Annotated in this window: 54 protein-coding genes, 1 tRNA gene and 2 pseudogenes (1 of these 57 running past the window's edge); 37 read left to right on the top strand and 20 right to left on the bottom strand. The window is 54.5% G+C overall.

Annotated features, from left to right (window positions below; translation table 11 throughout):
* Positions 1-630, top strand: the 3' end of a protein-coding gene (locus tag GRI36_RS00285; protein ID WP_160596649.1) for a cytochrome P450. 768 nt of this gene lie to the left of the window's left edge; only the last 630 of its 1,398 coding nucleotides appear in the window; its start codon lies off the left edge, out of view; the stop codon is at positions 628-630.
* 18 nt (positions 631-648) lie between these two features.
* Here the strand turns inward: GRI36_RS00285 and GRI36_RS00280 are convergent, their stop codons facing one another.
* Positions 649-819 (bottom strand): DUF1674 domain-containing protein, encoded by a 171-nt coding sequence (locus GRI36_RS00280; RefSeq protein ID WP_160596648.1) that lies wholly within the window; start codon positions 817-819, stop codon positions 649-651.
* Between the two features lie 55 nt (positions 820-874).
* Between GRI36_RS00280 and GRI36_RS00275 the strand changes: the two genes are divergently transcribed.
* Positions 875-2,119 carry an RsmB/NOP family class I SAM-dependent RNA methyltransferase gene (locus GRI36_RS00275; protein WP_160596647.1) on the top strand — a complete coding sequence of 415 codons (1,245 nt, stop codon included), beginning with the start codon at positions 875-877 and terminating at the stop codon, positions 2,117-2,119.
* A 5-nt stretch (positions 2,120-2,124) separates the two neighbouring features.
* Here the strand turns inward: GRI36_RS00275 and GRI36_RS00270 are convergent, their stop codons facing one another.
* Entirely contained in the window at positions 2,125-2,967 is an 843-nt protein-coding gene (locus tag GRI36_RS00270; RefSeq protein ID WP_160596646.1) for a hypothetical protein, read from the bottom strand.
* A gap of 36 nt (positions 2,968-3,003) precedes the next feature.
* On the bottom strand, positions 3,004-3,540 hold the full coding sequence (msrA, locus tag GRI36_RS00265; RefSeq protein ID WP_160596645.1) for a peptide-methionine (S)-S-oxide reductase MsrA: 537 nt from the start codon (positions 3,538-3,540) through the stop codon (positions 3,004-3,006).
* Between the two features lie 115 nt (positions 3,541-3,655).
* Between msrA and GRI36_RS00260 the strand changes: the two genes are divergently transcribed.
* From GRI36_RS00260 to GRI36_RS00240, 5 genes are all read left to right on the top strand, one after another.
* The gene (locus GRI36_RS00260; protein WP_160596644.1) at positions 3,656-4,564 is read left to right on the top strand and encodes a class I SAM-dependent methyltransferase; all 909 of its coding nucleotides are present in this window, start codon (positions 3,656-3,658) and stop codon (positions 4,562-4,564) included.
* Between the two features lie 16 nt (positions 4,565-4,580).
* Positions 4,581-5,444 (top strand): N-carbamoylputrescine amidase, encoded by an 864-nt coding sequence (gene aguB / locus GRI36_RS00255; RefSeq protein ID WP_160596643.1) that lies wholly within the window; start codon positions 4,581-4,583, stop codon positions 5,442-5,444.
* On the top strand, positions 5,444-5,932 hold the full coding sequence (gene folK, locus GRI36_RS00250) for a 2-amino-4-hydroxy-6-hydroxymethyldihydropteridine diphosphokinase (protein ID WP_160596642.1): 489 nt from the start codon (positions 5,444-5,446) through the stop codon (positions 5,930-5,932). The genes aguB and folK overlap by 1 nt, the downstream gene beginning before the upstream one ends.
* A 112-nt stretch (positions 5,933-6,044) precedes the next feature.
* Complete coding sequence (locus GRI36_RS00245; protein ID WP_160596641.1) at positions 6,045-6,677, top strand: hypothetical protein; 633 nt, start codon at positions 6,045-6,047, stop codon at positions 6,675-6,677.
* A 215-nt stretch (positions 6,678-6,892) separates the two neighbouring features.
* Positions 6,893-6,968, top strand: a tRNA-Lys gene (locus GRI36_RS00240).
* A 71-nt stretch (positions 6,969-7,039) separates the two neighbouring features.
* Here the strand turns inward: GRI36_RS00240 and GRI36_RS00235 are convergent.
* Positions 7,040-7,669 carry a hypothetical protein gene (locus GRI36_RS00235; protein WP_160596640.1) on the bottom strand — a complete coding sequence of 210 codons (630 nt, stop codon included), beginning with the start codon at positions 7,667-7,669 and terminating at the stop codon, positions 7,040-7,042.
* 126 nt (positions 7,670-7,795) lie between these two features.
* On the opposite strand from GRI36_RS00235, the gene GRI36_RS00230 reads away from it, so the two are divergent.
* Positions 7,796-8,026: a helix-turn-helix domain-containing protein gene (locus tag GRI36_RS00230; protein ID WP_160596639.1), complete on the top strand. Its 231-nt coding sequence runs from the start codon at positions 7,796-7,798 to the stop codon at positions 8,024-8,026.
* Between the two features lie 438 nt (positions 8,027-8,464).
* Here GRI36_RS00230 and GRI36_RS00225 read toward each other — a convergent pair whose 3' ends face one another.
* The gene (locus tag GRI36_RS00225) at positions 8,465-8,659 is read right to left on the bottom strand and encodes a hypothetical protein (protein ID WP_160596638.1); all 195 of its coding nucleotides are present in this window, start codon (positions 8,657-8,659) and stop codon (positions 8,465-8,467) included.
* A complete protein-coding gene (locus tag GRI36_RS00220) occupies positions 8,656-9,219 on the bottom strand; it encodes a recombinase family protein (RefSeq protein ID WP_160596637.1) in 564 nt (187 codons plus the stop codon). The genes GRI36_RS00225 and GRI36_RS00220 overlap by 4 nt, the downstream gene beginning before the upstream one ends.
* A 436-nt stretch (positions 9,220-9,655) precedes the next feature.
* On the opposite strand from GRI36_RS00220, the gene GRI36_RS00215 reads away from it, so the two are divergent.
* The 4 genes from GRI36_RS00215 to GRI36_RS00200 all read left to right on the top strand — a co-directional run bounded on the left by GRI36_RS00215 (position 9,656) and on the right by GRI36_RS00200 (position 14,181).
* Positions 9,656-10,444 carry a hypothetical protein gene (locus GRI36_RS00215; RefSeq protein WP_160596636.1) on the top strand — a complete coding sequence of 263 codons (789 nt, stop codon included), beginning with the start codon at positions 9,656-9,658 and terminating at the stop codon, positions 10,442-10,444.
* Between the two features lie 222 nt (positions 10,445-10,666).
* A complete protein-coding gene (locus GRI36_RS00210) occupies positions 10,667-11,671 on the top strand; it encodes a DNA-methyltransferase (protein WP_202392071.1) in 1,005 nt (334 codons plus the stop codon).
* Between the two features lie 30 nt (positions 11,672-11,701).
* Positions 11,702-13,573 carry an AAA family ATPase gene (locus tag GRI36_RS00205; RefSeq protein WP_160596635.1) on the top strand — a complete coding sequence of 624 codons (1,872 nt, stop codon included), beginning with the start codon at positions 11,702-11,704 and terminating at the stop codon, positions 13,571-13,573.
* Positions 13,570-14,181, top strand: a complete 612-nt coding sequence (locus GRI36_RS00200; protein WP_160596634.1) for an HNH endonuclease family protein — start codon at positions 13,570-13,572, stop codon at positions 14,179-14,181. The genes GRI36_RS00205 and GRI36_RS00200 overlap by 4 nt, the downstream gene beginning before the upstream one ends.
* A 176-nt stretch (positions 14,182-14,357) precedes the next feature.
* Here the strand turns inward: GRI36_RS00200 and GRI36_RS00195 are convergent, their stop codons facing one another.
* From GRI36_RS00195 to GRI36_RS00165, 7 genes and pseudogenes are all read right to left on the bottom strand, one after another.
* Entirely contained in the window at positions 14,358-15,488 is a 1,131-nt protein-coding gene (locus GRI36_RS00195) for a reverse transcriptase domain-containing protein (protein ID WP_160596633.1), read from the bottom strand.
* Positions 15,488-15,682: pseudogene (locus GRI36_RS14055) on the bottom strand (helix-turn-helix domain-containing protein); the annotation flags it as partial. The gene GRI36_RS00195 and the pseudogene GRI36_RS14055, both read right to left, overlap by 1 nt.
* Positions 15,683-15,742: 60 nt before the next feature.
* Positions 15,743-16,315 (bottom strand): hypothetical protein, encoded by a 573-nt coding sequence (locus tag GRI36_RS00185; RefSeq protein WP_160596631.1) that lies wholly within the window; start codon positions 16,313-16,315, stop codon positions 15,743-15,745.
* Positions 16,316-16,325: 10 nt separating this feature from the next.
* Positions 16,326-17,477, bottom strand: a complete 1,152-nt coding sequence (locus GRI36_RS00180; RefSeq protein WP_160596630.1) for a tyrosine-type recombinase/integrase — start codon at positions 17,475-17,477, stop codon at positions 16,326-16,328.
* Between the two features lie 377 nt (positions 17,478-17,854).
* Positions 17,855-19,525, bottom strand: coding sequence for a recombinase family protein (locus tag GRI36_RS00175; protein WP_160596629.1), 1,671 nt, complete (start codon positions 19,523-19,525; stop codon positions 17,855-17,857).
* Complete coding sequence (locus GRI36_RS00170; protein ID WP_160596628.1) at positions 19,518-19,970, bottom strand: DUF2924 domain-containing protein; 453 nt, start codon at positions 19,968-19,970, stop codon at positions 19,518-19,520. The genes GRI36_RS00175 and GRI36_RS00170 overlap by 8 nt, the downstream gene beginning before the upstream one ends.
* Positions 19,970-20,326 (bottom strand): DUF3489 domain-containing protein, encoded by a 357-nt coding sequence (locus GRI36_RS00165; RefSeq protein WP_160596627.1) that lies wholly within the window; start codon positions 20,324-20,326, stop codon positions 19,970-19,972. The genes GRI36_RS00170 and GRI36_RS00165 overlap by 1 nt, the downstream gene beginning before the upstream one ends.
* 443 nt (positions 20,327-20,769) lie before the next feature.
* Between GRI36_RS00165 and GRI36_RS00160 the strand changes: the two genes are divergently transcribed.
* Together GRI36_RS00160 and GRI36_RS00155 are read left to right on the top strand one after the other, a co-directional pair.
* Positions 20,770-21,837, top strand: coding sequence for a restriction endonuclease (locus tag GRI36_RS00160; RefSeq protein ID WP_160596626.1), 1,068 nt, complete (start codon positions 20,770-20,772; stop codon positions 21,835-21,837).
* 344 nt (positions 21,838-22,181) lie between these two features.
* Positions 22,182-24,236, top strand: coding sequence for a hypothetical protein (locus GRI36_RS00155; protein WP_160596625.1), 2,055 nt, complete (start codon positions 22,182-22,184; stop codon positions 24,234-24,236).
* Positions 24,237-24,381: 145 nt separating this feature from the next.
* On the opposite strand, the gene GRI36_RS00150 is transcribed toward GRI36_RS00155, so the two are convergent.
* Entirely contained in the window at positions 24,382-25,644 is a 1,263-nt protein-coding gene (locus tag GRI36_RS00150; RefSeq protein WP_160596624.1) for a hypothetical protein, read from the bottom strand.
* Positions 25,645-26,100: 456 nt separating this feature from the next.
* On the opposite strand from GRI36_RS00150, the gene GRI36_RS14050 reads away from it, so the two are divergent.
* Positions 26,101-26,661 carry a DUF3990 domain-containing protein gene (locus tag GRI36_RS14050; RefSeq protein ID WP_407985637.1) on the top strand — a complete coding sequence of 187 codons (561 nt, stop codon included), beginning with the start codon at positions 26,101-26,103 and terminating at the stop codon, positions 26,659-26,661.
* A 13-nt stretch (positions 26,662-26,674) separates the two neighbouring features.
* Entirely contained in the window at positions 26,675-27,241 is a 567-nt protein-coding gene (locus GRI36_RS00140) for a hypothetical protein (RefSeq protein ID WP_160596622.1), read from the top strand.
* 605 nt (positions 27,242-27,846) lie between these two features.
* Here GRI36_RS00140 and GRI36_RS00135 read toward each other — a convergent pair.
* Positions 27,847-28,257, bottom strand: coding sequence for a hypothetical protein (locus tag GRI36_RS00135; RefSeq protein WP_160596621.1), 411 nt, complete (start codon positions 28,255-28,257; stop codon positions 27,847-27,849).
* Positions 28,258-29,136: 879 nt separating this feature from the next.
* On the opposite strand from GRI36_RS00135, the gene GRI36_RS00130 reads away from it, so the two are divergent.
* The 6 genes and pseudogenes from GRI36_RS00130 (at position 29,137) to GRI36_RS00105 (ending at position 35,348) form a co-directional block, all read left to right on the top strand.
* A complete protein-coding gene (locus GRI36_RS00130; RefSeq protein WP_160596620.1) occupies positions 29,137-29,808 on the top strand; it encodes a GntR family transcriptional regulator in 672 nt (223 codons plus the stop codon).
* Positions 29,809-29,897: 89 nt separating this feature from the next.
* On the top strand, positions 29,898-31,559 hold the full coding sequence (locus GRI36_RS00125; protein ID WP_160596619.1) for a serine hydrolase domain-containing protein: 1,662 nt from the start codon (positions 29,898-29,900) through the stop codon (positions 31,557-31,559).
* A gap of 282 nt (positions 31,560-31,841) precedes the next feature.
* Complete coding sequence (locus GRI36_RS00120) at positions 31,842-32,342, top strand: MarR family winged helix-turn-helix transcriptional regulator (protein WP_235902120.1); 501 nt, start codon at positions 31,842-31,844, stop codon at positions 32,340-32,342.
* Positions 32,339-33,892 (top strand): serine hydrolase domain-containing protein, encoded by a 1,554-nt coding sequence (locus tag GRI36_RS00115; protein WP_160596617.1) that lies wholly within the window; start codon positions 32,339-32,341, stop codon positions 33,890-33,892. The genes GRI36_RS00120 and GRI36_RS00115 overlap by 4 nt, the downstream gene beginning before the upstream one ends.
* Before the next feature lie 69 nt (positions 33,893-33,961).
* Positions 33,962-34,555: pseudogene (locus tag GRI36_RS00110) on the top strand (IS6 family transposase); the annotation flags it as partial.
* Positions 34,556-34,631: 76 nt separating this feature from the next.
* Positions 34,632-35,348: an IS6 family transposase gene (locus tag GRI36_RS00105; protein ID WP_160596615.1), complete on the top strand. Its 717-nt coding sequence runs from the start codon at positions 34,632-34,634 to the stop codon at positions 35,346-35,348.
* 47 nt (positions 35,349-35,395) lie between these two features.
* On the opposite strand, the gene GRI36_RS00100 is transcribed toward GRI36_RS00105, so the two are convergent.
* The 5 genes from GRI36_RS00100 to GRI36_RS00080 all read right to left on the bottom strand — a co-directional run bounded on the left by GRI36_RS00100 (position 35,396) and on the right by GRI36_RS00080 (position 41,354).
* A complete protein-coding gene (locus GRI36_RS00100; RefSeq protein ID WP_160596614.1) occupies positions 35,396-35,986 on the bottom strand; it encodes a hypothetical protein in 591 nt (196 codons plus the stop codon).
* 397 nt (positions 35,987-36,383) lie between these two features.
* Entirely contained in the window at positions 36,384-38,132 is a 1,749-nt protein-coding gene (locus tag GRI36_RS00095) for a serine hydrolase domain-containing protein (RefSeq protein ID WP_160596613.1), read from the bottom strand.
* A gap of 87 nt (positions 38,133-38,219) precedes the next feature.
* The gene (locus GRI36_RS00090; protein ID WP_160596612.1) at positions 38,220-39,314 is read right to left on the bottom strand and encodes a helix-turn-helix domain-containing protein; all 1,095 of its coding nucleotides are present in this window, start codon (positions 39,312-39,314) and stop codon (positions 38,220-38,222) included.
* A 680-nt stretch (positions 39,315-39,994) separates the two neighbouring features.
* Complete coding sequence (locus GRI36_RS00085; RefSeq protein WP_160596611.1) at positions 39,995-40,375, bottom strand: helix-turn-helix transcriptional regulator; 381 nt, start codon at positions 40,373-40,375, stop codon at positions 39,995-39,997.
* Between the two features lie 184 nt (positions 40,376-40,559).
* Positions 40,560-41,354: a DUF2569 domain-containing protein gene (locus GRI36_RS00080; protein WP_160596610.1), complete on the bottom strand. Its 795-nt coding sequence runs from the start codon at positions 41,352-41,354 to the stop codon at positions 40,560-40,562.
* Positions 41,355-41,769: 415 nt separating this feature from the next.
* Between GRI36_RS00080 and GRI36_RS00075 the strand changes: the two genes are divergently transcribed.
* The 15 genes from GRI36_RS00075 to GRI36_RS00005 form a co-directional block, all read left to right on the top strand.
* Positions 41,770-42,006, top strand: a complete 237-nt coding sequence (locus tag GRI36_RS00075) for a Flp family type IVb pilin (protein WP_160596609.1) — start codon at positions 41,770-41,772, stop codon at positions 42,004-42,006.
* Positions 42,007-42,091: 85 nt separating this feature from the next.
* The gene (cpaB, locus tag GRI36_RS00070) at positions 42,092-43,018 is read left to right on the top strand and encodes a Flp pilus assembly protein CpaB (protein WP_160596608.1); all 927 of its coding nucleotides are present in this window, start codon (positions 42,092-42,094) and stop codon (positions 43,016-43,018) included.
* Between the two features lies 1 nt (position 43,019).
* Entirely contained in the window at positions 43,020-44,417 is a 1,398-nt protein-coding gene (locus GRI36_RS00065; protein ID WP_160596607.1) for a type II and III secretion system protein family protein, read from the top strand.
* Positions 44,407-44,676 carry a hypothetical protein gene (locus GRI36_RS00060; RefSeq protein ID WP_160596606.1) on the top strand — a complete coding sequence of 90 codons (270 nt, stop codon included), beginning with the start codon at positions 44,407-44,409 and terminating at the stop codon, positions 44,674-44,676. The genes GRI36_RS00065 and GRI36_RS00060 overlap by 11 nt, the downstream gene beginning before the upstream one ends.
* A gap of 27 nt (positions 44,677-44,703) precedes the next feature.
* Positions 44,704-46,275: a pilus assembly protein TadG-related protein gene (locus tag GRI36_RS00055; protein ID WP_160596605.1), complete on the top strand. Its 1,572-nt coding sequence runs from the start codon at positions 44,704-44,706 to the stop codon at positions 46,273-46,275.
* 14 nt (positions 46,276-46,289) lie between these two features.
* Positions 46,290-46,769, top strand: coding sequence for a TadE/TadG family type IV pilus assembly protein (locus GRI36_RS00050; RefSeq protein WP_160596604.1), 480 nt, complete (start codon positions 46,290-46,292; stop codon positions 46,767-46,769).
* 2 nt (positions 46,770-46,771) lie between these two features.
* Positions 46,772-47,401 carry a TadE/TadG family type IV pilus assembly protein gene (locus GRI36_RS00045; RefSeq protein ID WP_160596603.1) on the top strand — a complete coding sequence of 210 codons (630 nt, stop codon included), beginning with the start codon at positions 46,772-46,774 and terminating at the stop codon, positions 47,399-47,401.
* A 13-nt stretch (positions 47,402-47,414) separates the two neighbouring features.
* Complete coding sequence (locus GRI36_RS00040) at positions 47,415-48,596, top strand: AAA family ATPase (protein WP_160596602.1); 1,182 nt, start codon at positions 47,415-47,417, stop codon at positions 48,594-48,596.
* Positions 48,593-49,984, top strand: coding sequence for a CpaF family protein (locus GRI36_RS00035; protein ID WP_202392069.1), 1,392 nt, complete (start codon positions 48,593-48,595; stop codon positions 49,982-49,984). The genes GRI36_RS00040 and GRI36_RS00035 overlap by 4 nt, the downstream gene beginning before the upstream one ends.
* Before the next feature lie 2 nt (positions 49,985-49,986).
* Positions 49,987-50,988 (top strand): type II secretion system F family protein, encoded by a 1,002-nt coding sequence (locus tag GRI36_RS00030; protein ID WP_160596600.1) that lies wholly within the window; start codon positions 49,987-49,989, stop codon positions 50,986-50,988.
* Between the two features lie 2 nt (positions 50,989-50,990).
* The gene (locus GRI36_RS00025) at positions 50,991-51,965 is read left to right on the top strand and encodes a type II secretion system F family protein (RefSeq protein WP_160596599.1); all 975 of its coding nucleotides are present in this window, start codon (positions 50,991-50,993) and stop codon (positions 51,963-51,965) included.
* Positions 51,966-51,968: 3 nt separating this feature from the next.
* Positions 51,969-52,751, top strand: coding sequence for a tetratricopeptide repeat protein (locus GRI36_RS00020; RefSeq protein WP_160596598.1), 783 nt, complete (start codon positions 51,969-51,971; stop codon positions 52,749-52,751).
* Positions 52,752-52,761: 10 nt separating this feature from the next.
* Positions 52,762-53,223 carry a prepilin peptidase gene (locus GRI36_RS00015; RefSeq protein ID WP_160596597.1) on the top strand — a complete coding sequence of 154 codons (462 nt, stop codon included), beginning with the start codon at positions 52,762-52,764 and terminating at the stop codon, positions 53,221-53,223.
* Positions 53,223-54,140 (top strand): M23 family metallopeptidase, encoded by a 918-nt coding sequence (locus GRI36_RS00010; protein WP_235902119.1) that lies wholly within the window; start codon positions 53,223-53,225, stop codon positions 54,138-54,140. Before GRI36_RS00015 ends, GRI36_RS00010 begins: the two co-directional genes overlap by 1 nt.
* Positions 54,141-54,687: 547 nt before the next feature.
* A partial coding sequence (locus tag GRI36_RS00005) for a beta strand repeat-containing protein (RefSeq protein WP_202392068.1) occupies positions 54,688-57,671 on the top strand: 2,984 nt, incomplete at its 3' end.

The following is a 57,671-nucleotide window of genomic DNA, read 5'->3' as shown; positions in this document are numbered from 1 at the left end:
GGCAGCTTGCTGGCGGTCGATGAGGTGGTCGACCACATGAACTTCCTGATGATGGCGGCGCATGATACAATCACATCGAGCGCGACATCGATGGTCTGGCTGCTCGCCAAAAATCCGGAATGGCAGGAAAAGCTTCGGCGAGAGATTACGGCGATAACTGGCGGCGAAGGCCGGCCCATTTCGTATGAAGACCTTGGCAAGCTGGAATTGACCGAGATGGCGTTCAAGGAATCGCTACGGTTGTTCCCGCCAGTGCCATCAACGCCGCGCCGTGCGCTCAAAGACTTTGAATATGGCGGCTATAAAATTCCGGCCGGCACGCCGGTTAATGTAAGCGCGCATTTTGTGCACCATGACCCCGAGCATTGGCCCGAGCCGGAGAAATTTGACCCGATGCGGTTCACGCCAGAACTGGTGAAAGCGCGGCACAAATACGCATGGGTTCCGTTTGGCGGCGGTGCGCATATGTGCCTAGGCCTGCATTTTGCCTATATGCAGGTCAAAGTGCTGATGGTGCACATGTTGACGCGCTATCAAATCGATGTGGCTGAAGGTTATGCTCCTGAATGGAAAGCATGGCCGATCCCGCAGCCGAAAGATGGATTGAAGGTCAATTTCAAACCGCTTTAACGTGCAGCACCGCCAGACTTAGAAGTCCCAAGCAATGCCATCCTTCTCCCAATCGCCGTAGCGGGTAGGGGACAGATCGCGCGGTTCGTCTTTCAACGGATCGACCGCCTTGGGTTCGGGCGCTGGATCGTTGGTCCAATGCTTCGGCTTTTCAAAATTCTTGGCTTCTTTGGATTTTTCTTTTGTCATACTTCATCAATGCGCAGGGTAGCGGATAGTTTCAACCGCGCCTAAAGGAACCGCCATGTCAGATATTCCGGGCCTCCCCGCGCGCCGTGCGGCGCTGCAAATGATCGATGCTGTGCTTCACCGCGGTGAAACGCTGGAGCAGGCGGAACGCAACGCTACACGCCATATTCGCGGGCCTGCCGACCGGGCGTTGTCGATTGCGATTGCCAGCGAAGTGCTGCGTTGGCTGGTAGATTTCGATGGCTTGATCGACAGCGTGATGAAGAAGCCGCTGCCCGATGATGCCAAGGCGCGATCGGTTTTGCGGCTGATGTTGGCGCAATGGCTGCGGCTGGACACCCCGCCGCACGCGGTGATTGCGACCGCGCTCCCCTTGCTGACCGGCGGTACACGCCGTTTGGCGCACGGGGTGTTCTCTACGCTAAACAAACAGGAAATCTCTCTGCCAGATGCGCCCACAATGCCGGATCGCGTAATCGACCGCTGGGGTGACCGCGCCGAGATTATTGCAGCGGGCCTGATTGCGCCGCCCCCGGTTGATCTCGCACTCAAGAATTGGGCGGATACCGACGAACGCGCCGCATCGATGGGCGGAGTTAGCCTCGCGCCCGGTCATATCCGGCTGCCACGCGGAACGCCGATTGACCAGCTGCCCGGTTTTGCAGAGGGCGACTGGTGGGTGCAGGATCTGGCCGCCACTTTGCCAGCGCGATTGTTGGGGCAGGGCGGGGGCCCGAACGGGCCAAAGCGTGTGCTGGACCTTTGCGCTGCGCCGGGAGGAAAAACGCTGCAATTGGCTGCTGCCGGTTGGCAAGTGACCGCTCTCGATATCAGCGAACGACGACTGGGCAAGTTGCGCCAGAATCTGGAGCGCACCGGGCTTGAGGCGGAAATTATCAAGGCCAACGCGCTAACCTGGCAACCGGCCAAGCAATTCGACGCGATCCTGCTGGACGCGCCATGCACCGCGACCGGCACCTGCCGCCGCCATCCCGATGTGATCCACCGTATTGGCGACCGCCAAATCGAAGAAATGGCCGAATTGCAGAATGCGCTATTGGAACGCGCGATCGAATGGCTGCCCGAAGGCTCCGCACTGGTTTATGCAGTCTGTTCTTTGGAGAGCGCAGAAGGTGACGCGCAAGCGGAAAGCGTCGGCCTGACGCCCATGCCGATTACCGCCGAAGAACTGCCAGCAGGCTTGCAGCCTACAGATGATGGCTGGCTGCGGACAGATGCGGGAATGCTGAGCGATGAAGGCGGCCTGGACGGCTTCTTCGTAGCCCGCTGGGTCAAATAGGACGATTATCGGCGTTCGAACTGTAGCGTGATAGTGGTGCAGGGTTTCCCACCCTGTGTAACCGCCATCGAAACGTCATTCTCGTTGCGTGCGGTCTCTTCAATGCGAATAGGCCGCGCCAGTTCAACGTAACGGGTAAAGCGCATTTCGCCGCCGGTAACCCGAAGCGGCTTGCCGCCTTCGAGCAGGTGCAGGAATTGATGCCCTGCCTCGCATAAGTGGGTCGCATTTACATGGTCGCCGGACCCGCTCATGAAGGGGTGGCCTGGCGGGAAGGCGTTGGCCTTTGTAATCAAGCCCATTGCGTGCCGCCTGCCATCATTGTGTAGAGGCGATATGAGCGACGGACCTACGCCTTCGCTTCCAACATCTGCAGTTGGCGCAAACTCAAATTGGTCAAGGCTGGTTTCGGCTGCTGAATCATCCTTGGCTTTTGCTCTCCATGCTTCGAAATCACGATTGCGAAAGACAACCCCGTAGCTGAGCATATCGCACACCAGATTATCTTGCGCATCATATAGGCAAATGCGGTTCTGTGGCCGTTCATCATCGCCAATTGGCTGCGAAGTGCCACGAACCATCGGGCCAAAATCCCTGCCAGCACCCGGGTCGCCGGACGTCCATTTGGTCCATGTCAACGCGGTCCATTTCGACCCGTCCATCGTGCCGCGAGCCAGCGAAGATTCAACGCTTGTCCAATATTGGGTGTTCTGCACCACAATCGGATGGTCCGGCGGCAAAACAAGCCAAGGCCATTGCTGCGTGTCCGATGAACAGTGAAATTCAACCACGCCGCCATCATGCAAAATGTGATCTGAGGTGAAATGCAAGTCAGGGTCGCTGTTCATTGTCGGACTATTGCAAATCCTGGGTCAGCTTACAAATCACCCCTTGACCTTGTCCTGAAAGCTCTTGCGCAGTTTCATGATCTTCGGCGGAATTACGGCTAGGCAATAGGGATTGCTCTTGCCTTCGCCTTCCCAATATTCCTGATGGTAGTCCTCCGCCGGATACCATGGGCCGAGCGGCTCGACTGTTGTAACCGCAGTGCCGCTGTTGCTGTCGTTCCAGCGGCCAATCGCGGCCTCGGCCTCCGCGCGTTGGGCGTCGTCCAGCGGAAAAATCGCGCTGCGATATTGGGTGCCGACATCGCCGCCTTGGCGGTTCAGCTGGGTTGGATCATGCGTGCCGAGAAACACATCGAAAATTTCCGCCAGAGAAATCACATCGGTGTCGAATGTCACGCGAATGCCTTCTGCATGGCCGGTCGTGCCGGTGCACACTTGCTTGTATGTCGGGTTTTCGACAGAGCCGCCAATATAGCCGCTCTCGACTTCGCTCACACCGATTACGTCGCGGAACACCGCTTCTGTGCACCAAAAGCACCCGCCTGCGATGATTGCCTGCTGCGTATCTGCCATTCAAAAATCTCCTATGCTTGGAACCGGACATAGGTATGGGTCGTTCACTTGTCATCGGTGCGCCTGAGACTAATATGCGTACCACGGGGATTAATCAGTTTTTCGGAGAGTAATTATGCGTTCGATTTTTGCAGCTGCAGCCGTCGCGGCGACACTTGGTCTGAGCGGACCGGCGTTGGCCGACCATCATGGCACAGCCGATCATTCCAAGATGGACCATTCCAAGATGGACCACAGCAAAATGGACCATTCGGCCCATAGTCCATCCAAGCACGCTTTGATGATGGTGCTGGCAAATGAAGCACGCGCAGACGACAGTGCTCGCGATAAATATCGCAACCCGGCTGAAACGCTCGAATTCTTTCAGGTCGAACCTGATCAGACGGTAGTGGAATATGGACCGGGTGGCGGTTGGTACACCCGCGTGCTGGCACCCTATCTGGCGGACGCTGGCCAATATATCGCAATCGACGGTGATAGCGATGCACGAAGCTACCCAAACCCGGAAGCTGAAGAGCGCACGCGCAGCTGGCCCCAGCGTTTCCCAGTGGCCGCGGCGGAATGGTCAGGCATTGATGCGGCAAAGATTATGGCGTTTGAAAGCGATGAGGTTTCAGAAGATGTTGCTGGTACTATCGACCGCGCGTTGATTTTCCGCTCAATCCACGGTCTGCTTAACGGAAACCGTGCGGACTCCGAATTGCGCAATATCCGCGCTATGCTGGCCGAAGATGGCATGGTCGGCGTGGTCCAGCACCGTGCCAAGGCAGACCAATCCTACGATATGACCAAAGGATCGCGAGGCTATTTGAAGCAGGCTGATGTCATCAAGCTGTTTGAAATTAATGGTTTCAAGCTGGTCGATACGTCGGAGATTAACGCCAATCCGAATGACCCGGCTGATTGGGAAGGCGGCGTTTGGACGCTCCCGCCAGTGCTGCGTTATGGCGATGAAGACCGGGCAAAATACGAGGCGGTCGGCGAGAGTGACCGCATGACACTGCTTTTCAAAAAAGCTGACTGAGTTTAAGGGCGGCGATATGACTTCAATCACTGTCGCCGCCCTGCAACTCCCGCTCGCCTCTGATGATGAGGTAGAGAATATCGATGCCGTTGTGCAATTGGTCGAGAAGGCAGCGGGTCAGGGCGCGCAAGTAATATTGCCGCCAGAACTGTTCTCAGGCCCCTATTTTTGCCGCGAGGAAGACGAAGCTTTGTTCGCGCTGGCGCGGCCAACGCTCGAACATCCCTCTGTCATCGCCATGCGAAAAATTGCGAAGTCACTCGGTGTAGCAATTCCGGTTAGTTTCTTCGAACGTGACGGCCACCATTATTACAACACGGTTGCGATGGTTGATGCCTCGGGTGAAATTCTAGGCACTTACCGCAAAAGCCACATCCCAGACGGGCCCGGATACGAAGAAAAGTTCTATTTTCGGCCCGGCAATGACGGGTTCAAGGTGTGGGACGTGTTTGGCACGCGGATCGGCGTCGGCATCTGCTGGGACCAATGGTATCCCGAATGCGCACGTGCGATGGCGCTATTGGGTGCGGAATTGCTGTTCTATCCCACTGCCATTGGTTCCGAGCCTTACGATGATGACTTGGATACGAGCCGGATGTGGCGGCGCGCAATGCAGGGTCACGCGGTTTCAAATTGTATGCCGGTAGTCGCGGCCAACCGGATCGGTACCGAAGGCTCGGGCGTATCGGGGCAGACATTCTACGGCCACAGCTTCATCGCCAACGAATGGGGCGATCTGGTGTGCGAATTCGGCGCTGAAGAGGATGGCGTTTTGGTTTCGACTTTCGATCTCGCGCTGGCGGCCAAACACCGCGCCGGCATGGGCTTCTTCCGGGACCGCCGTCCGCAGCTTTACGGCAGGTTGGTTGACGATATTTGATGCGTCCGAGCTTGACCCATTCCTATCTGATTGCTCTCGGCTCTAACACTCCTCACCCCTTGCACGGGCCGCCAAAAAAGGTCTTGCGCGCCGCGATTGATGCACTTGCCCCGCTTGGATCCGTACACAAAACATCGCGGCTCATCACAAGCGCGCCGCTTGGCCCCGCGCGCCGTCAGTATGCAAATGGAGCAGCGCTGCTCGAAAGTGAAATCGGCCCAGTGGAATTGCTTGCCTCTCTCAAGCAGATAGAGCGTCAATTCGGCATACGCCGCGGAGGACGCTGGCGGGCGCGGGTACTCGATCTTGATATCATCATGTGGAGCGGGGGAATCTGGGCATCGAGCGGGCTGTTGATCCCGCATCACCTTTTTCGGGAAAGGGACTTCGTGCTTGGCCCTGCCTCCTGCATTGCGGGCGATTGGCGCGATCCGCTGACTGGCCTGAAATTGCGACATCTGCGGGCACGGCTAAACAAGAAAAGTTGAATTGCAGGCCCAATGCGTGACGAACGTCACGCGAGAACTCATGCACTCCAATTAACAAATGACGAGCGGGAAATTGCCCGTTCTTTCGGAAAGTTAAAATTGGAGACTTGGAATGACCGAATTAGTAAAATCCAGCAGAAACGGACCTTTCGCCGAGGCACTGGCCGATCTTGCTGGCTTCTTTAATGGATATCACGAGGCAACTCTTAGCGCAGCACGTGTCGATGGCCGCGTTGATGATGTCCCAATTGTAGATATTCTCGGGCGGGCCTTGATCGAGCAGTCTGTCCAGCTAAATAACCGGCTCGTAACCTTCTACGATACGGAAGAAGCTAGCGAACTTGCCGTTCAGCTCGATGAATATGCCGAGGCAACCGCTCTTCCCATGCTGGCAAAGTCGGCAGCAGAATTTGTTGCGCCGCAAGCCGCAGCACGGTCTTCCAATTTTCTGGGCGGGCTGCTGGGCGGTATCGTTGACATCCTTGAACCGATCAAGAAAATCTTGAAGATTGTACTCCAAAAATTTCCGATTGGCGGATTTCTTGGGAAGATCATCGATATCCTGCTCGATATCATCAATAATTTGCTGCAAAATAACCAAAGCCGCTTGGGGGAGCCGGCCGCTGTACGTGCGAGCGCGGCGCGGGCTACAATGTATGAACATCTTCAACAGATATATACCACCGATGCAGCAGCAGCACTGCGGCGCAAGGCTTTGAATGCCGAAGAGGTTGAGAAGGCCTGATGGAGGCGGTGACCGGGGAGTAGCGAACGTTCCGGTCGCCGCACTCTGCCTTAATATCATGGGTGGTTTGGCAGCATTCTGCGCGGTATTGGGCAACTAGCGCGACCCAATTTCATCTTTATCGCTCAAACAGCTCAATGCCCGCTTGACCAAGCCGCGCCCCATCCCTAGGTGACGCCTCCGGTGGTGCAGCAAAGCACATTCCTCAATTTTGGGGGCCCTTAGCTCAGTCGGTAGAGCAACTGACTTTTAATCAGTAGGTCGCTGGTTCGAACCCAGCAGGGCTCACCACCTGTTTCTTCCCGATTTGGAAGAACTTTCAAGCCATTCTGAAAAGTCATGTCCGCCGTATGTCCGGTTGGCTACGGTATATTCACTTCGTCAGTATCTGCTTTCACGCAGAGACCTTTCCAAGCAATAGCGAACTCACTCGCTTCAACATCGCTTTCTAGAAACGCCACCTTCGGGCCCATCGCAACAAAACGTTCAAATCCACCAAACCCACCAAAACCGTTCTTTGCGTTCACCTCGCCGCAGACAGCCGCACCCTCGGAACCGCCCGAATAGTAGCCGACATTTCGGAAGTCTGCGCTATCAGGGTCCTTCAATCTGGCTCTCACCCCGTCCCTCGACATGATGACGATATTGTGTTGTGTTGATCTCTTGGGAGCCGAAGCACCCTTGCTTTTCGCCCCCTCCTCTTTTGCCGTTTCTGTAGGCCTTGCCGCTGGCTCTGGTTTCTCTGGCCGCTTCGCGCTGACAATTTCTTCACTGCTATTGGTTTGCGGTTCTTGTTCCGCCGCTTCGCTCTCTGCCCCTGATGTAAGTCGGCTTGCTTCGTTTGGCGTCGGCGAGGTAGCCCCACAAATCATCGCAGACACAAAAGCGGCAACGGCAAACTGCCAACGCGTCAGATTTCCAATGTAGGGTTTGATCACTCCGGCAAACGCGGCAAAGAAAATGATCAAGAAGATCATAGAGACAATTTGCATTCGAGGTTCTCCCATTTGTGAATGCCAGAAATTAGAGCGAACACTAAAGAGTGAGTTCGCCTACGCAAGAACTTTGTAGATCATCGTCTGGTGACTGGATTTTGATGGTGTGGTCCATCATGCAGGATGAAGCTGCGCGATAACCTAGCTGCAAACCTCAAGCGAATACGGCGTGAGCGCGAGATGTCGCAGGACGATTTCGCTGCACTCGTCGATGTGCACCGGACCTACATCAATCATCTGGAGCACTCGAAGCGCAGTCCGACAATTGATGTCATTGAGCGGATTGCTGGCAACCTCGGCATCACGGCAACTGATCTGCTCGAAGAGCCGCCGAGTAAGCCGCCACAGCTTTAAGCAAGTCCGGTTGCTCGGCCAGCCTAAAAGCATCCGTGCGGCTGATCGGTTGCATGGCTAACCCGCGAAGCCACGACGTTGCCGGAATGCTCTCAAGCAAAAATGCGTGCCATGTGTCCGGTGATCCATACCGCCGATGGATACGGGCATGACAGGATCGGCACACAGGCATAGCGGCCAAGCTACGCGCATAAATTTCATTGTGACGTTGTTCTGCCTTGCGAACCTCACAGGCCGTGCAAACCGTCAACGGCGGTAATAACCCTAGGCTCTGTGCCACGATAGTTTTCTGCCACCCAGCGATCCGTTCAGGGCCAGTAGAGCCGTTGTAAGGGCGCGGGATAGACCAGCCCCATCTCGGCAATCTATGGCCATCAGCGATTGCCTGATCGACCTTTCTCTCGATTACAACGTCGGCGGGCACGTCCGCGCCCCAGATCATGAGTTCGATCCATTTTCCAAGCACAGGATACGGACGACCTCACCAATATTTTGCAACCCGTTGCTAATTTGATCGGCATAAACACAGTTTTCATCCGGCGAGAGGTTCGCCCGCTGCCCTTCAACGGCGATACCATGAAGGTCTTCAAGCTGACCTGTGATCCGCGCAAACAGTTCGGCTGGCTCGATCACGAGGCATCCTCCTTCAATAGGCGGTATACGGACGCTCGGCTGCAATTCAGGCGGTTGGCAATCTCTGGAGGAGTAAGGCCCTCCTCGGACAATAGGCGCATCTCTGGGAGCCTGCGACGGGCTGTTGGTGCCCTGCCTTTATATTTCCCTTCACGTTTGGCGCGCTCGATACCCTCGCGTTGGCGAACCAGCATCAATTCACGCTCAAATTGCGCGAGTGCACCGAACATTGTGAGCATCAGTTTACCAGTGGGTGATTTGGTATCCATCTCGGTCCCGCCGAAATCGAGTATGCGCAACGCGACGCCTTTGGCTTCAAGGCGATCCAAAATTCCAAGAAGGTCGGAAGTAGAGCGGGCGAGCCTGTCGAGCCGTGTCACTACAAGCGCGTCACCATCGCGGACAAAATCCAATGCTATCTGAAATTGCTCCCGTTCACCGACTGACGAAACTTGCTCGGTGAAAAGGCGCTCACAGTTCACAGCTGAAAGCAGTGTGATTTGTGCTTCCAACCCCGCAATCTGGTCAAACGTGCTTGTTCTGGCGTAACCCACTTTCACTCTTAACTCCTTCTAATCTATAAGATTTAGACTAGGAGAGTGTGCGGTGTGGTCTAGGGTAAAGACGGGAGTTTCAGCGTTGTAAAACAAGATTGTCGAGGTCGCCGCTCTCGATCATGCAGAGCAAGAAACCCCGCCATCAGTTCTTCTCGAATGACTTTAGCTGCGGCAATGTCGTCGGACATTCTAGCATTCTGACTTGATCTCAACTTACCCTGCGGTGTCGAAGGTCCAGTTGAATGTCTCCAAGGCTTTGTCTGCTGAATGATCGCCCGCTGACGCGCTCGCCTTTCAGGCGTCCATGCGCTTTTCGTGCCCATTACTCGGTCTTTCTGTTCAGTTCGTTTCGGCTCTTATGCCTATACCCTTTATTGTAACAATCATACGGCGCTAAAGAACAAAGCAGTGACGTCGCATGATAATAAGGAGAAAGTAGATGAATGGACTGAACTCCGCACCAAGGTTCTATATGTGGACCCATCCTAACCGATCATGGATGGAAAATTTCGCGCAAAACTTGCTTAGCCCTGACATCGTGATGTGGGGCGAAGAGAGCGAAACCATCCCAGCTTGGTATGCTTGGACATCGCGACACTTCGACGAGGCCTCTACACCGCAGGAGTTTCTCGACAAGATGACGGCGATGAAGGCAATGTTCGACGGTGCTATGTATCTGGCTTCGGGCCGTAATTATTACCCACTTGAGTTGGTCAATCCTAGCGCTGAAAATGTTCAAGACCAAGAAATTGTCTGCGACCTTCCATACCCCGGCAACGTAACCATCAACCCGTTTTCTCCTAAGCATCTGAAAACACATCACGGCCTCGACCAGAGCAAACTCGACGACCCCCTTACCCGAAATATCTTTCTAGCCAGATATGACGAGGTGGCATTTGCGATACTGAAATATGTTGGTGTGAATGGAATTACTTACCAGTCGCTTTATGCCTTTCGCGATTGGATGAAAGATGCTGGCTGGGACGATAAAAAAATTGCGGACGAGGCGGGTTGGTCAGGCTCTCGCCTCAAAGACTTCACCAATACAGCTAACAACCCTGCATATCTTGGTCCATTTGCACGCCATGGCGGATCTAAGGATCCACCGCCAAAACGACCGATGTTGCTTGACGAGGCCGAGAAGGGCTTGCTGCAAGCTGTAAATAGGTTCCTTTTGCATCGAGCAGCAACGGTTGATCTTCGAGCGGAATGGAACGCGCTTCGTTGAGGCAAATGTGTAGTCTAGATGTTGTCACGGGTTTAAAACCCTATTGAGAATGTGTTCAAAAACACGGATCGAACTTCTGTGAGATGGTTTACGATCACATTAAATTTTCTAACACGGGGAAGGCCGTGCGAGAGCCGCTTATACCTTGGAACCGAGGCATGGTCGCTTTACGTGGCGTCCGCACGCCACTAAGCCACGACCAAACAGATAGGAGTGTCGGTCGTGGCCGCATCAGCAACGCCTAACCTTCACTTGGTAGATAGCATACCGGAGGCTACAGGACCGTCCACAAAAGCTAATGCAGCTATGCATCCGAAAGTGATTTCGGAAGAAGTATTTACAGCAAGCGCGCTACAAGAAGCTGCATTCTATGCTGATGACACCACAATCATCCTAAACATGGATGTTCGGGATGGCTTGGAATTGCTATCCAAATCCAACATTTTGGTGAACTGCGTTATCACCTCACCTCCATTTTACGGGCAGCGTGATTACGGCGTCGAGCGGCAGATTGGTCTGGAAGAGCATCCATCGGAGTTCATTTCAAAACTTGCAGATGTGTTCGATGCTACCTCTGATGTTCTGATCGACAATGGAAGCCTCTGGGTAAACATCGGTGATACCTACTGGAGCGGCAAAGGCGCGCACCGTAGCAAAGAGGCAAAGCAATCTGCCCGAAGGTTCGGCATTCGACCGCAAGACAAGAAAGGGGACGGACTTTGGTGTGTGCCGAAGCAACTACTCTTGATCCCCCACCGCTTTGCAATTGAGTTGCAGGAACGCGGCTGGCTAGTGCGGAATGACAATGTCTGGGTCAAACCAAATCCTATCCCAGATCAGGTTCGAGACCGATGCTCGATGTCGCACGAGTATGTTTTTCACTTCGCCAAAGAACGATGGTATTATTTCGACAAGAACTCGGTTGGAAAAGTGACCGATAGCGGAACGATGTTACCGCCACGAGACACTTGGGAAATCGCCACAGTTCGAGGACAGAGCAGCCGACACAAGGCCCGTTTCTCCGAGGAATTAGTCCGAATACCGATCCTGACCACCACGCCGCCACGAGGGGTGGTCCTTGACCCGTTCGCCGGGAGCGGGACATCCTTGGCCTTTGCCCGCAAGCATGGTTTTAGATCAATAGGGATCGACGCCAAGCGCGAATATTGCGAAGCTATGGTTGAGCAGATCGAGCGAATTGCGGAAGACGAAGGCGAAGAAGACTGATCGTCATAATGGGCATGAGGGGGGCGGCAATTGTATATTAGTTCGGAAGCCGTGGTCAGGGCAATCCATTGCCTACGTGCGAGCGTTCATCCGTTTCTTGGAATTACGTTTGTCGCTTGCAAGGCCAAGCAGCTTAGCATTGGCTCGACCGACCAAGTCAGCCTCGACGCGATAACTCGCGAGCATATGGATCGGCATCACCGCATCGATCGGCGAAGTGCGCGTTATTTTCAGCCCTTTAAGGGCAGTGCGGCATGGTGGGTTGTCGAAAAATACCCGTCAAGTGGCCTACAAACGGTCAATACGCAGACTTTTGGTGATGCATTCATACATCCGCGCAACACCCGAAGTTGGGGCTTTGCCGAAGACTATCTTGATGTGATCACGCGGATACTAAACGAGCGCCAGTTGGCTGCGACGGTGCCTGCCGACGCGTTAGCTATTTGGCTCCTCAAAGGCGAACGCTTGGACCATGTCAGGTCCTACGATGACCTTGTGGATGTTTTTACCGCCAAGTTTACGATTTCTGACGAGGAAAGATCGCGGATATTTTGTCGCCGAGCAATGGATCAAGAACTGGCCTTTGATAAGGCAATTTCTTCCGAACCTTTGGAGATGACAGCCGTCGCACGGAAGCTACCGTCACCGCCAGATGCGGAGTTGGAAGGGGGGCGAACAGTTGTTTCTCTCAATCTCACTAATGCAGGTCCGGCAGCTACGCTCAAACTTGACTACGGGCCTCGGCTTACGATCATCACCGGAGACAACGGACTGGGCAAGTCGTTCTTGCTCGACTTCACTTGGTGGGCAGCAACAGGTTCTTGGGTGGAAAAGCCATTTTTGCCTCCTCCTGACCGTGCGGACCTCACGCCATCCGTAAGCTATTCACTAAGCGGTCGGGGCGATGCGGTTTCTTCGTTTCAAGCTGCTTGGAACCCTACAAACCAAGATTGGGATCGACCCAATGGTGCGATGACGATTGATGCGCTGGCGGTCTTTTCGCGGGCTGACGGCTCTTTCGCGGTGGCCGACCCAGCGCGTTCGGCTTTTGATCGTCCGGGCGCAGGTGGAGGGTTCCTCACCGCGCACGAAGTCTGGAACGGCAAACCCGGAATGATCGAGGGGCTAATCCGGGACTGGGTCAAGTGGCAATCCGCGAACGATCAAAAGACCTTCGATCTGTTCTCAAGCGTTCTGAAACGCTTGTCTCCGGAAGACCTTGGGACACTTTGCCCCGGACACCCAATTCGACTTCCGGGCGATCCACGTGAGATACCAACTATCGAACACCGCTACGGCACAATCCCAGTAACCCAAGCGTCGTCCGGTGTTCAAAGGGTGCTTCTGCTTGCCTACCTAATAATCTGGTCTTGGCAGGAGCATGAGTTAGCCTCGAAGCGCCTGGGTCGCGAGCCGCTCCGTCGTATGCTGGTGATCGTCGATGAACTCGAAGCGCATCTGCACCCTAAGTGGCAGCGGATCGTTCTACCTGCCCTTTTGAGCACGTCGGACTTATTAAGTAGCGATCTGGCTTTGCAAGTTATTGCTGCGACCCACTCACCCATGATCCTTGCGTCGATGGAGGCGGAGTTCGATGAAACTACTGATCTGCTTTATCACCTCTATGGGGATGGCCCCTCGGTTAAGCTGGAGGAGACCCGCTTCGTCAAATACGGCGACGCAAGTGGTTGGCTAACATCGCCATTGTTCGGGTTGAAACACGCAAGATCACGCGAAGCGGAGAAGGCAATCGAAGCCGCGAAGGACTTGCAACTGCAAGATAGTCCCGATCAGCAATCGGTGAGGGAGGTCACTGAACGGCTCAAGACTAATCTCGCATCGGACGATAAGTTCTGGCCACGCTGGTTGTTTTTTGCCGAAAAGAATGGGGTGGACGTATGATCCGCATTGCGCACAAGCCCGAATATCCCGATTTCGACGCACAAGTTCGGCAACCGGGAGCCACATTCTTGGCGAATTGCCCCAATCCGTCGTCGGCGCAGTATCGCAAGAAAAATTATTGGAGTAGAGCAGCGCCAGAACTGCATGCGGCTTATTCTGGGATATGCGCATACACAGCAGTCTACCTTCCACAGCAGGGTTCGGTGGATCACTTTAGACCAAAGTCGGCCTTTCCCCAGTTAGCATACGAGTGGAGCAATTTTCGACTGGCGAGTGGGCGGGTCAATAGCGCGAAAGGCAGCAAAGCCGAGGTTCTTGATCCGTTTGAAATTGAAGATGATTGGTTTCATTTGGACATCCCAGAGTGTCTAATGCGAGCAAACGCTGCGCTGCCTAGAGAAACTCGGGTTCGGATCAACGCTACGATTAATTCCTTACGTTTGAACGACGACGACCATTACGCGCAAGACCGATGCAATATTTTGATGGAGTATGCTTCCGGAGACGTGACTTTGGGCTTTCTCCATCGGCGTTATCCTTTCTTAGCTAAGGAAGTAGAGCGGCAAGGGTTAGAGCCTGACGACCTCCGAGGACTGTTCCGGATGTGAAGAGCCTAGCGGCACGATCTCTTGGGAATTGGCAATTTTGCAACCTGTTGCAATTCGAGTTTGCCGTCAGATGGTAAGCTACTAATTTGATTAGGACCAGCTTACTCGCAACTTACACTAAAAGCCCAGGTTTGCGTGCTTCCGACATGTCTGGGATAGGTGCCGCTATCCTCATGTCAGCACTTTCTCTCCCGAGAAATATTATCGTCGATCAGGCATTCCCAGCCGCTTCGGAGATCGTTTGTGATGGCTCCAAACGACGCCCTAAACCATCTCTTTACGTCGTCTTCTGACTGGTCGGGGTTAGAAAGTCGCTTATGCAATTTCTCCCAACTACGATGCGGAAGATTGATGATCGTTTCACCGTTCCATTGATGGGAGATCAAATACCCTAGATGGTCAAACCCCGCCCAGACAGGGCGGCAATTGCTCGTAACCTCAAATGGCCCCGCCCGGTGGTCGGCAAAATACCGGACCAGAGCGTTCGCCCCCTCGCGGGCATGCGCTTCGCTCGAAGCTATCAAGATAATATTGTCACAGTAGACGAAGCACTTTATAGTTTCGTCTAAGTGATCCGGAAGATCATCTAGTAGCACCGAGAAAATCGCGTTCGACGCAGGGGAGCCCTCCAATATACCGGACGGGGCGACTTTGAGTTCATCATGCAAGGGGCTACTGGTGTCCCAAGCAGGATTGCTTCCACTCCATTGATCGAAACGATGTGACCGATGGTCGATAGCCCTACGGGTCAATGCTTCGGGGAGATACGGAAGTTGGTATAGCGCATTGGCGTTCACATTCTGAAATGCGCGATTGACGTCAGCGACAACGACCCATTGCGAAGTGGCCGTGATTGCACTCGCGATAGTTTTCACTTGATAGTCACGACCTCGCCCTTTCCAGTCGCCAATGTGGGCGCGCGGCTGGTGCTGTGCCCGGATCAGATCGTTCGCGAGAGAATGGAACATTTTTAAGGATGATGGCAGCGAGCAGATTTTCCGATGACCGCTGGTGCTTCTCTTTTTTGGTCGCCAGCTAATCTGCACAGGCTGAATGCGCCGGAAGTCGGACGGAACAATAGGGCTTCTTTGCCGCTGCGCCCACAATTTGGAAGCCTCTATTTCATTCAGCTTTTTTGCCCAATTGTAGTGGAGTGTGGCCGATTGGACTGCATGGGATAAAAGATAGCGGCGTATTTCACATTGTAGCAAAGGATCGGTTACACTCGAACCTCTGCCCTGGCTATGGCTTGCAACCCTAGCAAGCAACTCCCGTTTGTATCGCCGCTGTCCTGATAGGGAGGCCATTACGCCGTTTCCTCAAGAGACAAGAGCCATTTGTCGATAGCTTCCCGACGGTAATAGATGGTCCGGCCGACCTTGATCCGAGGCGGACCTTTGCGAAGGCGTGCCCAGCGGGAGAGAGTTCTACGCGAGACGCGCAGAATATCGGCCGCGTTTGATACCGTGAGTAAATTGGATTGTTCGTTGATTAGCATTTTTGCTCTCCGTTCAGAGAGACATTGGGCGCCTGTGAAGGTCTAATCTATGTCGATATTGGGTCAAAAAGCGACATTCATGATCGTCTTGCGGTAATGCCAGTAGGCATCGGCTGCGGGGTCTTTTGAAGTCCCGAACTCTTCACCGAACAATTCGGTTTCTGCGCGCGAAATGCGAGGGGTCAATTTATGGCCAGCGAACACTTTGGATTGATCACCAACGGATTTCTGTTCATTTTTCCATGCTTCAAGCACCCGCCTCAAGGTCTCATCGCTTGTGTTATGGTCAATTTCACGCAGTCGTTTGACTGCTGTCCAGGCCAAGGAACGAAGAGATATGGGTTTGATAACGGTTGCGGTTCTTCTGGCTTTGCCATTTGCTTTTGAGTGCGTTGTAACATGTTCAACTAGCACGACAGCCATTTCATCCAAAATCCGACCGTGTCTGTCCGCTGATCTGGAAGCCGCAATTCGTTCTGTCCTTCTCCGTTCTTCAATGCATGCCTCAATAGCCCATTTAGGCGGAACAAGGGGGTTTTCGCCAATCACCAGTGCCGGGTAGCGAAAATCGGGGTCTCCATCAGCCTTTGATCTCTCAAACAGTTCTCTCGCGTCACGGATTGCAACCGTTCCCAATTCGATTGACTTATTTCCCATGCATTTTGACCTTGTTTCCTACCATCCGTGTAGCCTCTCGCAGGTTGCTGTCATCAAGGTGGGCGTATCTCGCAGTAGTGCTAAGTTGCGAATGCCCCAGTAGATTACCGATAGCAAGAAGTGGCACGCCTTGGATTGCCAACATGGAAGCATAAGAATGGCGAAGGTCATGGATGCGAAAGCCTTCAATTCGAGCCTCCTTAATCAGCCGCGTGAACAAGGTTTTTACGGTCGTTAGGTGTGCCCCGCTTTTTCCGGGAAAAACGTATTCGTTTACCGCAATCCTTTGTGACGATAGCAGCAGTTGAATGGCCTCGGGGCTAAGGGGAACGCGGTGTAGCTTCCGGCTCTTTGTGTTAGCGGCAGGCTTTTGCCAAACTGCCGCATCTAGATCGAACTCACTCCACTTCGCTCGAAAAGTTTCTCCGCTACGAGCCCCTGTAAGAAGCAGAAACTCGATTGCTAAACTCGATGGTGTTTTCGGCGATTGGCGGAGGACGGAGAGAAATCTCTCAAGTTCCGTGTCGCTCAAAAAGCGCACGCGGCCCGCTTCCCTGTTCCTTTCGACGCCTTTGACGGGGTTCTGTTCCGATAAGCCCCATTGGATACTTTTTGAAAACACATGCTGAATACTCGCCAGCATCCGGTTGGATTGTGTCGGTGTTCGCTGGCTTACCTTTCGGTGCAATTTTTCGATGTCCGGCTGGTGAATGTAGGCAAGCCTCTGTCTACCCAAAGCAGGGAGCACAAGGCGGTCCCAAATTGATGTCACATTCACTTGAGTTTTTGAAGAACGCGTAGACAGAACGTCATCGCGATAACGTTTCCAAACTCCTGCCAAAGTTTCCTCGTCACGTGCTTTTCGCTTTTCTTCCAGTGGGTCAACGCCCGCATCAATCTGCCGTCTGATTTGTTTCGCTCGTTCCCTAGCGGCAGAAACGGACCAAGCGGGAGGCGAACCGATAGTCATGCGCCTTTGCGTCCCGTTGCAATAATAATTGAACACGAAAGCACGATGGCCTGATCTCGTGATCCGTATAGCGAGACCCATCATTACGATGTCTCTCACGATCAATTGATCTTGGATGGACGGGGGTATCATCTCTCGGACGATCTTCTCCGTCAGCTTTTGTTGTTTCATGTCCGCCTCATGTCAGGTGCTTTCGCGCATTCTCTGTCTTTTCCAGGCATCGAATGGCGCTGATTGGCGCAGCGAGATATGTCGATATTTGGCGGATTTCTGACATACAGTGCGGAAGTCTCGCCTCTTGGCTGCGGAGACGGCACTCACTTTTAATCAGTAGGTCGCTGGTTCGAACCCAGCAGGGCTCACCACCCAGCTCGTCGCGTTTCGATATTCGAGACGTTGGCTAGCTGAAGCGCAAATTCTCCCCGCATTTCCGTGGCTTTGCCGTGCAGTAACTCGGCAGTATCCAAAACAGAGACGCACTGACCTCGCAATTGCGTGCGTATTTGGCGCAGATTCTCTGCGGCCAAAAAAGCGACCTACTACCGATATTATGATTGTGGGGTGTGGATCCCAAACGCTTGGCGCTGGCTGGTCCAGTCGAGCGGTAGGTCGCTCATGCGCCAAACAGAACGGGCGCTAAGCCGGGAGGGCTGCGTGCCATTCAGTATGGCTCGGATGATAGCCGGATCAAGATAACTCACCCGCGCAGTTCGCTGGAGATGACGCAGCTTGGTAACCGGCAGAGCGTCAAGTTGATGTTGGTCGAGACCAAGCAATTGCTCCCGTGCCGCAAACGCGCGTGCGATCAGTTCAACGAGCCGCTCGTCGCGAGAGATTAGACCGGCCCCGGCTGGTTCCAATCGCAGCCGAGGTTCGTGGCCATAATTTGACTGACTGGTTGGAATGGCGATGCCGATGCGCTTCTCGGGGATGTCCACTAGTCCAGCAGTCGTACCCAGCACCGATAATTCAAAAGAAGCGCTAGCACCTTTGGCAGTGACCAACACTTGCAACGTGAGTTGCTCCAGCAGGGTTCGAGCCTCGGCAATCGGCGCGGTGACAATGCGTGTCGCCAAATCGGAGCAGCATTTGAACATGCGCTCAATATCTTCGGCACTCTGTCCTGCCGCTAACTCGCGCATGTGGTCACCGTCCCGAAGCCACTTGGCGATCGTGTTCCTGACCGACAGCTCAAGCTCGCCAGCGGGCAGCCGCAAAGCAGGGCTGGAAGCATCGTCGTTCATGCTGGAAGCGTAGTATGAGTAGCGGCGCCCATGATTGCGCGTGTGGCAGGGCGACATCGGACGGCCAAGGTCATCGCGGATCAAACCAGCGAGCAGCGACACGCGCCTTCGCACTACACCATCTGTGCTGGCAGTTCGGTCCGCCAGCTTAGCTTGGACCGCATCAAAAAGCTCGCGACTGACGATCGCATCATGCTCGCCGGGATAGACCTTGTCCTTATGGACTACCTCGCCGACGTAGATGCGGTTTGACAGCATGTAAGCTAGCGCGCCGCGCTTAAATGGGACGCCGCCTCGAACCGACCCGTCCTTCATCACACGCCGCTTGCTAACGAATCCATCACGGCGAAGTTCTTCCACGAGCCTGCGTATGGAACCGCTCGCTATATATCGCTCCATGATCCCACAGACCGTCGCTGCTTCATCCGGAACGATCAGCAGCTTGCGATCCTTCGCCTCGTAACCAAGCGGAACCCCGCCGCCCATCCACATGCCCTTGGCCTTGCTGGCGGCGATCTTGTCGCGGATGCGTTCGGCTCCGACCTCGCGCTCGAACTGCGCGAAAGAGAGCAGAACATTGAGGGTCAGGCGTCCCATTGAGGTGGTGGTCGAGAAGGCCTGCGTCACGCTTACGAACGAGGCATCGGCTCCATCAAGCACATCAACGATCTTGGCAAAGTCGGCGAGCGCCCTTGTCAGTCGGTCGATCTTATAGACAACAACAACATCTATCTTACCGGCCTTCACATCGGCAAGCAGCTGGCGCAGGGCAGGGCGCTCCATACTGCCGCCAGAGAACCCGCCATCATCATATAGATCGGGAAGCACGCGCCAGCCCTCATGCTGCTGCGACAGGATATAGGCCTCGCAAGCTTCGCGTTGGGCGTCGAGACTGTTGAACGCTTTGTCGAGACCCTCCTCGGTAGACTTCCGCGTGTACACCGCGCAGCGCATCTTCTTCGTATCGCTAGCCATGACGGGTCACTCCCAAGGCTCCGAGGCGAGGGCTGTGCAGGCCAAAGAAGCGCGGGCCAGACCACGCTGCTCCGGTGATATGCTTGGCGATGGAGGTAAGCGAACGGTACCGGTCGCCGCGATATTCAAAGGCTCCTTCGAGCACGACCACTTCGTGGACCTCGCCATGCCATGTTCGCGAGAGCCAAGTGCCGGGTTTGGCGCTCGCAGCTCTAACACCTCGCGGATGGCGCTGATCTTTGCGCGACTGGACCTCGAGCATGCGCAGCTCCGCTTTGGTGAGCCCGCCCAGCGCTTTCTCCTGATATCGGGCGGCGATGGCGCGGGTCATCAATGCGATACCAAAAGCTGGCGGCGCAGGTGAGCCGAACACTCTACGCCACTCCGCCTTTTTCTGAACTGATGTCATTGCCACGAGACGCCCGATTTTGTCGTCGAGGCCCATTACGCGTTGCTGAATGCCGCGACGCGGTAGGTGCGCACGCCGTCCAGCTTCTCGCTCGTAACCATATGACCCTTCTTCTTCAGGCCCGTCAGTGCTGCGCGCGTGGTATGCGGTAGCCAGCCTGTGGCTTCGACCATCTGGTCAAGCGTTGCGCCTTCGGCACGGCGCAACATGCCGAGGACCAGTTCGGTCTTGCTCGACTTCTTTGTTGTCGCGCTGGTTTTGGTACCTGTTTTTGCAATTCCCGCAGCAGTCTTCTTCGTTCCTGCCTGCTCGTTGTCGCCGCCGCTATCGGCAGGCATGCGTGCCATGCGACGATTGCGGGCTTTGCCGGAAGTTTTGGTTGCGGTGGTCATGATGGTTCTCCTTGGTTATGAGCCAGCATAATGCTGTGCTCACCAGCCAAGGCCCGAGGAGCGTCGAGCCGCCGGGCATTGCGGTCGAACCGGTCGACTCGCATCGGCACCAATGCTTGCTGTTCGCACGAAGTCCAATGGAAAATGCGGCTGTCACGCAGTTGCTGTGGTCAAATCTTCACTCCGCATCAGGCGATTACGTTTATGTCTGCTTTGCGCCCCAAATCCGGCCGTTCGCGCCTGCCGTCGCTGACCCTAGAACCCGCCATTCGTTTATCTTGCCAAGCGGCGACCGGAATGGGGCTTTCTTGACGGGGGGCGAGCATTTTGACAGGATTTTTGGTACTGACTTCGGTGCTGGCAGGTAAGGAGCGGAGAGTCCGGCGGTTTTGGCTGCATTTAGCTGATGGATTATTCGGCTATTTGTGGCAAACCCCGCGGCTATGAAATTGGAAGATCTGGTCAAGGATTGGGGAGAGTTCGAGGACCTCGTCGCCGAGCTGCACAAAACCGGCGACGTGACTGTCGAGCGCAATGTCGTGCTGAGCGGCCAGTCCGGCGCGCCTCGCCAGATCGACGTCGTCATTCGCCACAAAAGCGCGCTCTTCGAGCATCTCATCCTCGTGGAATGCAAATATTGGAAACGCCGGGTCCGCCGCGAGCAGGTCGATGCCTTCGTCACCGCCGTTCGCGATCTGCGCGCCGCGCGCGGGATCATCGTCTCGACCAAAGGTTTCCAGAAAGGCGCCGTCACCCAAGCGTGGCTCGATGGCATCGACTTGTTCTCAATCCGCGAGCTTAGCAAAGCCGAATGGGGCCTGCCCGGCCGGATCTTCGATATGTTCCTGCACATTGTCCAAGTCGGCACGCCTAGGGTAACGTTTCCTAGCGCTCAATTTCTGCCGCGTTTCGACGGCGCTGGCCCGCCCGAGATCGCCTTGCATTTCGAGGGCGGCGAACCTGGTTCTGCAAATCCGCTGCGCCGTCCCGATGGCCACCCGACCGGAGAGAGTCTCGAGGCGGTAGTGCTCGAAGGCGCTCATCGCATCGTCCGTCACGCAAGCGAAGCGGTGGGGGTGTTCAACAATGAGCGGGATGGCAATTATTATCTCCGATGTCCGGGCACGTTGGCCTGCGACCCGCCGCTCATTATCGCGACGCGCACAGGCCTTATCCTCGCGAAAACGATCGCCATGGATATCCCGGTCAAGATTGACCAAAGTCGAATCACTTTAGATCGCAGTGACCATCTAACATTCGCTTTGGCGATCGAGGACAAGGTGACCGGGCTTGTTCGGACCGCCGCCCGAAGGCCTGGCTCACTTAAAACCGAGGTAAGTCCGGCGGTGCCTGCGGCGATGGACGAACGCGATCCGCCATTCCAAAACGGCTCGGTAGCGAAGGTCTTTCTTAAAGGTTTTCACGACGTCAGCGAGATCGACGCACTGACCCTTGTCGATCTGACTGCGGTCTCGGTACCCCGGCTCTATCGCGATCCTTCTGACGACTGACGCGCTCGCAATATGGGCGAAGGGATCCAACCTGCCTGTCAGCAATGCGCCCCAATCCTGGACATCTGGGCTGCCATGCAGCTCCCCAAAAGCTGACATTGGGGTGCGACTTGAAAGGTATGTCCTTCTAAGGCTGAGGTCGTGAACTCAATCCTCATTGCCAGTACCATTCTTCAATGAATTAGCCTTTCATTAAGGCTTGAGCGAGGTGCTTAGAAGCGTCCCGCAAAGAATCGGCCATCGCGGGCGTTGCGGCGGCTCGTGTGGGAGCCGAGCCAAGCAGAGCGCTCTGCCGGTCGATCCGGCGGAGTCGACACGGTCTTGGCCAGCCGTTAAGTATGCGAATGCTTACAAGCGAAGACTATCACCTCCTGATCGACCGGTTCGACAGGTCGGCGGCCCGCCTCCGGCTGATCGACGCGGATGCGGTGGTGGAGCGCTACCTCGACCCTGAGCACGCGGTGTTCCCGGCGGAGCACATGGGCGATCGCCTGAGGGAACTGCTCGCGGCAGACGACGCTAGGCGTTTCTCCACCCACGAAGTGCGCAAAGGCGTGGCAGCCAGGGTGATCGGCTCCGCGATCGGTGGTTCACGTTTGTGGGCTGACGAGTGGCATCACCTTGCCGGCTACTTCGGCGGCGGCACGGCGCTCCGTCCCCCGGCCGAAGATGCATGGGACGAAGCCGCCGACCTCTCGCGTGCCCTATTCATCTTACAGGGCCATGCGATCGATCAGGAGGAACTTCGATGGTCGCGCGAACTCGCGACCGCGCAGGCGGCGGGTCGACTGAAGGTGGCTGGCGTCGGCGTAACCATGACGGGTCCGGAGCTCACCATGCCGCCCGCAGCGCTCGAGCAGGCGACCGCATTGATACACCGGCACTTCGGTCTGTTGGGCTTTGTCGACGTCATCTCCAATCTGTTCCCCAAAATGCGTGATGCCGGATTGTGCATCGACCGCATGTACGTCGCCGGCCGCCGCCCCGAGGTGATGCGCACGGTGCCTTCTACGCCCTGGAACCTGCTGCTGCAGCTTGCGGCGCGATCTAGTGCTCTGGGAACCCTGCCGCGTCGTGATCCCGCCCGCGGCGTAGAGTTGGACACTGCCGTGCTTCTCGCGACCGACTTGACGACGGTGCTCGAGGTCGAGCCGCACGGCTATCAGGCGATCATGGAACGGCGGCCCGAGCGCATGATCCCGATGCTTCAAGAACTGGCCCTCTTCGATGCCTTGTTCTCGTTCCGTCAGTGGCCGCTCCGGCACACGCCCTTCATCCTTTCGGCGTTCTATAATGGCGTGGACGACGCTGCGATGCGGCAGGCGGCGGGATGGGGGCTCGCGGATGCAATGGCGCTCGTGGAAGCGGTCGAGGCCGTCGCAAAAGAGGATCCAGCTGTCTTTAGGCAGTCAGATTTGGTCTCGGCCGGCGCAAATGCCGCGACGCTTCCGTCGCTGCTTGCCGACATGGCATGGCAGGCAGGAACCATGAATGCGGAGATGATTTCGCCGCTTGGGCAGTCGGATCTCATGTTTCGCCCGCTGGTGGCGGTCGCGGATGGCCAGTGGACGCAGATCGCATCCTCGCTGGCGGCTCCCGCCTTCTACGAAGCGATCCAGGTTCGGGTTCGCGAGGCGCTTTCAAAGTCGGCGGTCGCGGAGCTTTCCGGGAACGGCACTGAACGCGTCGTCTCGGCGCTTTTCGCCCGCGCTGGCCTGACGCCGTTCGTCGAGGGCAGGAAGTATGACATGGGCGGCGGCGACGACGGCGAGTGCGACCTCGTTTTCGCGGACGACGAACGCATCCTGTTCGTCGAGGCGAAGGCAAAACCGGTCAGTCGGCTCACGCAGGCCGGCGTCGGCCACGCGGCTCTCCTCGACTTCGCGGGCGGCATGCTGGCGGCGCAACTCCAGGGTATCGGACATGAGCGAGTCTTGTGCTCGCATGGTCGGATCGACTTCGAGGGTGGTGCCTCCCTTCCGCTCGCGGGTCGCTCCGTGTACCGGCTAAGCGTCACCCTTCTCGACCATGCCGGCCTGCACGACCGACTGCTCGTGCGCGGCATGCTGCGCCTCTTCCTCGGCAGCGAGTTCGACACGGTGGATGGTGTCGACCAGCGGACGCGAAAACAAGTCTCAAAGCTGAACACCACACTTCGAAAGGCCGCAGCTGACCTGACCGTGCTTGACGGGATGGGCTTCGGGGAGAATTCGCTGCACCGCGGTGGTTCGGTCAACGCGGGGCAACTCGCGATCGTGCTCGAGGATGCTAAGGCCACCCGTCCGGTGTCGCTTCTTGCCGAAGTCGTCGCGCGTATCGCCCCGCCGCACACCTATGGACTGTTCAATCCGCTCTCTGAGTATCTTCTGTGGCGCGAGTCGCCGGCGGGGCTTATCTAAGCGATCCCTAGCCTGCGCTTCTTTCCTGAAGGCGACGCGTTGCCAGGCGAGGCGAAGTCGCGCCTCGACATTGGCGGAGGTTATCAATTGCTGCTCCGGTGGATAGACGACCCTCCCGATCCCTAGTCGAGCTTAAGGCCAAATGCTAAATCGCGCGTCCGGTCTCCCGGAGTATCGCATCGGCGTAGTTGTGGGGCCGCTCGGTCATCTTGCCGGGGAAGATCACCTGTTGCAAGCAGCGCGCCACGATGAGCTCCATGTCCTTGACCGCGTCCTTGCCGTAGGTCCGGTAGTAGGTCTGGTACTTACTGGACTCATAGACGTCTGGTGCGCCGCCGTGGACGACGCTCGCCCGTAGTCCAAGCATGAGCTTGATCCGTTCGCTAGTGTATTCCGTCCCCATCACCGGCCCGACCGCATCTACCACCGCTTGCGTCGCCTGTCCCGCATCCCCGAAGATGGCATCGATCGCGGCGAACAGCGTGGGGAAGCGCTTTACCGGGTCGGGAGCCCACGCCCGGTAGAAGTAGGTGAGAGCTTTTAGATGCTTTCGGTCTTCCTTGGACGGTGTGGCGAGCTTTCGCGCGAGTTCGTCCAGCCAAGGCCTGTCCTCGCTGCCGATGACCAGATCCGTCATGAGCGCTGGCGTGTGGGCGTCGCCGAATGACAGTGAATAGCGATCCGACAACGTGACATGACCGCCGAACATTCTACGTCCACTGAAGGTATAGCGCTCTTGGTGGTGAGGCAGCAGTGCGACCGAGCCCAGCACCACGCTGCGCACCTTTCGCGCCGAATCGAGCGAGGGTGCCCGAACACCGAGCCACGAGCCGGCCGGCTCTCGCCTTCCGTTCCACTCTAAGACTGGAGGGAACGTGTCCTCGACGATATCGAAGCTCGCCGCGTCAACGCCGAGCGCGATCGCCAGGCCCCCTGGTGCGCTCAGAAAGAACGGCGCAGAGACGTAATTCTCGGAAACGGTGATTGGCACCAGTGGGAAGACGGCTGCCAGCCGTGGTTCGACGAAGAAGCGCGAGGTGGCGAAGGCCGCGGTAAAGGACGCTTTGGCAGCGATCGAGATGCTGTCGGCGTACGATCCGGAGAACGAGCGGAGGAAGGTCTCCGGCGCGAGCAGGTGATAACTCTCCATTACGAAGTTTATCAGGTCGCTCTCGACCTGAGCGACGCGCAGACCTCGCAGGTGTGGAGCACCATGTCTTTGGACGTAGAGAGCGCTCTGCAGCAGTACCGTGCCGTCGAAGTTCACTTCCGTCCCGGTGCCTCCGCCCGAGAACCGATGTTGGCCTGGCTTGGTAATTACGAAGCTGGCGCGACGGCGGTCTGGGTGCCGATGCTTGAACATCGAGGACAGGACCAGCGTCGTCGCTTCGGAAGGATAGTCAACCATGCCGTTGATGTAGGGACTGGCAAGTCAATTTGAAACCGGCGAGCGGCAAAATGGAACTGACAGGAAGTTGGTCGGTGATCATCTCAAAGAGCGACTGAAGCTGGGGAGCAGAAATCGCAGACTGAACGACCGCTTGTGGGTCTTAGCGATGCGGCCGCCGAGCCAAGCTATGTCTACTGTCCGCGATCTGACGCTGAAAGCTGCCGGTCCGCTCCCGGCCCAGGTTGAGCCGTCGACTAAAGTCACAAAATGGGAGTGGAAGCGGACATAGATGAACCTTGCAATTTGCGTGTGGCTTCAACACTGGGCCGCTTCAATAGAATTTTGGCTGATCTTCGTTGTCTAATAGACGATTCGACTTTATGGACGAAAGATATTTAGCAGGCACGTCGCGTTTCGACTTGAGGCAATTTGCCCGATCATCAAGAAACAATCTTCTGACTGGGGTGTTAAAGTTTGACTAGAAGCAGGCCCTTTTTCCACGGCACAATTCTTTCAAGAATTTCAGAAAATTTGGAAGCTGAGGAAGGCAGTTGCCTCGATTCCTTTAAGGTCGACCTGGCAAAATGCAAGTCGAGGACTGATTTTGGGAAAGGTTTCTATCTCACGAGTTCACTTGACCAAGCAAAGAACTGGGCCAACGTCTTGCTGCACCGCCTTTTGTTCCGACGGCGTGGAGAAGTAATTGTTGATAAAGCTGTCGTTTTGGAATTCGTACTCAATAGCGAAGAATTGGCGAAATTGGACAACCTCTGGTTCGTGAGACCAGAGCACAATTTTCACAGTTTCGTTGCCAGATGCCGAGAACATGATGTTTGGCACAAAGAGAACAAAAATTCCCCCCCTTATGATACTGTCGCGGGTCCCGTCACTCTCTATCCTCAAGAGCAGTTAGTGCACGATGCAGACCAATTCAGTTTCCACACATCACGTGCAGCTTCAATCTTGAATACACCCACTATTCGCAGCTTAGGATCATTCGAGACAGGCAAGTTCCAAACAGCTTACATGCATTAGGCCTAAGAGAACCATGGTTGACCAAGAAACGGAACGAATACGGGTTATAGATCAGCTTTGGTCAGATATCGCTTGGTGCGTCGAATTCGTATTCCAAGAAGATATTGAAATTGCGCGACAATACGAAAAAGAAACGCGCTCCTTCCCTTCGGAGTGGATGGCAATTGTCACACGCGAGCACCCAATGCATGTTGCTGCGGACTTGGCTGGGGTAGAGGCCATTTCAGCGCGGCAATGGAGAGTGTTTGATGAGCGTCAAGTCAACGGCCGTACAAATCAAAGTCCGGCTTTCATTGCTGGCGAATTGACGGATTTTCGGATTCCGTCGTTGGAAATGGAAAGTCCATACCTCGCCGATAATGTTCGACATTTGGAACGGCGCATAGACATAGTGAAGCAAGCGGTCCGCGCCAACCGCCGGTTGGCGAAATTATCCCGCAACTCCTATTTGCCAAGGGTCATCGCTTCTCTGGGGGGGGTAGCTTTGGTTCTAGATTACTTTATGAACTGGGCAGTATCCTCGTCAATATTTGAAATTACTCTAACATTGCTTTCGCGCTTGCTGTCCGTGGTTTATTGAACTCTTTTTGACCATGCCAAGCAACTCAACGTGTACGGCAAATTTGGATTTCCGAGATTCCAACTAACTTGCTTTTTATATGGGTCGGCCACTAGATCGCCCGTTCGAAGATCGCCGCGATACCAATCATCTACCAGCTCTTTGCGGGCATCCCGTTTTCAACGCAAAGTCGGCATCAGCTCTAAATGTCCGGCTCTTCTACTCTAATTGTTGTCGTTAGAATCCGTCCGCGACTGGGTCGTTGGCAGACCAGCCGCTTTGGGAAGTCACCTCGACCTAGCCGACAGGCCGCAATTGGTTTGATCGGACAAAATCAAATCAGTCAGCTTATGGGGGTGAAAGGCGGACAATCTGGTCAGTGAAACCAATCTGGCTGACACGAATGAGTGGGTACGTTTCTCGGGTCAGGTTTCCGAGCATGGATTGAAGAGCGGACTGGCGCTCTTTGAGGTCAAGGAAGCGGCGCTTGGTCACGCGGTCGATAGCGGGGAGGTCGGAGCGTATTAGCGGTCGGATAGGTTAGAGAAGAGGCGGACGCTGGTGGCAGAATGGATGAGGTTTGCCGGTCGTGTGCGCCGCTAATGCTAAATCCTCTGGTTGCAATGCTAACCTGACAAGCCCCCACATACTTTTTGGGCCTCAGCAGCAAGCTTGCCAAAGAAAGCTGGAGGTGCATGCACTTTCAAAGCCGAGATATCGAGAAATTCGTATTCAACTCCATTCTCAACATCGATCACAAAATATCTACAACGCTCGAATCGTATATTTGCGGTCCCGTCTTCTGTTCCTACCGCGACATCGCGTTGAATTGCATAGATTTTTTTATCGAGAGCTTTCAAATAGAAAATACGCGGCGGAATTCCAAAACTGCTCTTACTGCTATATATCTCGATGTCATCGCCAATGTGCCTTTTGTAGTAACTCCCACCTAAATTTGTGTCGGTCTCATAGAAAATGAGTAAGTACAAAAGCACGAAAGTGCCGAGCATCAGAAAAATAAGAGTGACCTTTTTCATTTTATGAAGTTCACTTTTGGTTGGCCTCTGAAGCGAATCTGATATCTCGTTATTGGGAATTTACCCCCTTCGGTAGCTTTGCTTCGTCCTATTGAGGTAGCGATGTTGCGTCCAAGGCTTCTATGTGGTTGGTGATCAAATTTGTAGGTTTCCGGTAGAATAGAGAACGTTTTTGAAGCCCTGTCGAATTTGACACTTACCCCGTTGTGAACGAGTCGTCCTTGAGTTCCAGTAACGGTCCCTCCGAAAAGGGAAGGGTCTTTGGAGCTTTGCTGCGATGCGTAAACATCAACAGTCAGCTTTGTCGCATCTACTGTGAGCATTTTTCCGCCCCCGAAGCGTGCATGAAGGTTAGCTTCATCGAGCGACAGAACACCATCAGAACCTGCCGGACTAGCTGCATTATATCGACTTCGGCCTCCGTCTGAAGTCGTATATGTGCCGCGGGTAATGTCAAAGCAAATGCACTGGCGACGAAATAGGTGGTTTCTGGCCAATGTCGAACATACGGAAACGGCAGAAAACTGCCATTCTAGCTCTCATGTGAAAAACCTAAAAGGAGTCAAATAGCGGACAGTGCATTTGCTTTGACAGCACCCGCGCATCCTATGTCCGCTCTTACCCATAGCCAGACGTTTGGCGCTTCAATTGCCCGAACGTCCGCTATCGACCCAATTTCAGGCATCATGCAAACCATACCCTATGTTCGCAACTAGATTGCTCCAGTTTGCCTGCTCTCCCAGTAAGCGCTGGATAATCGTAAGTTGGCACTAGCAACCGCCATGATTTCAGCGGCCCTTACAAATAGGAAACAAGGGTTCAATTTCTCTTTTTCCGATTCACCCTTGCCGCAGCCGCAGATGCCCATTATCAAATTGTATGCAGTATACAATCGATTCGCCTCAATCTGCTTCGAGCCAAGCGGCAAAGACTCTTCGCGCGATGATCATTGACGGTGTGATTCCAGATGGTGACCGGATTAATGAGGTTCATCTGTCGCAAAGGCTGCAAATCAGCAGGACCCCAATCCGCGAAGGGTTGGGGCAGCTTGTCGCCGAAGGATTCGTTGAAATAATTCCACGACGTGGCTTCTTCGCGTGCCCATTGAACGCGAACGAGTTCAGCGACCTCTATGACTTGCGGCCGATGTTGGACCCCGAAGCACTTCTGCTGGGCGGCCAACTGACACCGGAGGAAATTGATGCGCTGGAACAGAGCAACGAAGTTTTCCAAAACGCGCAACCCGGTGCCGAAGCGGTCAATGCTGACGAGAATTTTCACCGGCTTCTAATCGCCCGTTGTCAGAACGCCGTCCTTTTAGGGGTAATCGACAATTTGATGGCCCGCACACGGCGTTACGAACTCGCCCTGTTTCGCGAAACAGCGCCAGTAAACTGCGCGGCTAACGAACATAAAATGATCATAAAGGCGCTGCGCGATCAGCAACTGCAAGATGCAGCAAAGCACCTTCATGGCAACCTAACTAGCGGCAAAGGTCCGATTTTGGATTGGCTCGCCACGCGACTGGATCGCACAAAGGAACAATCATGATAAAATACTCACTGCTCGCACTTGCTGCTGTTACATCCACTGCGCACGCGGCACCTGAGTCGTCGGTCAAGGGCCTTTGGGCTGGCGTATTGGAAGCTGATGATGGTGAGCTAGTACCTCTAAGCGTCTCCCTCAATGAAGATGGCGCGGCGACCGATAGTGCTACGGTTGTGCAAAACCAAAACGAGATCACCATAGAGTTTGCCTCAGGAGCTTACTTCAAAGGGAAAATGACTGAGCGTGCGCAACCGATCCAAGGTTTTTACATTCAACCTGGAAACCAAATTGGCGGACAGGCACTTGCTCACCCTGTCGCACTCGCTGCTCATTCCGATGGAGAATGGCGTGGAACAGCAACACCGCTTGCCCGCCAGTTCACAGTCTTCATGGATGTGTCGGACGCTGAAGACGGGGCTCTGACCGCCGTACTTCTAAACCCAGAACGGAACATTACAGGGCCCGCTAGGCGCTATGATTTTAATAAAGCTGCAGATGCAGGGGCATACGCTTTAGCGCTTCCAGGTGGAGGAGATGATTTCGCATCTCTGCGCATAGAAAAGGCCGACAGCCTAATGCGGATGGACTTTGGCCCATTGAAGGATTTTGAACTCTCGCCAATCGACGCCGATAGCAGCATTGCGGTTGGTTTCGTTGGCGACAAGCGTTCAAACGAGTTGCTGTCGCCAGTGCCGGCAAACGATTGGCTGACAGGCACGCCTGAAGATGCTGGTTTCAAAAGAGGCGCACTGACGCGTGTCGTGCAAGACCTTGCAAGCGCAAGTGGCGGCGACAAGAGCCCCAGCTTGGTTCATAGTCTGCTAGTGGCTCGTGGCGGAAAGTTGATCGTTGAAGAGTATTTTCGCGATCATTCCAGGGGTGAGCCGCACGACACTAGATCTGCTGGAAAAACATTCGCTTCAATTTTGGTTGGAGCTCTCATTCAGGAAGGTCATTCACTTTCCAGCGATACACCCATCAATAAATTCATATCCGTGCCAAATGAACCAGACCACGCGCCTGTTACCATCGGCGATCTTCTCACTCATCAAAGTGGCTTGGATTGTTACGACGGCGACCGTGACACGGCTGGTCATGAAGATGTTATGTGGAACCAAGGCGATAATCCAAATTTCTGGCAGTATATCGCTCAACTGGACTCTGTCGCTGAACCCGGTTCACGATACGCGTATTGTTCTGGCGGCATGAACCTCGTTGGTGCCGCATTGGCTGGTGCTTCGGGAGAATCTGTACTTTCTCTTTTGCAGACCCGTCTATTTGAGCCGCTTGGTTTCGAGAATGCCTATTGGAATGTGATGCCTAACGGTGAGGCCTATCTTGGAGGAGGCGCTCAGCTTCGCACACGCGATCTACTAAAAATCGGACAGCTCTATCTCGATGGCGGGAAATGGCGTGGAAAGCAGTTGATCGATCACAATTGGGTGAAAGAGTCGATCTTAGCCAAGGTTGAAATTACGCCAGTTACAACGGGTTTGGACGAAAATGCGTTCAACAGGTTCTACTTTGGTGGAACCGACGGCCTAGCTTGGCATCTCCATTCGATCACGGTCGGTGAGAAGACTTACCAAACCTACGAGGCAAGCGGCAATGGCGGGCAATTAGTGGTTGTGATACCCGATTTCGATCTCGTTGTCGGCATGACTGGCGGAAATTATGGCCAAGGCTACATTTGGGGAAAATGGCGGCAACAAATTATTGCGGATGGCGTGATTGCCGCATTGGAAAGCGAATAGAGCTTTCGGGCTAGTTCGAATGAGTGTCCGCAATTGGGTCGTTGCCAGTCAGTCGGCTCCCAGCGTCAAGATCGATATAGCAGTCAGTCAACTAACAGAATGAGCACCATTGCCTCTCAGCGTCAGCTTATGGGGTGGAATGCGGACGCTCTAGAACTACAAAAAGCTAGCGCTATGATCGAACAGGTCCGTCATCCGGGAAAGGGTGGCGGCCCTTCACCTCCTATCATGACAGACTTGACATTTCCATACTTGCAACTAATTGCGCAACTGATTGCAATTATGGAGAGCAAGATCACCGAACCGGCGTTCAACAAAGCGTATCTTGGCAAGCGTCTGCAGGATCTTATGGATTTAACGCATGTGCAGATGCAGTTGGTTTATGAGGCGCGCGGTCTCGACATTCCTGTGGAGGGCTCGTCCACTCTGCAGGCTCTTGGACCGAACAAGGCGCTGTCGCTGTCCGATCTTGCCCGCAATTTGGCCCAGCCCCATCAATTGGTGGCGCAGCGTTTGAACAAGCTGCTGAAGCGGGGCTTGATCGAAAAGACGCCCGACCTCTTCGACAAGCGCCGGTCCGAATATTCGCTGACCCCCGCAGGGCTGGAACAGTGGGAATTGCTCGACCAGATCATGGTGGATGCAGGCGAGGCCAATCAGGACTTGTTCGACGAAATCGGGGTTGACCTGATTGCCGCTCTAGAAAATGCGACAACAACACTGAAGGCGTGCGGTCTGCACGAGCGGATTTTGCGCCAGCCCAAGAAAGAGGCCCAAATATGAAAATTCTAACTGCCATCGCGCTGATGTTGGCATCCGCAGAGATGGGCAATGTCGCCTTGGCTCAGACAGTCACGCCAGAGAATACTGTGCAAAGCTCCCGAGCCGAGCTTGCTTCCGATACGATCCAAGAGATCGCGCAGGCCTATCATGATGCCGGAATTTTCGACGGCGTAATTATCGTAGCGACGACCGAGCGGGTCCTCTATTCCGGCGCTTTCGGCACTGCGAATGTGGAATTCGGCGTTCGGTATCAGCAGGACACACGCGTTCGCCTTGCCTCTGTGTCCAAGCCTTTCGCGGCGGCAATTGTGTTACGTCTGGAGGAGGATGACCTGCTGAGCACGAGCCAGACCGTCGCGCAGGTCCTGCCGGAATTGGCGAATAGCCCGTTTGCCGGGGTCACTATCGACCAGCTTCTACGCCACAGTTCCGGCATCCCGAACTACCAGTATAGAGCGCCCTTTCAGGCACTTCAGAGCAAGGTGCTACTGTCAGGGATGGGTAGCATAACGGTTACTCTTCCGGATATGATCGCGACCTTCAAAGACGAGCCGTTGTTGTTCGAACCGGGGACTCGGTACGATTACAGCAACGGCAACTACATCCTGATTCAGGCGATCATCGAGCAGCGCAGCGGGATGCCGTTTGCCGACGCGCTGAAGACCTTTGTGACAGGCCCGCTGGGTATGACTGACACCGGTGCGCTGGACTACCGCAGCATCCGCCCGCGTCTGGCGCAGGGATATTTTTCCGCGCCGGGCGGGTTCGAGGCACCGCTGCAAGCGCAGTTTGTCGGCGTCCCTGCGGTCGGAGGCATCTACTCGAGCACCGCCGATATGGCCCGCTGGTTCGCTGCTCTGTTTGGCGAGCGTTTTTTCAAACACAGAGAAACGCTGGAAAAAATGACTACGCCTCGCAGCAAGGCTCATGATGCCAAGAGCTTCATTGGCTACGGGCTGTTTACAACCATGCTCGAGACAGGCGAGGGCAGTGTGAACCTGATTGGCCATGACGGCTGGGGACCGCCTTTCACGGCCAATCTGCAATACTCGCCATCGAATAACCTGATCGTCTTCGCCGCTGACAGCATCGGCGGATTGGGCGGTGCAACGGACGGCGAAACGGTGCGCATGGCGGAAACGATTTTTCGCGCTGCCAACGGCGCGGCGTGGGAAAAACCAGCGCGGCCCGTGGACCGCATGCTCGCCGATTTGATCAACACGCACGGTCGTGCAGAAGGTCTCGCGCGTTTTATCAAAGCCGAGCCCGAACTCTCCGGCTCATCAAGCGCCGAACGCGAAATCAATCGCCTTGGCTATGCCTATCTCGGCTCAGGTAAGCTCGACGAAAGCGTGGCCGTCTTCCAACTCAACACCGACCTTTTCGCGCAATCCGCCAATGCCTTCGATAGCTTGGGTGAGGCCTTGGAAGCGCAGGGAGACACCGCCGCTGCGCTCACTGCGCTCCTGAAAGCGCAAACCTTGCAGCCTGAGAATGCGCGCTACGCCGAGACGGTGGAGCGCCTACAAAGCGAGATGGCACAGGACTAGTGCAGGCCTGGCACTGTCAGAGCAAATGCACCGGGTAGCGAAACACGCCTGATCAGCTAGGGCAGGGCGATGCCCAGACCCAAGAAGCCAGCCAGCCCGTTCCGCTATTTCAACTCCTCGCCAGAGATCATCCGCTTGGTCGTAATGATGTACGTCCGCTTCCCTCTGTCGCTGAGAAACGTGGAAGATCTGTTGTCCGAGCGTGGAATCGACATCTGCCACGAGACGGTCCGGAACTGGTGGAACCGATTTGGTCCGCTGTTCGCCGCCGATGTGAAACGCCAGCGGATCAGCCGGATGCGCGGTTTCCGCCAATGGAAATGGCACCTCGATGAGGTCTATGTGAAGATCAATGGTGAGATGCATTACCTGTGGCGAGCGGTCGACCAAGAGGGCGAGATCCTCGAGAGTTATGTCACCAAGAGACGAGATAAGAAGGCGGCGCTGCGCTTCATGAAGAAGGCGATGAAGCGCCACGGCTCGCCTGCTGAGATCGTCACCGACGGACTGCGTTCCTACAAAGCTGCGATGGATGATCTTGGTAATGACGATAAGCAGGAGATCGGCCGCTGGGCCAATAACAGGGTGGAGAATAGCCACCTGCCGTTTCGACGACGAGAGCGCGCGATGCTCAGATTCCGACAGATGAAATCGTTACAAAAGTTGGTACTGTCAAAGCGGTCCTGTCAAAGCGAATGCACCTGATTGAAAATTGAAGCTGATTAGCTAGGGCAGGGCGATGCCCAGACCCAAGAAACCAGCCAATCCGTTTCGCTATTTCAACTCATCTCCTGAGATTATCCGCCTGGTCGTGATGATGTACGTCCGTTTCCCGCTGAGTTTGCGGAACGTTGAAGATCTGCTTTTCGAGCGCGGGATTGATGTATGCCACGAGACGGTGCGGCTTTGGTGGAACCGGTTCGGTCCGCTGTTCGCTGCAGACATTCGCCGACAACGGGTTAGCCGGATGAAGGGCTTCCGGAACTGGCGCTGGCACCTCGATGAGGTGTTTGTGAAGATCAACAGCGAGACGCATTATTTATGGCGTGCGGTGGATCAAGAAGGCGAGATTCTCGAGAGCTATGTCACGAAAAAGCGAAACAAAAGAGCTGCATTGCAATTCTTAAAGAAAGCGCTGAAACGGCACGGACCGGCAGAGAAAATCGTCACTGACGGGCTTAGATCCTATCCGGCTGCGATGCGCGAGATCGGCAACCTCGAACGCCGCGAGATGGGAAGGTGGAAGAACAACAGGGTTGAAAACAGCCACCTTCCATTCCGACGACGAGAGCGAGCGATGCTCAGATTTCGACAGATGAAGTCGTTACAAAAGTTCGCTTCTCTCCACGCTAACATCCACAACCACTTCAATTCGCAGCGCCACCTCATCGATAGACAAACTTACAAGACTGCTCGCTCAGCCGCATTGGCTGAGTGGCAAAACCTTATGGCCTGATCCGTGTCGGGAAGGGGAGAGCTTTGCAAACTGGAGACAGGTTGCGATTAGACTGACAGCACCATCCGAAAGCTTTTCAGCAATGCCGTTGTCCAGATCAGTCCCCAAACGCTCAGACCGAAAAATACCCATGCGACCAGCGGATTCCAAAACATCAGAAGCAGGTGAACCACGCTTAGCTCGATCACTTGAAGAGCCAGGAAAGTTGCGATCATCGGCGTCAAGAAGGTGTGATAGCTAAAGGCTCTTTGCCCCGCGTATACATCTACAGGCGCACCCCATCGGAATACTCCCAACCAAAAAACTTGGCATTCTGAAATTACGGCTTTCACAAGTTGCTTCGGAAGGACACTTTCAAGTCCTGAAGCAAACGAGCCTGTTTTCCGCCACTGCGAGACTATCCTGTAAGCGCTCCACGTTACGAACAGGAACACGGTCCCTGCGCCGGCAATCAAGAGTGGTGGAAAACTGAAATAGACAGCGCGCAGCGGCCCCGATGCGCCAAGCAGGATGATCGCAATTGCGAACGACACCAGGCCAACGACCTGAAAAAAAGTCGGTTTGTGGCCGGGTGATCTCGCCAATAGGCCCAGCACTAACGCATCGGCCACGATCCAAGCATAAATGGCAGCCGCCATGGGGGAGTGGTCAGTCGCCATGGTCGAGAAAGTTACTAGCCTGGCTAGCGCGATCACACTGAGCGGTAGCACAATAGGAAGGCTGCGGAGGATTGGAGCGGGGAGCGTTTTTATCATTCAGCATCAGGCAAAGGGTGGTCGATGCCTCAGTATACGAAGCAAACAAAACTACGCACCTGTTTTTGTCAGATCCTGAGAATTGCCACAGTCTGGCGAAGAGACGTTGTTTGAGTATCAATCAAGTTACATCTTCTTTCGGCGTATCTTGGTCGAGAGCAGATCATCCGCTTCCAGCCCCAGTTTCAGACATAGCTGATCAGGCCAAGATTGACTGTGAAGTGCCGCAGCATCGCCGTGGCTATATAAATCTGCAATCACCAATCGACCTTTTCCGACTTCACTGTCTGCTAGTATTGCTCCCGCCAATTCTCCGATACTCAATATCGTTGGCCAGAGGTGCTGACACAAGCAGGCCATCGACTGCTCCGCGACTATCCCGCTTAAACTCCAAACGCTGAACTCCTGTTTCGGCTTCTGGCCGGAACGTGTCAGGTTGATATCGGGTAAATGGGACATGTTTGGCATCGCCAGTGCGCAGCCAAAGTTGCCCGCCTTGAGCATATAGTATGAGCGCCTGTTGCAGAGTGTTGCTGTAATAAGTCCCGACCAGTTCACCCGTGTTGAGCGGTGTTTGCGGCACTGGCTGCATAACGGTGCGCCGCGCCGGAATGTAGCCATCTTCGCTGACCTGCCAGCGCATTTCAGTTGCGCGCTCAGCTCCAGAGGGCTCCTTGGCAAAATCGTGAAACTCCAAGCGAAGTTCTCGCGCCGGGTTCAGCATAAATATCCCCTTGCCGATCTGCGGCAGAAGATGCCCCTCTTCGCCAAATGTCGCAAAGGTCAGCCTGTCACCATCGCGCCGCAGCGAGAAGACAACCCCTGCAAACAGTTCATAATCGCCAACATACCGGTCGAGCTGATCGCCTGTTTCGGGGACAAAGTCTGCTATCTCCTCAGCCTCGAGCCGGTCCGCGAGCACGATCTCTGCCACATCGAAAGCGAAGGCAGCTTTTAGGAGATCGCTCCGATTGCCCATCACCGAGACGGCCACCTGCTTGTCCGGCCGCTCGTCTGTCACGCGCAGAAGGAAACTCCTGAACCCAGCCGTGCTCCCACCATGCGACCAGGTATCAAGGCCGCGAAAATTGCGATATTCTTGGCCGTTGGTGCTGATCAATCGGCGGCCATTAGGTAATGTAGAGCGCGCGGCCATGGCGGCGACGGCGCCGCTTACATCGTTCCCGCCAATCTCGCCAGAATTCAAAGCATGTGCCCAGAGGAGCAGGTCGCGCGGATGGGAAACGATGCCAGTCGATCCATATGTGACAGACAAGAGATGCGCGTTAGCAAAGCCAGCTTCGGCTGGGTCATAGCTCGCTGCGATGTTGCCTATGATCTTGTTGGGATTAGTGGACACGAAGCTTTGCGTCATACCAAGCGGACCGAAGACGCGAGCTTGCATGAACTCGGCGAAAGGCTGGCCTGATACTCGGGCGGTCACTTCAGCGAGCAATTGATATCCAGTGTTGCTATATTCCTGGCGCTCACCAGCGGCGAAATTGCCGCCGCGCTGGCGAAAAAACAGATCGAGCGCTTGATCCGCAGTCGTAGGTGTTGCTTGTGTCTGACCGGTGAGAAATAGCAGGCCATTTTCCTCGCGCAAGCCGCTGGTGTGGTTCAGCAAATGCCGGATTGTTACGGGCGTGGGGCGGACTTCCAATTCAGGAATAAAGTCGCGCACATCCTGAGTAAGCGAGAGCTTCCCTTGTTCGGCAAGCAGCATAATCGCGAACGCCGTGAATTGCTTGCTGGTCGAGCCGATGTGGAACCGCGTGTCCGCACCAATGGGAAGGGAGCGCTCAAGGTCCGCCTGACCCGCCCAGCGTTCATAGACCAGCTGCCCGCCCACTGACACCGCGACACTGATGCCCGGTTCGCCGGTTTCTAGTTGACTATCGACTAAGCGGTCGAGCGCCGCCCAATCAGGCTCTTTGGCCTGAGCTGGCGAGACGACCAACAATCCTGCGATGAGCATGCCAAGTAGCCTGCCAAGAAAGTTGGAAATGAAGGCGGGAAAACAGGTCATATCAACGATCTCTTATGGTTCTTCGGTTTGCGACTGCCGATATGCCAACAAAGCCCCAGCCATGCGTCCGAATACGCGAAGTCGAACCTATTTTGTGCGGCTTTCTTTGCGATATGCCGACGGTGTCATACCCACATGTTTTTTAAACGCGGTGTTGAAGGACGACTTAGCGTTGAAGCCCGATGCGTAGAGGATCTCCGTTACGCTCTGGTTGCTGTCTTTGAGCAATCTTTGCGCATGTTCGATGCGGTAGCGGTTCAAAAAATCAAAAAAGTGCAAACCATGTCGCTGATTGATCAATGCCGAAAGATCCTTGGCCGTAATCCCGCAGAGCCGAGCCAGCCGCGAGAGCGACATATCGGGATCGAGATAGGGATGCTGCTGATCCATAAGCGCCACCAATCGCTTGGTGTCGCCGCGCCTGTTGCCCTCATCGGACGCATCAATTTCATTGGCCGCAGATACAAGTAACCTGTCCGCCCCCCGAAAGATTTGAGGTGATAGCAAGGCTTGAAATGCAATCGCTACAGTGATCGCAAGAACTAGAAGCGCTGCAATCGTTTGCAGCGTGGTCTGAATATCTACAGTAAGTGAGACCGCAAAGGCGGTCCGAATCACAAACAGGCTATGCGCGACGAGGGAGGATACGACGAGCAAGACCAGCCAGCGCCAGCTCGCCGATTGTCCGACAAATCGCGTTCTCATCTCCAGACGAACCCGCCAAAGAGCATAGACGGCAGCGGCGATATAAATCGCATATTGCGCTTCAAACGCGGCGCTCAGGTAAGGAATATCTGCCCCTGTTATTATGAAAGCCAAGACTAAGCCCGCAGGCACAAAATGCCACGCGTCTCGAGCATGCAAAGATCTCCGTTGGAAACAGCTGAACCAAATGAAGCCGGTATAGAATGGCATTTGGAGCATCACGACCACAGGACGGAGACTGCTGATCTTGGGATGTGCGGCCCACCAATCGGAAATAAACCAGCCGCTAACATCGATCGCGGTGGTAAACAGGAACAGCGCAAGCAAGGAGTTGGCAAGCCGGATAGCCGAGGGCACGAGAAGCAAGAACGCCCCTAGCAAAATAGCCATAAACGTAGCGAGCATCGCCGCATTGGGAACGATCAAATCCATGCCAAAAGGTGTGTTCGCCCGCGCCGCATTTGGCAAGCCGTGCATGCATAGGCCGCGAAGGTTGGGGGTCATCGAAAGTTATTACAGCCGAGCCAATATCTATGAGTTCAACCTCGCCCTTGTGCCAATGACTAAACGTGATTGAAACCAGATCAAGACTAATGAGCTCAATTGGAGCTGCGATACGACTGTCCGCAGCGTTCGGCCTAAAGTTCGCTTTCCGCCGCATTAATTGACGTTCGATAACGCATTGAATGCGGCCAAAAGCGGACTGGTACGGCGGATGCCTGTTATGCTGAAAAACAGTCCCTGTTCCGGTGATTAATTGCCCTGTTATCGCCGAATTAATTCCCTGTTCCGTCGAATGACAGGGAAACGCCTGTTTCAAGCACTCAGGTCGCTGAAATTGAAGTAGAAATTTTGATGAAAGTTGCTGCAATTACACCAAATTGGTCAATTTAGAGGCCAAAAAGCGATACTTTCCCTGTTAATTCCCTAATAACAGGGAAATCACCTTAGAGACGAGTCCGCGGCGGAATGCGACCATCGCCATCTTTTTCTTTATATATCGCAGCGCGTTGAGCGGCCTTGGGGCCGCTTTGCTGGCTATGGTTGGAGATTAGGTGCCCGACGGACCCTGAGAATTATAGACATCTGCACGGGGACGCGTCCAAAATTTCCGCCGTCACCTGTCAGCTGCATCTCTAGGCAGGCCTTACCCTGTCTTAGTAGTGTAGGGTGATCTTCACGCTGGCGGCGGACAGTCCGGCAGAATCAGCTATCGCCTGCCGTGAACGGGTGATAACATCTGACAGGGAATAAAGTTGCTGGCGCTCTTTGGAATTATCTTGCAGCGTCGAGCTGGGTGTGGCCAACTCCGCACTTCTCACACTAGCGAACAATTCCTCTAAAGAGGTATTGTAAAGGCTCGACAATTGTCTTTGCGCACTTGTTCTGGGCCGGGTGTATCCTTTTTCCCAGTTGCACACGCTGGTGATTGAAACGCCAAGTTTTTCAGCGACTTCATGTTGCGTCCATCGTTTGGCAACACGCATCCGCTTCAGGCGCACACCTAGAGTCTCTTCTATCGATGTCTTAGGTAGCACGACCTGCTCCGCTTTTCTTTTTTATATATATGTACAAGTTAGAATTTTATGCTGGATTCCACAAGAGTAAATCATTTCACAAGTGAAGGTGCGGCAGCCTCAAAATAATCTGCGCAGGCCTAAGTGGCGAATAAAATTGCCGGATTCGAGCGGGAGCGCTGGCTTTCATGTCTAGCAACCGCCCTCAATTTTGTGGGAGGCGATGCCGATAGGTGATGTTTACCCGGTGCGAAAGCAGCAGATAGGGCATCCATACCACGATGCTGATCATGACCTTGGTCATGTTTCCTTGGAGCAGATCAACTAGCGGGGTGACAACGCCAGCGGGGATGTTGCCGACCAATGACAATTGCTGGGCGATGATCAACTGCATGAAAACATCCACGCACCATGCGAACAGCAACATTCGCGGAAACAGGGGCACGGTGCGCAACGCCATGACGAAAGCGACCATATAGAAGAAGCCGGTTATCGCGACATCTGCCGTCATGGTGATAAACAAGGTCATGCCCCATTCGGGGGCGTGGGCGCTCATCGCGGGAACGGCCAGAAAAAACTCCCCGGCACGAATGACTACGTTCAGCAGCATGCCGATCAGCAGCGAGGCGATAAAGCCAACCGGGCCGAAAAGAATGTTCTTGCGGGCGCTTTGTTCGTCAATCCGTTTCCATTTTCCCAAAAATGACAAGTGAAAATCAAGTTGTGTGGAGGATGCCTGCTTGCCGAATGCCTCATGCGCGATCAGATAACCACAAATTGGCGCGGCGATGATGATGCTATAGGCGACGAGTATAGGCAACGCATCGCCCAAATTATGGATACTAGTCGCTGGGAAAGCGAGCTTCAGCAGTGCCAGGGGAACAGTAAGCATCAGCCATAATAGAGTGACAATAGCCATACGGTTGTAAAAGAATGCAGGCACCAACAGGCTCTTTGCGAACAAAGCCGCACGGTATGCTTCAAAACATTTCAGTATCATTCGCACAATCACTGCATACACTCTTTTGGCCTTAGCCGGAACGGTGAATTATATTCCCACGCATTTTCAAGTGGTTCCGAATCGCGCGCAATGTCCGATTCGCGCTGGAGCAGTTTTACCACTTTCAACCTGCGGTTAACTAAAGCCGTTCACCTTTAATATTTGCAAGTTCTTGCAATTAAAGGTTAAAATAACATTTAAAAATTTGAGTTGACGGGTTGGCACTCAGTGCTGATTATCTAGGCAGCTCCGAGGGGGTTATCCAGTTTGGTTTGGGTAAACCCCGATAAACAATTACAAAATGTAAAACTCGGGTCGCGCAAGTTTGTTTGGGATTTATCCCTTCGGACAGTTGGGCAGATTAACTGCCTTTAGAAATTGCACATTAATGTGCGAAATGCGCGAGGAAAATACCATGAAGACTTTTCTGAAAAACTTTATTGCTGACGAAAGCGGTGCTTCCGCAGCTGAATATGCTTTGATCCTGGCTGTTGTCGGTGTTGCCATTGGCGGCGCTGCACTCCTGCTCTCGACTGAAATTTCGGGTGCGATCACCGATTCTGCTGGCCGTGTTGATGCATGTGCCGATGCTGCAGGTTCGGAAACTGGCGATACTGCTTGCCCACCAGCAACCAGCTCTTTGGTTGACTAAGCCAAATCCCGGCAACCTCCCTGATCTATTGCGGTCGGGGAGGTCTCCGGTTTTTCATTTTTGCTTCCTTGGGGGAGGGCTTAGTATGCAGAACCGCAATATCATTATCTTCGTCGCCGCGATCTTTATCGCCGGCATCGCCGTTCTGTTAATCAATGCCTATTTATCGGGCGTAGAAGAAAAGGCCGTAACTCAGGCAGAGGAACAGCGCCTCGTTAGAATCGTGGTCGCTACCCAGCCTTTGGAGTTTGGCGCCCCATTAACGCCTGAAAATGTGCGCCTCCAAAATTTTCCTGCCGGTTCAGTGCCCGAGGGCGCTTTCAGAGATATCAAGCAAGCGCTGGCCAATGGCCGCGTGGCGCTGCGCCCGATTGTTCCCGGCGAACCGATCTTGGCTGACAAAGTCAGCGGCACAGATGGCCGCGCGGTACTGGCCGCCAATATCCCCGAAGGGATGCGAGCGGTTTCCATACCAGTCGGCGCTGTCACTGGAGTATCCGGATTTGTCCGCCCGGGCGACACGGTTGATGTCTTGCTGACACGCAAGATTCCCGGTGAGGGCGCCAAGGCGGAGGATTTGATGTCCGATGTCATCCTGCAACGCGTGCAGGTCTTGGCAATTGACCAGATTGCTAGTGAAAGCGCTACCGAGCCGAAAGTCGGCCAGACTGCAGTTTTGCTGGTCCCGCCATTTGAAGCACAGCGGCTTGCCGTCGCTGGAAAGCTTGGCACCCTCAGCCTGGCGCTGCGCAATGTCGAAACCGTCGATCCTGGCTCAGCCGGCACCATTACCAATCGTGATGTCGGCAATTCGCGCTATTATATCGCGGAGCGGCGGCAGCGCGCGGCCAGCGCGCAGCCTGCTGCACCAGCGCAACCGGGATCATACCAGCCAGTGCAAACGCCGGTCGCAGTGGTAGGCGGAAAGCCAGCCATTTCCGGCCCAAGCATGACAATTTACCGCGGAACAGAAGGCGAAGAATACGCCGTCAGCCGCAGAGGGGGGAAATAACATGATTTTCCGGACACTAGCTTCTGCGCTTGCACTGTCTTTGGCTGTCGCTGCCGCTCCCGCTCAGGCCCAATATTCCAGCGCCAACATTCATGCTGGCGAACTTGAGATACCCATTAATAAGAGCCAGATCATCACCGCAGATCGTCCGATTGATCGGGCGATGATTGGCAATGATGAAGTTGCCGATGTGCTGCCCGTATCAGACCGTTCGGTTTATGTTTTGGGCAAGGCCTTGGGAACAACCAGCCTGACATTGTATGATCGTTCCAATCGTGTGATCGCGGTAATGGATATTTCAGTCGGACCCGATACCGAGGCGCTCCGCTCCAAGCTGACCGAGATGTTCCCCACCGAACAGATTGAGGCCAGCCTGACCAATGGCAAGCTGATGCTAACCGGATTGGTCAGCGATGTGGGTGTGGCAAATCGGGCGGCACAATTGGCCACCGCCTATGCCGGGGAAAATGTCATCAATATGATGTCGCTCGGCGGCAGCCAGCAGGTCATGCTGGAAGTCCGCTTTGCCGAAGTTGATCGCACCGTTGGGGAACAGCTTGGCGTTAGCGGTTTTGGCAATGGCAGCAAATTCGGTGGTGCACTTGGCAATGGTGCCTCTGCCACTGCAGGGAGCAACGGTGCTACGGAACTCGGTATTGATCCGATCCTTGATAATTTCGGCATTTTTAGCACCATCTTCAACATCGGTGACCTCAACATTGAGGCATTTTTGAATACTTTGGAGCGCAAAGGTCTTTCGAAAACGCTGGCTGAGCCAACATTGGTGGCGCTTTCTGGCGAGAAAGCATCCTTCCTCGCTGGCGGCGAATTTCCTGTACCGGTGTCTCAAGGCGGTGCTGGTGCCGGCGGCGCGAACGCAATCACCGTTGAATTCAAGCCGTTTGGCGTCAGCCTGGCTTTCACGCCGACGGTATTGGGTAATGGCGTTATCAATTTGATCGTCGAGCCCGAAGTCAGTTCGATCGACCCGTCCGCTTCCATAACCATCAATGGCCTGACAGTCCCAGGACTGCAGACGCGGCGTGCCAGCACGACGCTGGAATTGCGCGATGGCGAAAGCTTTGTGTTGGCTGGTCTGATCCGTTCGGATTTCCAGACCAATGTGAATCAGGTTCCGCTGCTCGGCTCGATCCCGATTTTAGGCTCGCTGTTCCGGTCTACCAAGTTCCAGAAAAGCGAAACCGAGCTACTGATCATTGTGACGCCGCGTTTGGTCAAACCAATCCGGCCCGATCAGGTGCGCCTGCCAACGGATCGCGTGGCAGATCCCGATGTACTCGACACGCTATTGAACGGGGAAGATTACAGGCCCCGGCAGCTGGCACCATCCGCCCCGGCGGCCACTCCTGCACCAGAAGGAAGTGACTATGAATATTGATCGACCCCTTCTCCTTTTGGCAGCCACAGTAATGTTGGGCGGCTGCGCGACATACGGCACAGTCGAAGGCAAATATGACACCGAAGCGTTCGGAGAGGCAAACCGCCAGACCTACGCGGCCATGATCGTCAATCCGGAACCAGTTTATGACGAAGAGATGGAAACGAGCGCAGAACACGCCGCCGATGCTGCCGAACGATACCGCGAAGACAAGGTGAAGCAGCCAGACAAAACCAGCAGCACAGACACACCCGGGTAACAGAGACAGGATGATTGGATAGGACCGATGAACAGGAGCATCACATCTCGATTTCTGCGCGATAATAGCGCGGCGGTTGGACCGATGTATGCGATTGCCCTGTTCGGACTGATCACCGTTGCGGGCGTTGGCTGGGATTACAGCCGGTTGATGACCATGGATAGCGAGTTGCAAAACGCCGCCGATCAGGCTGCGCTGGCCGCCGCGACGCAGCTTACTGGCAATGATGGAGCAATGGTCCGCGCGCGTGATGCAGCGAATAACTATCTAGCATCCGCGGATAGCGCCTGGGTCAACGAAACCAAGCTGTCCAATGATGGAGACGGCCGTCCGATAACGGGCCTGACCTTCGAATTTTATGAAGATTACGACCGCGCCACCGACACATTCGGGAGCCAGGTTACAAACGATGATGATGCGGAAGATGCACGCGTGGTGCGGGTTATAGTCAATGGCCGTTACGCCAAATATGCATTGACCGCGCTCACAGGCGTTATTCGTTCGCCCAACATCGAAGCCAATGCGGTGGCTGGGCTGGAAGCATCGGTCTGCAAGGCACCGAAGATGTTTGTCTGCGCGCCAACCCGCGATTTCCCGACCGAAGCGGACAAGGGCAAAGGTTTCCGTCTGCGCGTTCTACCCAATGCAACCGATGCGTTCACTCCGGGCAATTTCGGCTTTCTTGATCCCGATGGCAGCGTGAAGAACGACCGCGACACGGGCAACCCGAACCGCGAACTGGGCAAGAACAACGAACTGGATACGTGCGTCGCATCATCCGGCATTGAATCCGAACCCGGATTTGTCGCGGTCGAATCTCGCGCCCTGAATACGCGCTTCGATATGTACGGCCCCGCAATGCCGGGCTGTAACACTACGAATGGCGATTTTTGCCCATCCGAAAATACCGTTACGACAGTTGTTTATAAGCAAGAGATTCCTGGCAACGGTTCCGCCAACCCAACCGCTACTGCCTGCGCATCTGGCATAGGAAGCGGCAACAACGCCAGAGGCAGCGAAATGTCGCTGGCTGATGCGCTGGCGGAAATGACCAGTACAAATAACAACACAGTTCCGGGCTACACTCGCGACAATTGCATGATTTCCGGCAGTTGTTCGACCATTGGCGATGGGGACTGGTCCGGCCAAGCCTATATGAACAGGAATCATGGCGCGGCAGATCTGATGAGCGTTTCGGGCGATGGATCGCGCTTCGGCGTGTTTCAGTGGGAACTGGCCGCCAAGTCGTCACGTCTCGCTGTCCGTAAATTGGGTTATAAGCAAGGAACAGGTGGCAGCAATAAATCAGCCATTTATTGTTCCTATCCTCAAGCAGTTACCGAGCCCCCAGTCGTGCCCAGCGCGTCGCAGAAAGATCGGCGGATCATGACGGTTGCATCGGTGGATTGCACCGGGTTGAACGGGCGGGACAAGCTCGACGTGTTACGGTTCGCTGATCTGTTTCTGGTTGATTACAGTAAGACTACCGGTACAAATTCAGGCGAGATAATGACCGAAGTCATCGGCCCCGCAAGGCGGCCTGATGGCGGGTCAGCTTTCCAATATTATGGCCGTAACAAGCCGGTGCTGCTGCGATGATCCGGCGCTTTATCATGAACCGCAAAGGCACAGCCTCGATTGAATTCGTGCTCGCATTACCGATTATGTTCGCGTTGATGTTTGGCGGAATGGAGGCCGGGCATTTCTTCTGGACCCAGCACAAGCTGGTGAAGGCTGTGCGCGATGGAGCGCGCTTTGCCACTCGGATTGAGGTCGAGGATCTTTGTAATGGCGGTACGGCTGTGATGTCGGCTGCGCTCGAGGACGAGATTCAGAACGTTACCGCGACAGGCCAGATTGCAGCTGGCGGATTGCCGAAAGTCCCTGGTTGGAGTCCGAACGATGTGGATGTCACAATCGGCTGCCAGGCATTTGTCGATACGGGCATCTATTCCGACCTTGGCGCGGCGGGGCCAATGGTCTCGATATCTTCCGGCATGGTCACATATCCCTCCATTCTGGCAGCGTTGGGTTTTCTCGACAGCAATTATCGCCTGTCCGCGCAATCAAGCGCTGCGGTCATGGGGATTTAGCGATGATGATCAGGCGCTTCTCCAAAGATACACGCGCAACAACAGCGGCAGAATTCGCGATGATATTGCCATTGGCACTGCTGATGATGTTCGGCGTCATCGATGTTGGCGTGTACGCTTGGACGCTTAACGAGTATGAAAAAGCTACCCAGATGGGCGCACGCTATGCAGTCGTGACCAACGTGTTGTCGCCCGCCCTTTCGACGCAAACATACATTGGTTTCACCTGCGATAATGGCCAAGTTTTGGCTGCCAGCGATCGCATTTGCGGCGAGGCGTTAGGCGCAGTCATTTGCACCGGCGCGGTGTGCACTTGCGATTCTAGTGCGGGTACGTGCCCGAGCGGTTCACTGTCGCCAGCAGACAGTGCCGATTATGACGCGCTGGTCGCCCGTATGCGCCAATTTCAACCCCGCATTCCAGATGGCAGTGTCTCTGTCGAATATCGGGGGTCCGGGATCGGTTTCGCCGGTGACCCCAACAAGCCAGAAATCGCTCCAATCGTGACCGTACGAGTAAATAACGTGAACTATTCTTCGATCGTCCTTTCACCTTTGGGCGGGCAAGTTCCTTTGCCGGACTTCTCCTATTCTTTGACGCTGGAAGACGGTCAGGGATCGGTGTCGAGCTAGGATGAAACCAGCAATGACCAACCAACTCACCATATCCAAAGAACAAGGTTCTAGCCTTGCTTTCAGCACGACCATTGTCGCCAGCAGCAGCTATGTTGAGCCCTTGCACGGACAAATGATGGATCGTTTCGGAAGAGAGTTTGCCATCTGCCCACTTGCTCCCGCAAGTCCCATACCCGCAGGCGAGCTTGCCAACGTAGATCTGTTGGTGGTTGAAATAAATCCGAACGAGCCGGAATCATTAGCCCGGATATCGCGGATCAAACAAGACCGGCCGGACATATTGCTGATTGCTGCGATTAACGAGATGGATGTAGCGACGGTGCGCACCCTGATCAGGAGGGGGGTCAACGACGTTGTCTCGCTGCCTTTTGATACGGAAGAACTTTTTGCGTCGATAATGGATTTGGGCAGCACCCGGACCCATACAGATGCAGATTTGTGTCCGATGATCGGCGTGCTTCACTCATCCGGCGGCTGCGGTGCCACAACCATTGCCACTCACCTTGTTGCGGCAATGGCTGATGCAAGGCCAGATTTGCGGTATTGCATCATCGATCTCGACCTACAGTTTGGTGAGGTGGCAAGCCTTTTTGGACTGGATCCGGTAACTAATGTCGTAGATCTGATTAGCGCTGGTGACAGGCTCGACCGGGACATTCTGCGTGACAGCGCCTTGGCTTTTGGACCGAATGTTTTTGCCATATCGGCCCCGTCAGACATCACCCCGCCTGAGATGGTGGATACCGATCGCCTTTTGCGGCTGCTCACAATGGCCCGCAAGGAATTTGATTTTGTCCTGCTCGACTTGCCGAGCGATTGGACATCATGGGCGCTTTCGGCAGCGTGTTCATGCGATCAATTGTTGATGGTGGTGGAACAAACCATTCGCTGTTTACGCCGCACGAAAAAGAGCCTTGGTTTGCTGGAGAGTGTCGAGTTTGCGCCCGCTGACGTAAAAATTGTTGTGAATCGCGTAGAAAAGCGGATGTTCAAGGTTATCGGAACCGATGAGGTTTCAGATACTCTGCACCGTGAAGTAATTGCCAGCATTCCACTGCAGAAATCAAACCTTCAAACGGCGCAAGACGAAGCGATGTTGCTTGGCCAAGTCGACAGCCGCGCCCCATTCGTTCGAGCGATTGAATCCTTGGCCGCAGAATTTTTTCCTAAAGACCATGAGGCATGTTCATGAAGTGGTCGGTCAAACGTGCGGCAGAAACCAGCGAGCCTGAGCTGATTGAAGAGCCGGAAATTGTTTCGGAACCCGAAGCCTCCCCCTCCGCTACACAAGACCGCGCTGAAAGTGAACCAAATGAACTCGCTTTAAAGATCTCAATCCACCGCGAATTGCTGGATCGGATTAATTTGAGCGCGCTTGACAAGATGCCTAGGGCTTCGATTCGAAGCGAAGTTGCAGTCATCATCAACGAGATGCTGACACAACAGCGTCAGACCTTGAACCGGGGTGAGCGCGAAGCGCTCGTCGATGACGTCTTGGACGAATTGTTGGGGCTGGGGCCGTTAGAGCCTTTGCTCCAGGACGAGAGCATCACAGACATTCTGGTAAACGGTCCGAAGATTGTTTTCATAGAGCGCGATGGTTTGCTTGAACGTGCTGATACCACTTTCAAGGACGATAGGCATCTCATGCGCATCATCCAGAAGATTGTGAGCGCTGTTGGGCGCCGCGTTGATGAGTCATCGCCATTTGTGGATGCGCGGTTGGCCGATGGTTCACGTGTCAACGCGATCGTCGCTCCGCTAGCGGTAGATGGCTCGCTCCTGTCCATTCGTAAATTTGCGAAGAAACGCATCGGGATTGAGCGGCTGGTCGAACTGGAAAGCATGCCGCGCGCAATGGCGGATGTGTTGAGCGCAGTGGTCCAGTCTCGGCGAAACGTATTGATTTCCGGCGGTACAGGCTCGGGCAAAACGACGCTGCTTAACGCGATGTCATCGTTCATTGATGAGGCGGAGCGGATTGTTACAATCGAAGATAGTGCCGAATTGCAATTGCAACAAAGCCATGTCGCGCGGCTGGAAACAAGGCCAGCCAACATTGAGGGCAAGGGCGAGGTGGGCCAGCGGGACCTGGTGAAAAACGCGCTGCGCATGAGGCCCGATCGCATCATCGTTGGCGAAGTGCGTGCTGGCGAAGCATTCGACATGCTTCAGGCGATGAACACCGGTCACGATGGCTCGATGACCACCGTTCACGCAAATACTCCGCGAGACGCCTTGTCTCGGATCGAGCAAATGATCGGTATGAGCGGAATTGATATGCCAGCCCGTTCTGCCCGGGCTCAGATTGCTGCTGCGATTAACGTTGTGGTCCAAGTCAGCCGGTTGTCGGATGGTCGCCGTAAAGTTGTGAGCCTATCGGAAATTACCGGCATGGAAGGGGAAACCATTACCATGCAGGAGATTTTCCGCTTCAAAATAACCGGTCGCGACGAGAATGGTCAGGTCCAGGGCAAGTTCGAAGCGTCTGGCATCAGACCCAAATTCCTGAGCCATGCGATCTCGGCTGGCATAAATCTTTCGGCGGAATTGTTCCGGCCAGATTATGTGATGGACTGAAGATGGTCGATACAATCATCAGACTTGCGGTTTTGATAGCAATATTTGCGTCGATATTCGTCCTGTCTCAACTTGTGTTAAATTCCATTTGGGCCCGCAAGTCGCATCTCAGCACGGTTAATCGCCGGCTTAGAATGATCAGCGAAGGCAGCACTAGGGAGCACATTGTTGCCGTCCTGAGGAAACATGAAGGCGGTGATTTTTCGCGGTATCCCGAATGGATTGCGCGCAGGCTTGCCAGCTTGCAGCGATCGCTGAGGGCAGCAGCTCTGCCGATCAGCCTTCGTCAATTGTTGCTTATCATGTCGGCTGGATTTTTCGTATTGCTGGCCGTGATTAGCCTGCTGGTGGCTGCCAGCGGATTTGCCTTGAATGTCGGCGTATTTTTAATGATCGGCGCAATTGCATTTTGTGTCACGATCATGCTGCCAGTGATGATTTTGAGCATGATTGCCCAACGAAGGCGAAGCCGCGTTGAAGACCAGTTCCCGGTAAGCCTGGACGTATTCGTGCGCGCCTTGCGAGCAGGCCACCCTGTCGCGTCGGCCATCGAGCTGCTTACGAATGAAATGCAAGATCCGATCGGCAGCGAGTTCGGATTGGTAGCCGATGAAGTTTCCTACGGCGCAGAGCTGACGGATTCACTGGCCGGAATGGCTGAGCGGTGGGATCTTGAAGATATCCGGATGTTCGTTGTTTCACTATCTGTCCAAAATGAAACTGGCGGTAATCTAGCAGAGATTCTGGAAAACCTTGCTGATGTCATCCGGGCAAGGGCCAGTCTTTATCGCAAGGTCCGAGCGCTGAGTTCAGAAGGCAGGATGACCGGGTGGATGCTGAGTATTTTGCCTGTTGCTGCATTTGTGGGCCTCTTTGCAGTTAACCCGGCTTTCTATTTGGAAGTCGCGCAAGACCGGGCGTTTATCATCGGCTTCGGGGTCTTGATTGGCATGTATTTGATCGGATTGCTCACGATCCGCAAGATGGTCGACATAAAGGTCTGATCATGATTGAACTTTTGGCCACTAGCTCTGCTGTTCGCATAACCTTCCTGGTTGGTCTGTTCGCGTTAATAGCGGCGGGCGCTTTCATTATCATGACAGTCGTGTCGAGAAACAGGGCAGAACGGCGAAACCTTTCCGCTTTGGAGGCCGATACATCCGTTGCTGTCGCCCCAAGTGGGCTTCGCGCCAAGGAGAACGAGACCGCCTGGGCGAAGATGGCAACACGGATTGAAAACAGCGGATTCAGCCTCGCGGATTCAAAGGATGAACGACTGCGGAAACAGCTCAAGGCTGCGGGGTATACAAGCCCGTCTGCATCCAGAGTTTATACGCTTATCCGCTTGCTTCTTATCTTCGTTTTGCCAGCAAGTTTTATCCTGCTGCTACAATTTTCGGATGACCCGCCAAGTTTTTTCCGCATCTATTTGATTGGATCGGTGCTCGGATTGCTTGGCCTTTATATTCCCAACCTTTTCATTCGTGCAAAGGCCGACCGGCGCACGGAAGCAATCGTAAACGGCTTTCCGGATTGCTTAGACTTGATGCTGGTTTGTATCGAGGCGGGCCTCGGTATCGAAGCGGCCATGGACCGTGTCGGCAGGGAAATGGTCAATGCGCATCCAGCAGTCGCAGAACTTCTTTCAGTCGCGGTGCTGCAGATGCGGGCGGGCTCGTCGCGCCAAGAAGCCTTCCGCAAGCTGGCCGACACGGCCAGCGTGGACGAAATCAATTCTTTCGCGACGCTGCTAATCCAGTCCGACAAATTGGGTACGAGCCTCGGTAGCACGCTTAGGGTTTATGCAGCAGAGATGCGTGAGAAGCGCCGGATGCGCGCAGAAGAAAAGGCTTATCGCCTGCCTGTTCTCATTTCGATTCCACTGGTGGTATTCATGCTGCCCGTCATGATCGGGGTATTAATGCTGCCGGCTGGCATCCGGGTTGTTCGCGAAGTTTTTCCAATTTTGGCTGGAGGATGAATCATGAAACTACGGTATATTCTTATCGGGGCTCTGAGCGTTACATTAGCCGGTTGTGGAACTGTTAACCCGTTTGGCAAACGGCAAGCCAATAATGCCAGCGTTGATATGGCGGACTATTTTGCTCAGCGCGTTGAAATTGGCCGGCGCCATTTGAAAGAAGGACGCCCGAGCTTGGCAATCGAAGCATTTCGGCAAGGGTCATACGATCCGCGTTATTCTGCGGAGGCGCTCAACGGAATGGGTGTAGCGTACACGATGCTCGGCCGAAGCGATGTAGCGCGAGAATTGTTTGCTAGGGCGATCAAAAACGATCCTTCAGATGCGCGATTTGCGCGGAACCTAGCCCGGCTGGACGCAGTTTCGGCACCTATTTCAGGTGGGGCAGAGTTGGCGGCATTACCAGGCCAAGCGCCTCAAATTGCAAGAGCGGTTGAGCGGCAGCCTGAAATCACCAACAAAGCCAGAAGTCCGATCATGACCAAACTCGTCGGCGATCAGCCTACTTCCCAACGGCGCGCCGTTCACGAAATATTTATCAGGACAGCTTTTGACCCGTCGGCGCCTATTGTGGATAGAACCGCATCAGCTGACAGCGTCCCCGCTGTGCCGAAGGATTCATCTTTTCGCAAACGAGTTTCCGGGACAATGATCGCGGTCAATCGTCCGGCATACCCAGTCTTAATCGACCTCACAAAAGTGAGGAACGATAGGCTAACCGTGCAAGATCGCCCTGCGATAAAATCTTACCCCATCAGAATTGCGTTGGATGCACCCTTGAAATGATGGCGCGGTTATGACTCCCTTTTACGCCGCTTTACCATTCGCGTGCCTACTGGCTTTCGCGTCATGGACGGATATTAAATCGCGCAGGATACCAAACCTAGTTTCCGCGATCACGTTTCTATTGGGCATGGCTTGGGCTGTGAACAGTCCAGGATGGGAGCCATCGCTTTACCACCTTGCCCATTTTGGAGTGGCCCTTTTGATCGGAATGGCACTGTTCGGTTTGGGGTTTTGGGGCGGCGGTGATGGGAAGTTTTATGCCGCCGTGGCAGCTTGGTTCGCATTGCCGGACTTTTTTCGGTTAATGTTCATGATTTCTCTTTCGGGGCTCCTGTTGCTGCTTGTCATGTTTGGCATGCGTAAATTTGGACGCTTGGAGAAGGGGGCGGGGTCAGTGCCCTACGGAGTCGCGATTTCTGCAGGAGCGTTTGCGACTTTTTGTTTCGTTCACTTCCGGGCCGGGCTTTGGTGATGTCCGGCAAAGTTATGGCGAACGACTGGCGTTTCAAATTGGTGATTTGTATCGCCGCGTCAGCGTTGCTGGTGCCAAGAGCAGCAACGGCCCAAATACGGTTGGTAGAGGGGGCTTATTCCATTGAAGACCGGGAGCCGGACGCGACTGAGGCCAATATCACTTTGGCCGAGCCGGCCAGCCTGATTACTGCTGCCTACTCCTCAGTTCAAATCGACCAAACTATGAGGGTGCAGCCACCAGTAGACGGTCTACACTCAAGTGCGGCCGGTGAGCCAATGGACTGCCATGACGACGCCGAAGAGAGTCAGTGCGCGCCGGTAGGTTCAGATCTCTCTCTCGATGAACCGGATGGAACCGCTGACATACCCAGTTCACCAATTTGGCTTGAGCAACCCATTGGCGCTGTCTCATCTGGCGCGGTGGGGCTGCAGCTAGGTCCAAGGCGGTACGCGATCACCGCCAACCGTGATAGCGTTAAGACTGTTCGGTTTTCGCGAAACGCGGCGAGGCCTACTGCCAATTTTTCAGGAACGATGCCATCTGGATCACCAATCTCTAGCGCGCGGATATCTAGCGTCTTTGGAGTTCGCACCGACCCGATTACGGGAGTGAAGCGTCGTCACTCAGGAGTCGATTTTGCGGCGCCAACCGGAACGCCGATATTTGCAACATCAGGCGGAGTTGTGACCAGCGCCTCGTGGTTTGGTGGATATGGACTCGCGGTAGAGCTGGATCATGGCGGAGGTGTTGAAACACGGTATGCCCATATGTCGCGCGTGGCTGTTGCCGGTGGGCAGATCGTCAAAAAGGGTGAAATTATCGGATATGTTGGTTCAACCGGAAGGTCGACCGGGCCACATCTTCACTATGAAGTTCGGCATGGTGCACGGGCAGTCAATCCCTTCGGCAGCTAATACTTTTAGAAACACTGGTAGACTTGTTCCTTGTCAGGCAATCGCTTAACTTCTCGAGCCGTCTCAGTATTGGACTGCTAGTAGTGCGATAACGCGGGCTTCTCCTGCGGGCGCCTTCCGACATGCTGGTCAAGTTACTTTCTATATCAGAAACTTCAATTAATGCCTGTTTTCAATGAAAAATTTTCGAAAGCGCTAATCGCAATTTTTCGGCAGGATGCCGAACTTTTTGCCTAATAATATCAATGGCCTAACGCCATTAAATCACCCTGCCATAGGTTTGTAAAATCGAGTAAAATCAATGCTCAAGGTAAATTTTTGAGGTTAACAAGCTTGTAACTTTAATTGATTGGTGGTCCAATTGCTTCAGAAGGAGGCCGAGTCGCATTGACACGCGGTTCATTAAAAGCGCCTCCCAACACATATCTAGGTCGCAGAGCATAACTCCTGGTTCGCCAGGGCTTTTCGGCGCTAACTTTTTTGAATGTCGATGTTCTGTGATCCGTTTGTTTCCGTTTGATGCGGTGCAAAGTTAGGATGGACGAGCATGGAATTTGATGATCAACAGCAGTTTGGGTCGCAAGTCGATGACACTCCAGGTAGTCTGGCATCGCTTTCAACTGACCTAGGCCAAAGCGCCTCAAGAGTTATCTTGCGCGCAGATGCATCCAACACAATCACTCTGCCTAATGGTGTCGCGATTGAGACAATCCAGTCGGATGGTCGTGATCTCATAATTGAGGCAGTCGACGGCACCGTCTACGTGATTATCGACGGTGCGATCGGGGTTCCGCAAATCATTGTTGACGGCGTTGCGGTTCCGCCGCTCAACCTTGCTGCGTTGATAGTCGGAAATGAGCCTGAGCCAGCTGCTGGTCCGCCACAAAGTTCTGGCGGAAATTTTGCGACTGACGTTGGGCCGATACAAGATGCTTTCGATCTTGGTGATTTGTTGCCGTACACCGAGCTAGCATTTCCGCAGCCTGAGGAAGAGGAAGTCATCCCCGCTGTCGAAGATGAGGAGCCAACAGTTGTGGTGATCACGCCGGACAACCCGGTTGGCGCGACCAATGCGTCGGCTGAGGTTGATGAAGCGGGCCTGCCTGCCCGGGCGGGCGAACCAGCTGGCACCGAAGCGGCATCCGATAGTGAAACCACCGCTGGGACGATCAAGTTTGAATCGCCGGATGGCACTGATGCAGTTCTAATCAACGGCGTCGAGATTACAGCTATAGGTCAGACGTTTACGTCGCCCGATGGAACGTTGACGATCACCAGTATTAGCGAAGGCTCGATAGGCTTTAGCTATAGGCTGGATGATAATTTGCTGGGCGTAACCGAGGATGGTTTCTTCTCCATCACCGTTCGCGATACTGACGGCGATGAAGCGACCGCATCCTTGATCATTAATGTGCTTGATGACGCGCCGATTACTTTGGATGATACAGATTTTGTTGCGGCTGGTACGTTCGGGCCTGAAACCGGAAATGTAATTACGGGAATTGGTACAACCAGCGGCGTTGCGGGGGCTGACAACCTGGGTGCTGATGGTGGTTCCGTGACATCGGTTGTGTCCGGATCTGGAAATCCGGTTGATGTGTCTGGTGGTGAAGTGACGGTCGCGGGGATGTACGGTACCCTGACCATTAATGCCGATGGCAGCTATAGCTATGTGAGGGACGCTGGCACCCCTGGCGGCGTGACGGAGACCTTTGGTTACACCGTTACGGACGGTGATGGCAGTACCTCTACATCAGCGCTCACAATCGAAATCGGCGATGCGCCTGTGCAAATAGTTTCCGTTCCGGAATCAGGTGCGGGGACGATCGTTAACGAGGCAGGCCTTCCAGAGCGTCCGAATGAGGCACCTGGAACTGCAGAAGCGACCCCTGTTGAATCCACTAGTGGAACTATTACGTTTTCAGCTCCCGACGGTGTTGCCTCGGTCGAGATCAATGGGGTAGTCATAACCGGTGCTGGACAAGTGATTGTCACACCAGAGGGTACTTTAACGATTGATGATTACGATCCAGATGGTGGCACACTGGATTACACTTTCGAACTTACCGATAACACTTCGGGTGACGATACAACCGTTTCATTTGAAGTAACTGTCACCGACACTGACGGTGATAGCGACACTGACGACTTCACCATTACGGTAGTCGATGACGTTCCAGAAGCAATCGATGACACAGCCGTGCAATCCGAGGAAGATGCATCGATAACGGTTGACGCTTTTGCCAACGACATTCCCGGTGCTGACAGCATTCAACTTGACCAGATTGCGTTGGTTCCTGGCAGCACAATCGGTGGCGGGTCTGTCGTTTATAACGGAGATGGTACTTTCACTTACAACCCCGCACCGGGCGAAGAGGGTGAAGTAGCTTTCGATTACACCATTACAGATGGTGATGGAGATGTTTCGACTGCCACTGTTTCGATTACTTTGGCGGCAGATTCCACACCAGCAATTGCCCTTCAGGGTGGTAATGTAGTTGAAGAAGCTGGGTTGCCTGCTCGGCCTGGCGAACCTGCCGGTTCCGATGCGGCTAGCAATAGCGAGATCGCCACTGGTTCTATTTCAATCTCCACAGCGGGCGATACAGTTGCTTCGCTGACCGTGAATGGTGTGAACGTTACAAATGGTGGGACTGTTACGACGGCCAACGGGTCGCTGACGGTCATTCTTAATGCTGGTGCATATACTTACAGCTATACTCTTTCGGATAATACGCTGGCCGACCCCGGAAGTGACAGCTTCTCGCTTATAGTTACAGATAGCGACGGAGACAGCGCAAGTACGACATTGACGATCGATATTATTGATGATGTCCCGACGGCGAATGCTGACACCAACAGCGTTACCGAGGGCGCGATTGTTGGCGGTAATGTACTGACGGACAGTGCGGATGTGTTCGGCGCTGACGGCGCGGAAGCCGCTGGCGGTGTTGTTGGTGTTCGTGCATCGGGCGGCGATACGACGACGGATGCTTCGGGCAATGTGGGGTCAGTGATCAACGGTCTGTACGGGACGCTGACGCTGGGTGCCGACGGGACGTATAGCTATGCCTCGAGGGGTGATGCGATCACGGCTGATGCGGTGGATGTGTTCGTCTACACCATTGAAGATGGTGACGGCGATCTGTCGACGACGACGTTGACGATCGATGTGTCCGATGTGACGCTGTCCCCTGACAACGATACGCAGGTTGTGAACGAGGCTGCGCTGGACGCTGTTGGCAGCACGCCTGGGAGCAATGCCGAGACGGCGAGTGGCCAGCTGACGGTAGCGGGCACGGGTACGGTGACCTATGTGCTGGATAGCGGTAGTGATACGTACGGGACGCTGACGCTGAATGCCGATGGCAGCTACAGCTATACGCTGACGTCTGCGTTCGACACGAGCCCAGATGCCGATAATGGCACGAACACAGAGCTTGGCGCGGAGAGCTACGGCTACACGGCGACCGATGCTTCCGGGAACAGTGTGACGGGCACGATCACGATCGATATTATTGATGATGTCCC

The sequence above is a fragment of the Pontixanthobacter gangjinensis genome, assembly GCF_009827545.1.
Taxonomy (GTDB): domain Bacteria; phylum Pseudomonadota; class Alphaproteobacteria; order Sphingomonadales; family Sphingomonadaceae; genus Pontixanthobacter; species Pontixanthobacter gangjinensis.
Note: the sequence above shows the minus strand (reverse complement) of the source record. Positions and strands in the feature narration are given on the sequence as shown.

Coding starts and splice junctions, on each gene's coding strand:
- GRI36_RS00280 (WP_160596648.1), bottom strand. CDS start 819: ATGACAAAAGAAAAATCCAAAGAAGCCAAGAATTTTGAAAAGCCGAAG.
- GRI36_RS00275 (WP_160596647.1), top strand. CDS start 875: ATGTCAGATATTCCGGGCCTCCCCGCGCGCCGTGCGGCGCTGCAAATG.
- GRI36_RS00270 (WP_160596646.1), bottom strand. CDS start 2,967: ATGAACAGCGACCCTGACTTGCATTTCACCTCAGATCACATTTTGCAT.
- msrA (WP_160596645.1), bottom strand. CDS start 3,540: ATGGCAGATACGCAGCAGGCAATCATCGCAGGCGGGTGCTTTTGGTGC.
- GRI36_RS00260 (WP_160596644.1), top strand. CDS start 3,656: ATGCGTTCGATTTTTGCAGCTGCAGCCGTCGCGGCGACACTTGGTCTG.
- aguB (WP_160596643.1), top strand. CDS start 4,581: ATGACTTCAATCACTGTCGCCGCCCTGCAACTCCCGCTCGCCTCTGAT.
- folK (WP_160596642.1), top strand. CDS start 5,444: ATGCGTCCGAGCTTGACCCATTCCTATCTGATTGCTCTCGGCTCTAAC.
- GRI36_RS00245 (WP_160596641.1), top strand. CDS start 6,045: ATGACCGAATTAGTAAAATCCAGCAGAAACGGACCTTTCGCCGAGGCA.
- GRI36_RS00235 (WP_160596640.1), bottom strand. CDS start 7,669: ATGCAAATTGTCTCTATGATCTTCTTGATCATTTTCTTTGCCGCGTTT.
- GRI36_RS00230 (WP_160596639.1), top strand. CDS start 7,796: ATGAAGCTGCGCGATAACCTAGCTGCAAACCTCAAGCGAATACGGCGT.
- GRI36_RS00215 (WP_160596636.1), top strand. CDS start 9,656: ATGAATGGACTGAACTCCGCACCAAGGTTCTATATGTGGACCCATCCT.
- GRI36_RS00200 (WP_160596634.1), top strand. CDS start 13,570: ATGATCCGCATTGCGCACAAGCCCGAATATCCCGATTTCGACGCACAA.
- GRI36_RS00195 (WP_160596633.1), bottom strand. CDS start 15,488: ATGGCCTCCCTATCAGGACAGCGGCGATACAAACGGGAGTTGCTTGCT.
- GRI36_RS00180 (WP_160596630.1), bottom strand. CDS start 17,477: ATGAAACAACAAAAGCTGACGGAGAAGATCGTCCGAGAGATGATACCC.
- GRI36_RS00175 (WP_160596629.1), bottom strand. CDS start 19,525: ATGGCTAGCGATACGAAGAAGATGCGCTGCGCGGTGTACACGCGGAAG.
- GRI36_RS00170 (WP_160596628.1), bottom strand. CDS start 19,970: ATGGGCCTCGACGACAAAATCGGGCGTCTCGTGGCAATGACATCAGTT.
- GRI36_RS00165 (WP_160596627.1), bottom strand. CDS start 20,326: ATGACCACCGCAACCAAAACTTCCGGCAAAGCCCGCAATCGTCGCATG.
- GRI36_RS00160 (WP_160596626.1), top strand. CDS start 20,770: ATGAAATTGGAAGATCTGGTCAAGGATTGGGGAGAGTTCGAGGACCTC.
- GRI36_RS00155 (WP_160596625.1), top strand. CDS start 22,182: ATGCTTACAAGCGAAGACTATCACCTCCTGATCGACCGGTTCGACAGG.
- GRI36_RS00150 (WP_160596624.1), bottom strand. CDS start 25,644: ATGGTTGACTATCCTTCCGAAGCGACGACGCTGGTCCTGTCCTCGATG.
- GRI36_RS00140 (WP_160596622.1), top strand. CDS start 26,675: ATGGTTGACCAAGAAACGGAACGAATACGGGTTATAGATCAGCTTTGG.
- GRI36_RS00135 (WP_160596621.1), bottom strand. CDS start 28,257: ATGAAAAAGGTCACTCTTATTTTTCTGATGCTCGGCACTTTCGTGCTT.
- GRI36_RS00130 (WP_160596620.1), top strand. CDS start 29,137: ATGCAGTATACAATCGATTCGCCTCAATCTGCTTCGAGCCAAGCGGCA.
- GRI36_RS00120 (WP_235902120.1), top strand. CDS start 31,842: ATGGAGAGCAAGATCACCGAACCGGCGTTCAACAAAGCGTATCTTGGC.
- GRI36_RS00115 (WP_160596617.1), top strand. CDS start 32,339: ATGAAAATTCTAACTGCCATCGCGCTGATGTTGGCATCCGCAGAGATG.
- GRI36_RS00105 (WP_160596615.1), top strand. CDS start 34,632: ATGCCCAGACCCAAGAAACCAGCCAATCCGTTTCGCTATTTCAACTCA.
- GRI36_RS00100 (WP_160596614.1), bottom strand. CDS start 35,986: ATGGCGGCTGCCATTTATGCTTGGATCGTGGCCGATGCGTTAGTGCTG.
- GRI36_RS00095 (WP_160596613.1), bottom strand. CDS start 38,132: ATGACCTGTTTTCCCGCCTTCATTTCCAACTTTCTTGGCAGGCTACTT.
- GRI36_RS00090 (WP_160596612.1), bottom strand. CDS start 39,314: ATGCACGGCTTGCCAAATGCGGCGCGGGCGAACACACCTTTTGGCATG.
- GRI36_RS00080 (WP_160596610.1), bottom strand. CDS start 41,354: ATGATACTGAAATGTTTTGAAGCATACCGTGCGGCTTTGTTCGCAAAG.
- GRI36_RS00075 (WP_160596609.1), top strand. CDS start 41,770: ATGAAGACTTTTCTGAAAAACTTTATTGCTGACGAAAGCGGTGCTTCC.
- cpaB (WP_160596608.1), top strand. CDS start 42,092: ATGCAGAACCGCAATATCATTATCTTCGTCGCCGCGATCTTTATCGCC.
- GRI36_RS00065 (WP_160596607.1), top strand. CDS start 43,020: ATGATTTTCCGGACACTAGCTTCTGCGCTTGCACTGTCTTTGGCTGTC.
- GRI36_RS00060 (WP_160596606.1), top strand. CDS start 44,407: ATGAATATTGATCGACCCCTTCTCCTTTTGGCAGCCACAGTAATGTTG.
- GRI36_RS00055 (WP_160596605.1), top strand. CDS start 44,704: ATGAACAGGAGCATCACATCTCGATTTCTGCGCGATAATAGCGCGGCG.
- GRI36_RS00050 (WP_160596604.1), top strand. CDS start 46,290: ATGAACCGCAAAGGCACAGCCTCGATTGAATTCGTGCTCGCATTACCG.
- GRI36_RS00045 (WP_160596603.1), top strand. CDS start 46,772: ATGATGATCAGGCGCTTCTCCAAAGATACACGCGCAACAACAGCGGCA.
- GRI36_RS00040 (WP_160596602.1), top strand. CDS start 47,415: ATGACCAACCAACTCACCATATCCAAAGAACAAGGTTCTAGCCTTGCT.
- GRI36_RS00035 (WP_202392069.1), top strand. CDS start 48,593: ATGAAGTGGTCGGTCAAACGTGCGGCAGAAACCAGCGAGCCTGAGCTG.
- GRI36_RS00030 (WP_160596600.1), top strand. CDS start 49,987: ATGGTCGATACAATCATCAGACTTGCGGTTTTGATAGCAATATTTGCG.
- GRI36_RS00025 (WP_160596599.1), top strand. CDS start 50,991: ATGATTGAACTTTTGGCCACTAGCTCTGCTGTTCGCATAACCTTCCTG.
- GRI36_RS00020 (WP_160596598.1), top strand. CDS start 51,969: ATGAAACTACGGTATATTCTTATCGGGGCTCTGAGCGTTACATTAGCC.
- GRI36_RS00015 (WP_160596597.1), top strand. CDS start 52,762: ATGACTCCCTTTTACGCCGCTTTACCATTCGCGTGCCTACTGGCTTTC.
- GRI36_RS00010 (WP_235902119.1), top strand. CDS start 53,223: ATGTCCGGCAAAGTTATGGCGAACGACTGGCGTTTCAAATTGGTGATT.